General features: G+C 68.6%; 52 protein-coding genes (2 of these 52 running past the window's edge). 37 read left to right on the plus strand and 15 right to left on the minus strand.

The genetic code is table 11. From position 1 onward, the window contains the following. The 8 genes in view from SNE35_RS10990 to SNE35_RS11025 are tightly spaced (at most 32 nt apart) and all read left to right on the plus strand, a layout consistent with a single transcriptional unit that may run on beyond the window. Positions 1 to 22: the 3' end of a beta-ketoacyl-ACP synthase gene (locus SNE35_RS10990; protein WP_320422941.1), read on the plus strand. The gene continues 1,169 nt to the left of window position 1, outside the view; the window shows 22 of its 1,191 coding nt (coding positions 1,170-1,191); its start codon lies beyond the left edge, outside the window; the stop codon is at positions 20 to 22. Continuing rightward, positions 19 to 498, plus strand: a complete 480-nt coding sequence (locus SNE35_RS10995) for a hotdog family protein (protein ID WP_320422942.1) — start codon at positions 19 to 21, stop codon at positions 496 to 498. Before SNE35_RS10990 ends, SNE35_RS10995 begins: the two co-directional genes overlap by 4 nt. Beyond that, positions 491 to 1,222 (plus strand): 3-oxoacyl-ACP reductase FabG, encoded by a 732-nt coding sequence (fabG, locus tag SNE35_RS11000; RefSeq protein WP_320422943.1) that lies wholly within the window; start codon positions 491 to 493, stop codon positions 1,220 to 1,222. Before SNE35_RS10995 ends, fabG begins: the two co-directional genes overlap by 8 nt. Next, entirely contained in the window at positions 1,219 to 2,451 is a 1,233-nt protein-coding gene (locus SNE35_RS11005; protein WP_320422944.1) for a beta-ketoacyl-ACP synthase, read from the plus strand. The genes fabG and SNE35_RS11005 overlap by 4 nt, the downstream gene beginning before the upstream one ends. A 16-nt stretch (positions 2,452 to 2,467) precedes the next feature. Then, the gene (locus SNE35_RS11010) at positions 2,468 to 2,992 is read left to right on the plus strand and encodes a hypothetical protein (protein ID WP_320422945.1); all 525 of its coding nucleotides are present in this window, start codon (positions 2,468 to 2,470) and stop codon (positions 2,990 to 2,992) included. Between the two features lie 32 nt (positions 2,993 to 3,024). Further along, positions 3,025 to 3,462, plus strand: a complete 438-nt coding sequence (locus SNE35_RS11015; protein WP_320422946.1) for an excinuclease ATPase subunit — start codon at positions 3,025 to 3,027, stop codon at positions 3,460 to 3,462. A gap of 28 nt (positions 3,463 to 3,490) precedes the next feature. Then, on the plus strand, positions 3,491 to 3,913 hold the full coding sequence (locus SNE35_RS11020; protein ID WP_320422947.1) for a hypothetical protein: 423 nt from the start codon (positions 3,491 to 3,493) through the stop codon (positions 3,911 to 3,913). A 9-nt stretch (positions 3,914 to 3,922) separates the two neighbouring features. Beyond that, complete coding sequence (locus SNE35_RS11025; protein WP_320422948.1) at positions 3,923 to 4,612, plus strand: 4'-phosphopantetheinyl transferase family protein; 690 nt, start codon at positions 3,923 to 3,925, stop codon at positions 4,610 to 4,612. On the opposite strand, the gene SNE35_RS11030 is transcribed toward SNE35_RS11025, so the two are convergent. Beyond that, the gene (locus SNE35_RS11030) at positions 4,588 to 5,415 is read right to left on the minus strand and encodes a hypothetical protein (RefSeq protein WP_320422949.1); all 828 of its coding nucleotides are present in this window, start codon (positions 5,413 to 5,415) and stop codon (positions 4,588 to 4,590) included. The genes SNE35_RS11025 and SNE35_RS11030 overlap by 25 nt on opposite strands. 138 nt (positions 5,416 to 5,553) lie before the next feature. Here SNE35_RS11030 and SNE35_RS11035 point away from each other — a divergent pair, with 138 nt between their 5' ends. From SNE35_RS11035 to SNE35_RS11110, 16 genes are all read left to right on the plus strand, one after another. Further along, positions 5,554 to 6,420: a D-hexose-6-phosphate mutarotase gene (locus tag SNE35_RS11035; protein ID WP_320422950.1), complete on the plus strand. Its 867-nt coding sequence runs from the start codon at positions 5,554 to 5,556 to the stop codon at positions 6,418 to 6,420. 46 nt (positions 6,421 to 6,466) lie between these two features. After that, positions 6,467 to 7,276, plus strand: coding sequence for a polyphosphate kinase 2 (ppk2, locus tag SNE35_RS11040; RefSeq protein ID WP_320422951.1), 810 nt, complete (start codon positions 6,467 to 6,469; stop codon positions 7,274 to 7,276). Positions 7,277 to 7,293: 17 nt separating this feature from the next. Continuing rightward, the gene (gene hemE / locus SNE35_RS11045) at positions 7,294 to 8,376 is read left to right on the plus strand and encodes a uroporphyrinogen decarboxylase (RefSeq protein WP_320422952.1); all 1,083 of its coding nucleotides are present in this window, start codon (positions 7,294 to 7,296) and stop codon (positions 8,374 to 8,376) included. A 303-nt stretch (positions 8,377 to 8,679) separates the two neighbouring features. Beyond that, positions 8,680 to 10,770: a primosomal protein N' gene (locus SNE35_RS11050; protein ID WP_320422953.1), complete on the plus strand. Its 2,091-nt coding sequence runs from the start codon at positions 8,680 to 8,682 to the stop codon at positions 10,768 to 10,770. A gap of 43 nt (positions 10,771 to 10,813) precedes the next feature. Beyond that, a complete protein-coding gene (locus SNE35_RS11055) occupies positions 10,814 to 12,889 on the plus strand; it encodes a patatin-like phospholipase family protein (RefSeq protein ID WP_320422954.1) in 2,076 nt (691 codons plus the stop codon). 21 nt (positions 12,890 to 12,910) lie between these two features. Then, positions 12,911 to 13,324, plus strand: coding sequence for a type III secretion system chaperone (locus SNE35_RS11060; protein WP_320422955.1), 414 nt, complete (start codon positions 12,911 to 12,913; stop codon positions 13,322 to 13,324). Between the two features lie 91 nt (positions 13,325 to 13,415). Beyond that, positions 13,416 to 14,909, plus strand: a complete 1,494-nt coding sequence (locus SNE35_RS11065; RefSeq protein ID WP_320422956.1) for a DUF1800 domain-containing protein — start codon at positions 13,416 to 13,418, stop codon at positions 14,907 to 14,909. Between the two features lie 11 nt (positions 14,910 to 14,920). Beyond that, complete coding sequence (locus SNE35_RS11070; protein WP_320422957.1) at positions 14,921 to 16,153, plus strand: DUF1501 domain-containing protein; 1,233 nt, start codon at positions 14,921 to 14,923, stop codon at positions 16,151 to 16,153. 80 nt (positions 16,154 to 16,233) lie between these two features. Further along, entirely contained in the window at positions 16,234 to 17,013 is a 780-nt protein-coding gene (locus SNE35_RS11075) for a substrate-binding periplasmic protein (RefSeq protein WP_320422958.1), read from the plus strand. A gap of 176 nt (positions 17,014 to 17,189) precedes the next feature. After that, a complete protein-coding gene (locus tag SNE35_RS11080) occupies positions 17,190 to 18,470 on the plus strand; it encodes an efflux RND transporter periplasmic adaptor subunit (RefSeq protein WP_320422959.1) in 1,281 nt (426 codons plus the stop codon). A gap of 28 nt (positions 18,471 to 18,498) precedes the next feature. Continuing rightward, entirely contained in the window at positions 18,499 to 19,203 is a 705-nt protein-coding gene (locus SNE35_RS11085; RefSeq protein ID WP_320422960.1) for an ABC transporter ATP-binding protein, read from the plus strand. Positions 19,204 to 19,206: 3 nt separating this feature from the next. Then, positions 19,207 to 20,511, plus strand: a complete 1,305-nt coding sequence (locus SNE35_RS11090; RefSeq protein WP_320422961.1) for a TolC family outer membrane protein — start codon at positions 19,207 to 19,209, stop codon at positions 20,509 to 20,511. Between the two features lie 2 nt (positions 20,512 to 20,513). Next, positions 20,514 to 21,827, plus strand: a complete 1,314-nt coding sequence (locus SNE35_RS11095) for an ABC transporter permease (RefSeq protein WP_320422962.1) — start codon at positions 20,514 to 20,516, stop codon at positions 21,825 to 21,827. 2 nt (positions 21,828 to 21,829) lie between these two features. Continuing rightward, positions 21,830 to 23,056, plus strand: coding sequence for an ABC transporter permease (locus tag SNE35_RS11100; protein WP_320422963.1), 1,227 nt, complete (start codon positions 21,830 to 21,832; stop codon positions 23,054 to 23,056). Between the two features lie 12 nt (positions 23,057 to 23,068). Beyond that, positions 23,069 to 24,403: a sigma-54-dependent transcriptional regulator gene (locus SNE35_RS11105; protein WP_320422964.1), complete on the plus strand. Its 1,335-nt coding sequence runs from the start codon at positions 23,069 to 23,071 to the stop codon at positions 24,401 to 24,403. Then, positions 24,390 to 25,736: a sensor histidine kinase gene (locus SNE35_RS11110; protein ID WP_320422965.1), complete on the plus strand. Its 1,347-nt coding sequence runs from the start codon at positions 24,390 to 24,392 to the stop codon at positions 25,734 to 25,736. Before SNE35_RS11105 ends, SNE35_RS11110 begins: the two co-directional genes overlap by 14 nt. A 7-nt stretch (positions 25,737 to 25,743) precedes the next feature. Here SNE35_RS11110 and SNE35_RS11115 read toward each other — a convergent pair whose 3' ends face one another. Continuing rightward, entirely contained in the window at positions 25,744 to 28,203 is a 2,460-nt protein-coding gene (locus SNE35_RS11115; protein WP_320422966.1) for an alpha/beta hydrolase family protein, read from the minus strand. A gap of 179 nt (positions 28,204 to 28,382) precedes the next feature. Between SNE35_RS11115 and SNE35_RS11120 the strand changes: the two genes are divergently transcribed. Further along, positions 28,383 to 29,531, plus strand: coding sequence for a serine/threonine protein kinase (locus tag SNE35_RS11120; RefSeq protein ID WP_320422967.1), 1,149 nt, complete (start codon positions 28,383 to 28,385; stop codon positions 29,529 to 29,531). Here the strand turns inward: SNE35_RS11120 and SNE35_RS11125 are convergent. After that, positions 29,504 to 31,873: a VanZ family protein gene (locus SNE35_RS11125; RefSeq protein WP_320422968.1), complete on the minus strand. Its 2,370-nt coding sequence runs from the start codon at positions 31,871 to 31,873 to the stop codon at positions 29,504 to 29,506. The two genes, SNE35_RS11120 and SNE35_RS11125, sit on opposite strands and share 28 nt — an antisense overlap. A gap of 95 nt (positions 31,874 to 31,968) precedes the next feature. Here SNE35_RS11125 and SNE35_RS11130 point away from each other — a divergent pair, with 95 nt between their 5' ends. Genes SNE35_RS11130 through SNE35_RS11145 form a run of 4 tightly spaced genes read left to right on the plus strand, consistent with a single transcriptional unit; the run spans position 31,969 to position 35,250 of the window. After that, positions 31,969 to 34,023, plus strand: a complete 2,055-nt coding sequence (locus SNE35_RS11130) for an ATP-dependent helicase (protein WP_320422969.1) — start codon at positions 31,969 to 31,971, stop codon at positions 34,021 to 34,023. 37 nt (positions 34,024 to 34,060) lie between these two features. Further along, positions 34,061 to 34,345 (plus strand): hypothetical protein, encoded by a 285-nt coding sequence (locus SNE35_RS11135; protein WP_320422970.1) that lies wholly within the window; start codon positions 34,061 to 34,063, stop codon positions 34,343 to 34,345. Between the two features lie 30 nt (positions 34,346 to 34,375). Further along, the gene (locus SNE35_RS11140; RefSeq protein WP_320422971.1) at positions 34,376 to 34,753 is read left to right on the plus strand and encodes a hypothetical protein; all 378 of its coding nucleotides are present in this window, start codon (positions 34,376 to 34,378) and stop codon (positions 34,751 to 34,753) included. After that, positions 34,750 to 35,250: an endonuclease V gene (locus SNE35_RS11145; RefSeq protein WP_320422972.1), complete on the plus strand. Its 501-nt coding sequence runs from the start codon at positions 34,750 to 34,752 to the stop codon at positions 35,248 to 35,250. Before SNE35_RS11140 ends, SNE35_RS11145 begins: the two co-directional genes overlap by 4 nt. A gap of 9 nt (positions 35,251 to 35,259) precedes the next feature. Here SNE35_RS11145 and SNE35_RS11150 read toward each other — a convergent pair whose 3' ends face one another. After that, the gene (locus tag SNE35_RS11150) at positions 35,260 to 36,171 is read right to left on the minus strand and encodes a LysR family transcriptional regulator (RefSeq protein ID WP_320422973.1); all 912 of its coding nucleotides are present in this window, start codon (positions 36,169 to 36,171) and stop codon (positions 35,260 to 35,262) included. Between the two features lie 136 nt (positions 36,172 to 36,307). Between SNE35_RS11150 and SNE35_RS11155 the strand changes: the two genes are divergently transcribed. The 3 genes from SNE35_RS11155 to SNE35_RS11165 are packed head-to-tail and all read left to right on the plus strand — an operon-like array spanning position 36,308 to position 37,989. After that, complete coding sequence (locus SNE35_RS11155) at positions 36,308 to 36,487, plus strand: hypothetical protein (RefSeq protein WP_320422974.1); 180 nt, start codon at positions 36,308 to 36,310, stop codon at positions 36,485 to 36,487. A gap of 60 nt (positions 36,488 to 36,547) precedes the next feature. Further along, on the plus strand, positions 36,548 to 37,336 hold the full coding sequence (locus SNE35_RS11160) for a transporter substrate-binding domain-containing protein (RefSeq protein ID WP_320422975.1): 789 nt from the start codon (positions 36,548 to 36,550) through the stop codon (positions 37,334 to 37,336). After that, positions 37,336 to 37,989: an amino acid ABC transporter permease gene (locus SNE35_RS11165; protein ID WP_320422976.1), complete on the plus strand. Its 654-nt coding sequence runs from the start codon at positions 37,336 to 37,338 to the stop codon at positions 37,987 to 37,989. Before SNE35_RS11160 ends, SNE35_RS11165 begins: the two co-directional genes overlap by 1 nt. On the opposite strand, the gene SNE35_RS11170 is transcribed toward SNE35_RS11165, so the two are convergent. Beyond that, positions 37,983 to 39,152 carry an aminotransferase class V-fold PLP-dependent enzyme gene (locus SNE35_RS11170; protein ID WP_320422977.1) on the minus strand — a complete coding sequence of 390 codons (1,170 nt, stop codon included), beginning with the start codon at positions 39,150 to 39,152 and terminating at the stop codon, positions 37,983 to 37,985. The genes SNE35_RS11165 and SNE35_RS11170 overlap by 7 nt on opposite strands. Before the next feature lie 338 nt (positions 39,153 to 39,490). Between SNE35_RS11170 and SNE35_RS11175 the strand changes: the two genes are divergently transcribed. Together SNE35_RS11175 and SNE35_RS11180 are read left to right on the plus strand one after the other, a co-directional pair. Next, positions 39,491 to 40,117 (plus strand): PEP-CTERM sorting domain-containing protein, encoded by a 627-nt coding sequence (locus tag SNE35_RS11175; protein ID WP_320422978.1) that lies wholly within the window; start codon positions 39,491 to 39,493, stop codon positions 40,115 to 40,117. A 36-nt stretch (positions 40,118 to 40,153) separates the two neighbouring features. Further along, a complete protein-coding gene (locus SNE35_RS11180; protein WP_320422979.1) occupies positions 40,154 to 42,370 on the plus strand; it encodes a M36 family metallopeptidase in 2,217 nt (738 codons plus the stop codon). Between the two features lie 62 nt (positions 42,371 to 42,432). On the opposite strand, the gene SNE35_RS11185 is transcribed toward SNE35_RS11180, so the two are convergent. Next, a complete protein-coding gene (locus tag SNE35_RS11185; RefSeq protein WP_320422980.1) occupies positions 42,433 to 46,026 on the minus strand; it encodes an ABC transporter permease/M1 family aminopeptidase in 3,594 nt (1,197 codons plus the stop codon). 10 nt (positions 46,027 to 46,036) lie between these two features. Further along, positions 46,037 to 46,945 carry an ABC transporter ATP-binding protein gene (locus SNE35_RS11190; RefSeq protein ID WP_320422981.1) on the minus strand — a complete coding sequence of 303 codons (909 nt, stop codon included), beginning with the start codon at positions 46,943 to 46,945 and terminating at the stop codon, positions 46,037 to 46,039. A gap of 185 nt (positions 46,946 to 47,130) precedes the next feature. Between SNE35_RS11190 and SNE35_RS11195 the strand changes: the two genes are divergently transcribed. Beyond that, positions 47,131 to 47,805 (plus strand): lysoplasmalogenase, encoded by a 675-nt coding sequence (locus SNE35_RS11195; protein ID WP_320422982.1) that lies wholly within the window; start codon positions 47,131 to 47,133, stop codon positions 47,803 to 47,805. Here the strand turns inward: SNE35_RS11195 and SNE35_RS11200 are convergent. The 3 genes from SNE35_RS11200 to SNE35_RS11210 are packed head-to-tail and all read right to left on the minus strand — an operon-like array spanning position 47,792 to position 50,462. Then, positions 47,792 to 48,625 (minus strand): LytR/AlgR family response regulator transcription factor, encoded by an 834-nt coding sequence (locus tag SNE35_RS11200; RefSeq protein WP_320422983.1) that lies wholly within the window; start codon positions 48,623 to 48,625, stop codon positions 47,792 to 47,794. The genes SNE35_RS11195 and SNE35_RS11200 overlap by 14 nt on opposite strands. After that, positions 48,622 to 49,026: a hypothetical protein gene (locus SNE35_RS11205; RefSeq protein ID WP_320422984.1), complete on the minus strand. Its 405-nt coding sequence runs from the start codon at positions 49,024 to 49,026 to the stop codon at positions 48,622 to 48,624. The genes SNE35_RS11200 and SNE35_RS11205 overlap by 4 nt, the downstream gene beginning before the upstream one ends. Continuing rightward, complete coding sequence (locus SNE35_RS11210; protein ID WP_320422985.1) at positions 49,023 to 50,462, minus strand: sensor histidine kinase; 1,440 nt, start codon at positions 50,460 to 50,462, stop codon at positions 49,023 to 49,025. The genes SNE35_RS11205 and SNE35_RS11210 overlap by 4 nt, the downstream gene beginning before the upstream one ends. Before the next feature lie 319 nt (positions 50,463 to 50,781). On the opposite strand from SNE35_RS11210, the gene SNE35_RS11215 reads away from it, so the two are divergent. Both SNE35_RS11215 and SNE35_RS11220 read left to right on the plus strand, forming a co-directional pair. Then, the gene (locus tag SNE35_RS11215) at positions 50,782 to 52,170 is read left to right on the plus strand and encodes an RAD55 family ATPase (protein ID WP_320423157.1); all 1,389 of its coding nucleotides are present in this window, start codon (positions 50,782 to 50,784) and stop codon (positions 52,168 to 52,170) included. Positions 52,171 to 52,180: 10 nt separating this feature from the next. Next, positions 52,181 to 52,645, plus strand: a complete 465-nt coding sequence (locus SNE35_RS11220; protein ID WP_320422986.1) for a response regulator — start codon at positions 52,181 to 52,183, stop codon at positions 52,643 to 52,645. A gap of 80 nt (positions 52,646 to 52,725) precedes the next feature. Here the strand turns inward: SNE35_RS11220 and SNE35_RS11225 are convergent, their stop codons facing one another. From SNE35_RS11225 to SNE35_RS11245, 5 genes are all read right to left on the minus strand, one after another. Then, positions 52,726 to 53,295 carry a YceI family protein gene (locus SNE35_RS11225; protein WP_320422987.1) on the minus strand — a complete coding sequence of 190 codons (570 nt, stop codon included), beginning with the start codon at positions 53,293 to 53,295 and terminating at the stop codon, positions 52,726 to 52,728. Between the two features lie 49 nt (positions 53,296 to 53,344). Further along, entirely contained in the window at positions 53,345 to 53,905 is a 561-nt protein-coding gene (locus SNE35_RS11230) for a YceI family protein (protein ID WP_320422988.1), read from the minus strand. A gap of 22 nt (positions 53,906 to 53,927) precedes the next feature. Beyond that, positions 53,928 to 54,482: a cytochrome b gene (locus SNE35_RS11235; RefSeq protein ID WP_320422989.1), complete on the minus strand. Its 555-nt coding sequence runs from the start codon at positions 54,480 to 54,482 to the stop codon at positions 53,928 to 53,930. A gap of 129 nt (positions 54,483 to 54,611) precedes the next feature. Beyond that, entirely contained in the window at positions 54,612 to 55,328 is a 717-nt protein-coding gene (locus tag SNE35_RS11240; RefSeq protein ID WP_320422990.1) for a site-2 protease family protein, read from the minus strand. Continuing rightward, positions 55,325 to 55,737, minus strand: partial view of a DUF2167 domain-containing protein gene (locus tag SNE35_RS11245; RefSeq protein WP_320422991.1) — the final stretch only. It continues 538 nt past the right edge of the window; the window shows 413 of its 951 coding nt (coding positions 539-951); its start codon lies beyond the right edge, outside the window; its stop codon occupies positions 55,325 to 55,327. The genes SNE35_RS11240 and SNE35_RS11245 overlap by 4 nt, the downstream gene beginning before the upstream one ends.

A 55,737-nucleotide genomic window follows, 5' to 3' on the forward strand; every position in this document is an offset into this window, starting at 1 on the left:
CGTGCTGAGTGCCGCGCCATGAGCCCGCGCTGGACGATCGAGGAACTGGTGCCGCACGCGGGACGCATGAGCCTGCTGGGCGGGCTTGTCGGTACCGAAGGCGACGCGCTGGAAGCCGAGCTGACGATTGCGCCCGACGACCTGTTCTTCGATGCGCTGGGGCCGGGCAGTGGCGTGGGCGGCTGGGTCGGCATCGAATACATGGCGCAGGCCGTGGCCGCCTGGGCCGGCGCCCAGGCGCGGGCCGCGGGCGGTGGCCCGAAGATCGGCTTTCTGCTGGGCAGCCGTCGCTACCAGTGCAGCCGCAGCGCCTTCCGCGCCGGCGAGCGGCTGCGGATCCGCGTGCGGCGCGAGTTTCAGGCCGACAACGGCCTGGGCCAGTTCGACTGCGCGATCGAGATTGCCGGCGAGACGGTGGCGACCGCGCAGCTGACAGTGTTCGGCCCCGAGGATCCGGCCGCCTTCCTGAACAACGAGAGTGGACGACAAGATGAATGACAAGACCGTGCTGGTGACCGGCTCCAGCCGCGGCATCGGCCGCGGCGTGGCGCTGCGGCTGGCGCGCCAGGGCTACGACGTGGTGGTGCACTGCCGCGGCCAGCGCGAGCAGGCCGAGGCCGTGGCCGTCGAGATCCGCGCGATGGGGCGCGAATCGCGTGTGCTGCAGTTCGACGTGGCCGACCGCGAGGCAGCCTCGGCCGCGTTGCTGGCCGATGTGGAGACGCATGGCTGCTACTACGGCGTCGTCTGCAACGCCGGCATCGCGCGCGACGGCGCCTTTCCGGCGCTGTCCGGCGAGGACTGGGACGCCGTGATCCACACCAATCTCGACGCCTTCTACAACGTCCTGAATCCGCTCACCATGCCGCTGGTGCGGCGGCGCAAGCCGGGGCGGATCGTGACCCTGTCCTCCGTGTCGGGCCTGATGGGCAACCGGGGTCAGGTCAACTACAGTGCCGCCAAGGCCGGCATCATCGGCGCAAGCAAGGCGCTGGCCGTCGAGCTTGCCAGCCGCGGCATCACGGTGAACTGCGTTGCGCCGGGCTTGATCGACACGGAGATGGTGGACGGCCAGGTGCTCGAGGAAGCCTTGAAGATGATCCCGGCCAAGCGCGTGGGTACGGTGGAAGAAGTGGCCGCACTGGTCGCCTTCCTGATGAGTGAAGACGCTGCCTACATCACGCGGCAGGTGATTTCGGTGAATGGAGGAATGGTCGGATGAGCAGGCGAGTTGTCGTCACGGGCGTGGGCGCCATCAGCCCCTTGGGCCACGACTGGGCCACGGTCGAGACGAACCTGAGGAGCGGTCGCAATGCCGTGCAGCGCATCGAGCCCTGGGCCGGCTACGACGGCCTGAACACCCAGGTCGGTGCCCCGGCCCTGCCTTTCGAGCTGCCCGCCGCCCGCTACAACCGCAAGAGCACACGCAGCATGGGCCGGGTCGCGCTGATGGCCACGCGCGTCAGCGAGCTGGCGCTGGAAGATGCCGGCCTGCTGGGCGATCCGCTGGTGAAGAGCGGCCAGATGGGCATCAGCTACGGCTCGTCCTCCGGCACGCCCAGCGCCATCGGCGACTTCGGCCGCATGATGGCCGACAAGAGCACCGAGGGCATCAACGCCACCACCTACATCAAGATGATGGCCCACACGGCAGCCGTCAACATCGGCGTGTTCCTGGGCCTCACCGGCCGCATCATCACGACGACCAGCGCCTGCACGTCCGGCAGCCAGGGCATCGGCTACGCCTTCGAGGCGATCCAGTCGGGCCGGCAACTCGCGATGCTGGCCGGCGGCGCCGAGGAACTGGACGCCACGCAGGCAGCGGTCTTCGACACCCTGTTCGCCACCAGCGTGAAGTACAACGCCACGCCCGAGCTGACGCCGCGGCCCTTCGATACCGCCCGCGACGGCCTGGTGCTGGGCGAGGGCGCCTGCACGCTGGTGCTGGAGGAGTATGAGCACGCCAAGGCGCGCGGCGCCCGCATCTACGCCGAGATCGTCGGCTACGGCACCAATAGCGACGGCGCGCACGTCACCCATCCGCAGGCCGAGACGATGGCGCAGGCGATCCGCCTGTCCATGGCCGATGCCGGGCTGCAGCCGGCGGACATCCCCTACGTCAACGCGCACGGCACGGCCACCGAGCAGGGCGACGTGGCTGAGTCGCAGGCGACGAACTGCGTTTTCGGCCCGCAGGTCGCGATCTCCTCGCTGAAGAGCTACATGGGCCACACGCTCGGTGCCTGCGGCGCGCTGGAGGCCTGGATGACGATCGAGATGATGAACCGCGGCTGGTTCGCGCCGACGCTGAACCTCGCGCAGGTGGACGAGCGCTGCGGCGAGCTGGACTACCTGACCGGCGCGGGCCGCGATCTGCAGACCGAGTTTGTGATGAGCAACAACTTCGCGTTCGGCGGGATCAACACCTCGTTGATCTTCAAGCGTGTTTGACCCGGGAGAAGTACAGATGACGAAGAAGCCCCTTCCGTTTGCCCTTGCGGCGGCCCTTTGCCTGGCTTGCGGCGCAGTGGCCGCGGCCGAACCGGAAACGGCGGAGCCTGCAACGCCAGCGGCCTCTGCCAGCGGCGACGAAGCCCAAGCCGCCGCGGCGCTGGCGAAGGACCGTGCCGAGGCCGAGGCGGCACTCGCCGCCGCCCCGTCCGCCGAGCGCGACCTGTGCCTGGTTCGCGGCAAGCCGGCGGGCGATGCCCGCTACCAGGTGATCAAGAAGCTGAAGGTGGCGCGCCAGACCTACGGCTCGGTCACCCTGGTGCTGCCCGAACTGGCCAAGGAGGCCCGTGCCGCCGGCGCCGACCTGATCGTCGAGTACAACGGCTCCCAGCGCTTCGGCTTCTTCCCCTGGCGGCTGGTGCGCCCGGTAGCGACGGGCACGGCCGTGCGCTGGCTCGGCACCCAGCCCGTCGATTGCGCCGCGCTGGGTGGCAATACCGTGGCCGAGGTCATCAGCACCAACAAGGAACCGGGCAAGTGAGTTCCCGTCCTAACTCGAAAGGAATCCTGAACATGCAACGTCTTCCCATCGCATTGGCCCTCGCCCTGGCAAGCCTGGCGCCGCTGGCCCAGGCCCGCGACACCATCGTCGACATCCCGCTGGCCGACGTGCTGGCCATGCCCGAGGCACAAAGCGAGCTGGACGGTTCGGTCAAGTTCTACCTCGCCGGCGCGGCGACGCCCCACGTCGCCAAGCGCCTGGGCAGCGATGTGTCGAACCCCAAGACCAACGGCTTCAACAAGAGCGACGAGTTCGGCTGCAAGTGGGCGGCCCTGTCGGCGCTGAAGGCTTTCCAGGCCAAGGCCAAGTCCAAGGGCGCCAATGCCGTGGTCGACCTGGTCAGCTACTACAAGCGCAACGAGACGCGCAGCGACACGACGATCCAGTGCCATGCGGGCGCCTTCGTCATCGGCCTGGCGCTGAAGGGTGAGTACGCCGTCGTCAAGTGAGTGGCATGTCAGCAAGGAGAGGCACGACATGAACAAGAGCAAGAAGATCCTGCTTGCCGCGGCACTGGTGCTGGCCGCGGCGGGAGCCCACGCAGTGCGCGGCTCGGTGCCGCTGGTCGAGCGGCCGCGCGTCGAGCTGCTCGCCAATGATGGCAAGGCTGGCGCTGCCGAGCGCGTGCGCGCGGCTGTCGTCCAGGGCAGCCAGATCCATCACTGGACGGTGCAGGACGAGCAGCCGGGTGAGCTGACGCTGCGTCAGCAGCGGGGTGCGATCGAACTGCTGGTCAAGGTTCGCTATGACGCGCTGGGCTACCAGGTCCAGTACGTTTCCAGCACCGGCCTGTACTACGAACAGACGGCCGACGGCGGTGCCAAGATCCATCCGACCTACAACAACTGGATGAAGAACCTGGACTCCGCGATCGCGACGGTGCTTCCCTCCATTCCCTGAGAAGCCGCGGTGGACGGGGTCGCGCTGCGACTGGCGCACGGCGACACACTGTCCTGGCAGCCGGATGTCAGCTGGTTGGCCGTTGGCGAGCGTGCACGGCTGGCAAGCCTGGGCAGCGATCGTCGCCGCCAGGATTTCCTGGCCGGCCGCTGGCTGTTGCGGCTGACCCTGTCTGAATGTGCCGGCAGCGGGCCGGACGAGCAGCGGGTGGACATCGATGCCGATGGCCGCACCCTGTGCGAGCCGGGCCTGTTCGCCAATCTTTCGCACAGCGGCGATTGGCTGGCCTGCGCGGTGGCCGACACGCCGGTGGGCGTCGACATCGAGCGGGCGGACCGACCCCGCGGGGATCTCGCCGGCCTGGCGGCGATGGTGCATGGTCCGACGCCGTGCGCGGAACTGGCGGGTGTAGCCGAGCCACAGCGGCTGCGCCGCTTCTACGAGCTGTGGACCTTGAAGGAGGCCGCGCTGAAGCGTGCCGGCCTGGGCCTGGACTTCGCGCGGATGCGGGCGATGGAGTTCAGACCTGACCCCACAGGCGATGCGCTGAGTCTCGTGCACGAGGAAGCCGGGTTGGTGCTGGCCGTGCTTGCCGCGCCGGAAATGAAAACGCCGGCCCTGCCGGCCGGCGTCCGTCTCGTCGAGCGCTTGCGCCTCGTCGAAAAAAGCGGTCCTCAGTCCACGCCGAAGTCGAAGTAGCTGTTCGCTGCCTGGGCGAAGAAGCCGGCCACGCGCACTTCCTGCGTGTACAGCACCAGCGCGTACTCGCCGCTGGACAGCGCCTTCTCCGGTGCGATCTTGTAGAGCACGAAGCCGTCGCGGGCACGCGACTGGTCCGACAGCTGCTCGGACTTGATCGGCACGACGCGGTCCTTGTTGATGCCGCTGGAGTAGCTCATGTAGCCGCCGCCAGTGGACACCTCGCGGGTGTCGTTCTTGCGGACGGCGAAATTGGCCAGGGTCAGGTAGCCGGGCACCTGGGCGTTCTTAGGCACGCTGACGATGAAGGCGACGCCGTCGGCGGGCAGGCGGCGCGCGGCCTTCGAGCCCTGCAAGGTCGCGTAGCTGGCCATGCCGCCGAAGCCCAGCGCGCGGGCGGCCATGCGGCTCTGCGCCACGATGTACTGCATCGGGGTTTCCTGGCCGTTGACGACCAGCTGGACTTCCTCGGGATTCAGGCCACCGGCCGCAGCAGCCGCCGGGGTCGCGGTTGAACCGCCGCCACTGGTGCGGGCCGGGGCTGCAGCCGCGGCCGCGGCCTTGGGGTTCAGCACCGCCTGAAGCACCGCCGCGCTGGCGCCCTTGTCCTTCAGCTTGATCAACGCATCGGCCGAGGTGTCGAACTTGGTGCTGCTGGCGCTGGTGATCGACTGGATGATCACCGACTCCGGCATGCCGGCGTCCAGCAGCTTCAGCACGTCGTTGTTGGTCAAGGTGGCGGCGGATGCAGTCGGCGCGGCCAGGCCGAGCAGACCCGCGGCGACGAGCGATTTCTTCTTCATGAGACCCTCTCTTGCTATGGATTCTTGTGATCCGCCATCTTAGAGAGGGCCATCCCACCGCCGCTGGGGCAGGCGTGCAGAAATCCGCAATCTGTAGGAACGCCTAAGATTCATGGCTGTTGTCCTTGTCTGTTCCCGATGTCAAAAAACCTTCCGATCACCCGCAGCCACGGCCTCGAAGCCATCGAGCTCGTCTCCCCTGACGGCGCTCGCGCCACGATCGCGTTGCACGGCGCGCAGGTCCTGTCCTGGATTCCCGCCGGCGGCGCGGAGCAGCTCTACCTGTCGCCGAAGTCGGAGTTCTCCAACGGCCATGCAATCCGCGGCGGCGTGCCGGTCTGCTTCCCGCAGTTCGCAGAGCGTGGTCCGCTGAAGAAGCACGGCTTCGCCCGCACGAAGCCGTGGACGCTGGTCAGTGCCGAGCAGGGTGAGCACGATGCGCTGGCGGTGCTGCGCCTCGCCGACGATCCGGCCAGCCGCATGGTCTGGCCCCATGCCTTCGAGGCCGAGCTGAGCGTGCTGGTGCACGGCCGCAGCCTGCAGATCGAGCTGGCGGTCGAGAACCGCGGCGAGGCCGGGGCCGAGGCTTTCGAGTTCACGACGGCGTTGCACAGCTACTTCGCCATCAATGACATCGACGAGGCCAGCGTCGACGGGCTGTCGGGCCTGAACTACCTGGACTCGGTGGACCAGACCGAGAAGGCGCAGCGCGTGAGCCTGCTGCTGCCCTCCGGCGAGCTGGACCGCATCTACCTCAATGCGAAGCAAGACCTGACCCTGAAGGAACAGGGCATCAGCACGCAGCGCGAGCTGCAGATTTCGCAGCAGGGCTTCGAGGACGTCGTGGTCTGGAACCCCGGCGCCGAACGCGCTGCCTCGCTGGCCGACCTGCCGGATGGCGACTGGCGCAAGTACCTCTGCGTCGAGGCGGCGACCGTCGGCCGCCCGGTGCGTCTGGAGCCGGGCGAGAGCTGGGTCGGCATGCAGAGCCTGGTGCTCGCCTGACATGACTTAAGCTGGTTGCTCCACGGCTTGGGTTGGAGCAGCACCGATGGCGAAGAACGGCAAGGACAAGGGCGACAAGGGCGACAAGAAGCTCGGCAAGTCCGAATACCTCGAACGGCTGGCGCCGATGCAGCTGGAGCTGAACGGCATGGCGCGCTGGCTGCAGCACGCCGGCAAGCGGCTGGTGGTCGTCGTCGAGGGCCGCGACACGGCCGGCAAGGGCGGCACGATCTCGGCGATCAGCGAGACCCTGAACCCGCGCCAATGCCGCACCGTGGCCCTGGGCACGCCCAGCGACTACGAGAAGGGCTGCTGGTATTTCCAGCGCTATGTCGCCCACCTGCCCACGGCGGGCCAGATCGCGCTGTTCGATCGCAGCTGGTACAACCGCGCCGGCGTCGAGGCGGTGATGGGCTTCTGCACGCCCGAGCAGACGGACGATTTCCTGAAGCAGGTGCCGGTGTTCGAGAAGATGCTGGTGGACGACGGCATCCTGCTGTTCAAGTACTGGCTGACCGTCGACCAGGACAAGCAGGAAGAGCGCTTCCAGGACCGCCTGTCCGTTCCGCTCAAGCGCTGGAAGCTCTCGCCGATCGACCTGGAGGCCCGCCGCCTCTACAAGGAATACGGCAAGGCCCGCGACCGCATGCTGGAGGCCACGCACAAGAAGCACGCGCCCTGGACCTTGGTGGATTTCAACGACCAGCGCCTGGGCCGGCTGACCTTGATCCGCGATCTGCTGGACCGTCTGCCCGATGTCGGCGTGCCGGAATCGACGCTGCAGTTCCCGCCGCTGGACAAGGCGCCGCAACGCGAGCGCTTCGGCGGCAAGCTGAGGCCGATCCCGCCGATCTGAACCCGGATAATCGGGGGATGAACTCTCATGCGTTCCCCCCTCTCCAGAACGACACCTTCCTGCGCGCCTGCCTGCGCCAGCCGACCGACTACACGCCCGTCTGGCTGATGCGCCAGGCCGGTCGCTACCTGCCCGAGTACCGCGAGACGCGGGCCAAGGCCGGCAGCTTCATGGGCCTGGCGACGAACACCGACTACGCCACCGAGGTCACGCTGCAGCCGCTGGAGCGCTACCCGCTGGACGCGGCCATCCTGTTCAGCGACATCCTGACCGTGCCCGACGCGATGGGCCTGGGCCTGTCCTTCGCGATCGGCGAGGGACCGAAGTTCGAAAAGGTCGTGCGCGACGAGGCGGCGGTCGCCAAGCTCGAGGTGCCCGACATGGACAAGCTGCGCTACGTGTTCGACGCCGTCACCTCGATCCGCCGTGCGCTGAACGGCCGCGTGCCGCTGATCGGTTTCTCCGGCAGCCCCTGGACGCTGGCCTGCTACATGGTCGAGGGGGGCGGCTCCGACGACTACCGCCAGGTCAAGAGCCTGATGTACGCGCGGCCCGACCTGATGCACCGCATCCTCGCCGTCAACGCCGACGCGGTGGCGCAGTACCTGAACGCGCAGATCGAAGCCGGTGCGCAAGCGGCCATGATCTTCGACTCCTGGGGCGGCGTGCTGGCCGACGGCATGTTCCAGCGCTTCTCGCTGGCCTATTCGCGCCGCGTGCTGGCGCAGCTCAAGACCGAGCACGAAGGCCGGCGCATCCCGCGCATCCTGTTCACCAAGGGCGGAGGCCTGTGGCTGGACGAGATCGCTGCGTCGGGTGCCGAGGTCGTCGGCCTGGACTGGACGATGAACCTCGGCCAGGCGCGCGAGCGCGTCGGCCAGAAGGTCGCGCTGCAGGGCAATATCGATCCGAACGTGCTGTTCGCGCCGCCGGACGCGGTGCGCGAGCAGGTGCGCGCGGTGCTGGACAGCTTCGGCCCGCACCCCGGCCACGTGTTCAACCTGGGCCACGGCATCAGCCAGTACACGCCGCCGGAACACGTCAGCGCGCTGGTCGACGAGGTGCACGCGCACTCGCGTCGGCTGCGCGCCGCGGTGTGAAGTTCGCACGGCGCTGCGGACTTATCCCCAAAATCCAGGACGCGAGGCGATACGGGGATTGATTGTTGCGCTGCAGCTTCTCGTTTTCCCGATTGAAGCCTAAGTGCTTGATTCATATGGACGCACGGCGGCCGCACCGAAAATGGGCGGCCGGGCGGCAATCAGGGTTTTCGAGCGTGGTGCGCTGCGGCCCGCCGACTTCCTCACAAAGTTATCCACAGAAACTGTGAATAGCCGAGAGGTGCTTTTGAAATCATGGACTTAGCCGGCGATGTTCACCCTCCCTCTCACCTCCGGAACTGAATGAGCGAGGCAGCGACCGGCCTGATCGACACCCGCGTGCGCGTCGCCGTCGACACGCCGCAGCACAGCGGCCTGACGGGCCCGCTTGATTACCTGAGTGAGCGGGCACTCGCTCCAGGCAGTCTCGTGCGGGTGCCGCTGGGCAAGCGCGAACTGCTGGGCATCGTCTGGCCGGGTGAATCGGAGCAGGACACCGACGCGGCCCTGCTGCGTCCCATTCTGGGAATCCTCGACGGCCTGCCGCCGCTGAGCGCGAACTGGTGTGCGCTGGTCGAGTTCGCCGCCCAGTACTACCAGCGCACGGTCGGCGAGCTGGCGCTGTCGGTGTTGCCGCCGCAGCTGCGCGAGTTGGAGCCGTCGCAGCTCCAACTGCGGCTGAAGCGCGTCGCCAAATGGGCCGCCGAGCAGGGGCAGCGCAGCCAGGAAGAAAGCGAGAGCAAGCCCGAACTCAGCGAGGCCCAGGCCGCCGTGCTGGCCGAACTGGATACGCTGCTGCAGGCGCCGGAAACCCCGCCGCCGGTGCTGCTCTACGGCGTCACCGGCAGCGGCAAGACCGAGGTCTATCTGCGTGCCGCCGAACACGCGCTGGCCGCCGGCAAACAGGTGCTGGTGCTGGTGCCCGAGATCAACCTGACGCCGCAGCTGGAGGCCCGCTTCGCCGCGCGCTTCGCCGGCGTTGCCACCGTCTCGCTGCACAGCGGCCTCACGCCGGCGCAGCGCCTGCGCAACTGGCTGGCCGCGCATCTGGGCGAGGCGCGGCTGGTGCTGGGCACGCGGCTGGCGGTGTTCGCCTCGCTGCCGCAGCTGGGGCTCGTCGTCGTCGACGAAGAGCACGACCCGTCCTACAAGCAGCAGGACGGCGCCCGCTACTCGGCGCGCGACCTGGCCGTCTACCGCGCCCGGCTGGAGAAGGTGCCGGTGATCCTGGGCTCGGCCACGCCCTCGCTGGAGAGCTGGCAGCGCGCGGAAGAGGGCAAGTACAAGCGCCTGGCGCTGCCCCAGCGCATCGGCGGCGGCGCGTTGCCGCGCGTGCGCCTGTTCGACATGAAGACCTTGCCGGTGAAGAAGGGCGTGATGACCGCGCTGACCACGCCGCTGCTCGAAGCGCTGCGCCGGCGGCTGGAGCGCGGCGAGCAGAGCCTCGTCTTCCTGAACCGCCGCGGCTACGCGCCGGTGCTGCACTGCGGCGAGTGCAACTGGAAGAGCGACTGCCCGCACTGCAGCGCCTGGCGCGTCTTCCACAAGGGCGACCGTACCTTGCGCTGCCACCACTGCGGCTTCACCGAGCGCGTGCCCTCGGCCTGCCCCAGCTGCGGCAATATGGACATCGCCCCGCTGGGGCGCGGCACCGAGCGGTTGGAAGAACAGCTTGCCGAGGCGCTGCCCGGCGCCCGCGTCGCCCGCATCGATGCCGACTCGACGAAGAACAAGGGCGAGCTGGAAGCGCAGCTCGCCGCCGTCCACGCCGGCGAGGTCGACATCCTCGTCGGCACGCAGATGATCACCAAGGGCCACGATTTCCGCCGCATCACCTTCGTCGCCGCGGTGAACCCGGATGGCGCGCTGTTCAGCAGCGATTTCCGCGCGCCCGAGCGCCTGTTCGCGCTGCTGATGCAGGCGGCAGGCCGCGCCGGGCGCGATGCCGAGCAGGCGGCCCGCAGCGAGATGTGGGTTCAGACCTGGCACCCGGAGCACGCGCTCTACAAGTCGCTGACCACGCACGACTACGAGGCCTTTGCCGCGCAGCAGCTGGCCGAGCGCGAATCGGCCGGCCTGCCGCCCTACGCGCACCTGGCGCTCGTGCGGGCCGAGGCCCGCAGCGTCGAGGCGGCCAAGGCCTTTCTCGATGCCGCCGCCGCCTGGGCCAAGCAGCTGCCCGACGCGCGCCAGGGCGTGCTGATCTACCCGCCGGTGCCGATGGCCGTCGCCCGCGTGGCCAATGTCGAGCGCATGCAGATGCTGGTCGAGTCCTCGAGCCGTGGTGCGTTGCAGCGCCTGCTGTGGCAATGGCTGCCCGAGCTCGGCGCGCTGAAGCGCGAACATCGCGGGCTGATGCGCTGGGCCGTCGACGTCGATCCGCTGGCGATCTGAAACCATTCCGGATAGATTCCGGGCTCCAATAGCTAGGTGCCTGATGGACGATGACCTGAAGAAGGACGAGTGGCTGCGCCGCGTGCTGGGTGTCGAGGCACGGCGCCCGTCCTCCGTGCTGCCTCCCGTGATGCGCAAGCCCGTGCGCGCCGTGCCGCTGAACACCAGCCTGCCGCACCCGGCGGGCGCCATCCAGATCCCGCTGGGCCGACCGCGCTCGGGTGCAGCGATCGCGCCGGCGGCCAAGCCGGTCGCCTTCGTCGCGCCCAGCGGCAAGAAGATCAGCGTGGCCAAGCTGCCGGGCGGTGCGGTCAGCTACACGGCGCCCCCGCCTCCGGTCAAGGAAGTGACCTTCTCGGGCGGCGGCGGCAAGGGCGTCGCGCTGCCCGGCGCGGTGAAGGCGCTGGAAGACAGCGGTGTGCTGAAGGACGCCAGGAAGATCGCCGGCGCCTCGGTCGGCTCGATGACCGCCGCGCTGGTGGCGGCCGGCATCACCTCCGAAGAATTCACCCGCATCGGCAACGACGACGAGACGACCGCACGCATCGTCGAAGGCACCGGCGGCACCAAGCTCGGCCTGCTGGTGCGGGCGATGAAGAACATCGGCAGCCCGCTGACCGGCGGCGGCCTGGAGGACATCGTGCGCGATGTGCTCGACGAAACGCTGCGCAAGCGCATCGTCGAGTACATGGACGCCTGCGGCCAGCGCGGCGAGGCGCCGGACCCGACCGCCGTCGCCATCGTCAAGCGCCTGGCCAGCAACAAGAGCGGCCCGACCTTCGGGGACCTGCGCCAGCTCTCGCGCGTGATCCCGGCGATCAAGGAAGTGGTGATCACCGGCACCTACATCAAGGAGTTCGAGACCAACGACAAGGGCAAGCTGAGCGCCGTCGAGGGCAGCGGCCAGGGCGGCCAGCTCTACGTCTTCGATGCCGATTCCGAGCCCGATCTCGAGGTGGCGATCGCCGTGCACGCCTCGGCCTCGTTCCCGGCGGCCTTCAAGCCGGTGGACATCAAGCTGGCCAACGGCCGGACCGTGCGCTTCATCGACGGCGGCGTGATGAACAACACGCCGACCTCGTCCACCCTGGGCCAGGACGAGCGCGACCTCGATCCGGTGCCATCGGGCCGCGGCGTCACCTTCGTGTTCGAGGACAAGGCCGGCGTTGCCGACGACCTGCTGGCCGGCAAGGTCAAGCCCGAGGTGGGCCGCATGGCGCGGCTGATCGACTGGTTCGTCGGCTCCGAGCACATCGCCGCCGAGTATGCGAAGAACCGCGACCTGGCGGACAAGCCGGAGGAACTGGTCGTCGTGCCGTTGCAGATCACCTTGCCGCCGAAGAAGCCCGGCGGGAAGGAGCGCGAGGTCGACATGCGCGGCGGCACCCTGGAATTCAACCTGCCGATGGAGGCCAAGCTGGCCCTGCAGCAGGCCACCGAGCAGGCCACGCAGACGCAGATCGAGCGCGAGAAGCAGGACCGCTCGCGCTCCTTCAGCTGCGAGTCGCAGATGCTCTGCTGCATCCCGATGGATGAGTTGCAGACCCTACAGTCCAACGACTACGAGGGCGCCGCCGCTGCCGTCGTCTTCCGCGAGCGCGTGGCCGAGATGATCGCCAAGCTGCTCGATGCGGTGCGCCAGCCCGCCGCCAAGGCCGATCCGGCCTCGCTGCTGAATGACCCGATGGCCACCGGCCTGCTCAACGAGCTGGACCGCCTGGCCGGCGCGGATGCCGACTACCAGGCCTTCGTCGCGCGGGAGCTGAACAAGCAGCAGGCGCTGGACGCTTTCCTGTCCGCTGCGCGCCAGGGCGGCCGCAGCAGCCCGGCGCTGGCCGCCACCTATGCGGTCAGCGACATGCTGAAGGTCCGCGCCCATGCCGACGCGCTGCTGAAGGAACTCGTCTATCCGCAGATGAAGTACCAGAACAAGGGCGGCAGCGGTATCGAGACCCTGCAGGCGATGGAGCAGAAGCTGCGCGCGGCCAAGACGGTGAAGGCGCTGAACGCCGCGATCGACATGGGCGTCAAGCACTTCAAGAGCAAGTCCGACCGCAGCATCCCGAAGCGCGGCCACAAGAAATTCGCCGCCGCGCTCGCGCAGCGGAAGATGAAATAAATCCCGAAAGGTAGAACGACCATGTTCAAGAGCACGCAAGACCTGTACGCCGACCTCGCCAAGGCCCTGGGTGTCGATGCGCTGTCGCCCGACGCGCAGGGCAGCCTGCAGCTCAGCGTCGGCGAGAACTCGACCGTGATCCTGTTCGCCGAGGACGAGCAGAGCGTGATGCTGGTCTCTCCCGTGATGGCCCTGCCCACGCAGATCGACTACGGCCGCGTGCTGTGGCTGCTGCGCCGCAACTTCTACGACAGCCCGCTGGCGCCGTTCCGCATCGGCTGCGACACGGCCGGCAGCCTCGTCATCTGGGGCCGCGTGCCGGTAGCGGGCTTGAGCGGCAGCGAGCTGGCGGGCCTGATCGACGCCGTCGCCACTGAGGCCGACAAGATCCGCGAGGAAGTCGAGATCGACGACGGCGATGACGACGCGGCCTGACTAGCTGGCTGACACCCCCGCGCACAAACTTTTTCCGCGCGGAAACACCTGTCCTGACCGCTGGCCGGCGCGATGCTGCAGACTTCGCGGCATGGATGGTCTGCCGCTCTCCTGCTGCCTCTCCCGCCGCCGGGTCCTGCTCGGCGCCGCGGCCGGTGTCATCGCCCGGCCGGGCTTTGCACGCACCGCGTCGCTCACACCCGATGAACGCGCCGTCCACGCGCTGAACCGCCTCGCCTTCGGCCCACGGCCGGCCGATGCCGCCGCGATCCAGGCCCAGGGCCCGGAGCGCTGGCTGCAGGACTTCATCGACGCGCAGTTGGCGCCCGAGCGCATCGCGCTGCCCGAACGGCTCACGCAGCGCCTGGCCGCGCTCGACACCTTGCCGCTGACGGCCGACGAGCTGATGGCCCGCTACCGCGAGGGGCAGCGGCTCGCGCGCGAAGCGAAGCGCGAAGGGGCAGTCGTTGGCGATGCGCGCCGCGAGCTGGTGCAGCCCATCGCGCAGCAGGCCCGCGCACAACGCCTGCTGCGCGCCATCGACAGCCCGGCCCAGCTGCAGGAGCTGCTGGTGGACTTCTGGTTCAACCACTTCAACGTGTTCGCCGGCAAGGGTGCGGTGGCCGTGCTGGTGGGCGACTACGAGCTGCGCGCGATCCGCCCGCACGTGCTCGGCTCCTTCCGCGCGATGCTGGGCGCCAGTGCCAAGCACCCGGCGATGCTGATCTACCTGGACAACGCGCAGAGCGTCGGCGGCCCGGCCGCCCGCGCCGGCCGCGGCCTCAACGAGAACTACGCCCGCGAGCTGATGGAGCTGCACACGCTCGGCGTCGACGGCGGCTATGCGCAGCGCGACGTCACCGAACTCGCCCGCATGCTGACTGGCTGGACCAGCGGCCCCGATGCGGAATTCCGCTTCGAGCCGCGCCGCCACGATGCCGGCACCAAGCAGTGGCTCGGCCGCAAGATCGCTCCCGCCGGCCAGGCCGAGGGCGAGCAGGCGCTGGACGTTCTTGCCGCGCATCCCGCCACCGCTCGCCACATCGCCGGCCAACTGGCCCAGGCCTTCGTCGCCGACGAGCCGCCGCTGGCGCTGGTGCAGCGCATGGCCGAGCGCTTCCTCGCCACGCAGAGCCGGCCCGACCAGCTCGGCCAGGTGATGCGCACGATGATCACTTCCGACGAGTTCTGGCGCCGCGAGACCTGGGGTGCCAAGTTCAAGACGCCTTACCAGTACCTGCTGTCCTCTCTGCGCGCCGTCGATGCGCCGCTACCCGAGGACATGCAGCCGCTGCTCGGCGCGCTGGCCCAGGCCGGCATGCCGCTGTACGGCGCGCAGACGCCCGACGGCTACAAGAACACCGCCGCGGCCTGGATGAATGCCGAGGCGCTGGCGCAGCGCATCCAGCTGGCGCAGACCTTGAACCAGCGGCTGCGCCGCAGCGGCCTCGGCGCGGATCCCGGCGCGCTGCTGGCCACGCTGGGTCCCGCGATCAGCGCGGGCACGCGCGAGACCGTCGCCGCCGAACCCGTGGCCCTGCAGCTCGCGCTGCTGCTGGGCAGCCCCGACTTCATGCATCGATGAGGAAGATCGCCATGCAACGCAGACAGGTCCTTGCCGCGGGCGCCGCCTGGTCGCTCTGGTCAACGGCCCGCGCCGATCCGGAGCTGGCCCGGCGCAAGCTCGTCGTCATCCTGCTGCGCGGCGCGGTCGATGGCCTCTCGGTCGTCGTGCCCTATGGCGAGCGCAACTACGCTGCCTCGCGCGGCAGCATCGCGCTGGCCGCGCCGGGCGCGGACGACGGCGTCATCAAGCTCGACAGCAACTTCGGCCTGCATCCGTCGCTGGCCCCGCTGAAGCCCTGGTGGGACCGCGGCGCACTCGGCTTCGTCCACGCCAGCGGCTCGCCGGACCCGACCCGCTCGCACTTCGACGCGCAGGACTACATGGAATCCGGCACGCCCGGCCGCAAGAGCACGCCCGATGGCTGGATGAACCGCCTGCTCGCCGGCCTGCCCGGCCCCGCCGCGCCCACCCGCGCGATCAATATGGGCGCCACGCCGCCGCGCATCTTCGCCGGCAGCGCTGGCGTGGCGAGCCTGGGCGTCGGCCCCAAGGCGCTCGCCAACCAGGCCATCGACGACCCGCACCTGCAGGCCGCCTTCGCCAAGCTCTACGGTGGCGTGGACCCGCTGTCGCGCAGCTACCAGGACGCCACCGAGGGCCGCGGCGAGATCAAGCGCAGCATGATGATGGCGCCCGGCACCGCGTCGGACACCGGCGACCAGGGCGCTCCCTCGGCCCGCAGCTTCGCCGCCGACGCGCGGCGCCTGGGCACCCTGATCCGCAAGGATCCGCACACCCAGCTCGCCTTCACCTCGGTCGGCGGCTGGGACACGCACGTCAATCAGGGCGGCGCCAAGGGCCAGCTCGCGAACCGGCTGGCCAGCCTCGGCGAAGGCCTGGACGCGCTGGCCGGCGGCCTCGGCGACTCTATGCAGGACACGGTGATCGTCGTCATGAGCGAGTTCGGCCGCACCCTGCGGCAGAACGGCACCGGCGGCACCGACCACGGCCGCGGCAACGTGATGTGGCTGCTGGGCGGCCCGGTGGCCGGCGGCCGGATGATCGGCGAATGGCCGGGGCTGGACGACGCGGCGCTGGTGGACGGGCGCGACCTGGCTGTGGTGAGCGATTTCAGGCAAGTCCTGACCCCCATCCTGCGTCGCCACCTCGGCGCCGACGATGCGCTGCTCGACCGCGTCTTCCCTCGGGCGCCGTCTTCGGGCCTTGCGGCGGCCGGATTGAAGGGAATTCTGCGCACCTGAGCGCCGTCGCCTAACGGCTTTGTTCGACTGACTGCCGATAATCGAAATCTCGCAGTCCGAACGAAGCAATGACGATCGACATGAGAAGAGTGCTCGGCGCCTTTCCCGGTGCCTTGATCGCCGCGCTGCTGGTGCTCGCGGCGAGTTCTGGCCCTGCCACCGCCGCCGAGGAAGAGGTGCCCCTGCTGCGCCTCGTCACCACCCATTTCCCGCCCTTCGAGATCGAGCAGGGCGCGGACGCACCGGGGCCGCTGGTGCGCCAGGCCTCCGCCGTCGCCGCGCAGGCCGGCTTCGCGCTGCAGGTCGAGTTCGTGCCCTGGCCGCGCGCGCAGTTGCTGGCCTCTTCGCGGCAGGATCCGGCGCTGATCCTGCCCCTGGTCCGCGCGCCGGAGCGCGAGGCGCGCTATCTGTGGATCGGCAAGCTGTCCTGCCGCTACATGGGCTTCGTCGCGCTGCGCGAGCGGATGAGCCGCTTCGACGAGGAGACCTTGGCGGGCACGCGGATGGCGGTGCTGCGCGCCGCGCCCTATCGCGCGGACAACATGAAGACCGCGACCGTGCACGAGGCCATCTCGTTCGAGGAGGTGGCCAAGCTGCTGGAACGCGGCATCGTCGATCTCGCCTACGGCAACCAGGAGACCATCGCCCTGAGCCTGAAGGCGCGCGGCATCGATCACACGCAGCTGGCGATGTCCAAGCCGCTGGAGAGCGACCCGCTGTGGCTCGCCGCCTCGCTGGGTACGCCGACCGCCACCGTCGAGGCGCTGCGGCAGGGCGTGCGGGTGCTGCAGAAGGACGGCACCCTGGACCGCATGGCCGACCACGCGCGGCTGCCGCGCGCCAGCTGCAGCACCGGCTGAACGACTGACTGGCCGGATGACCGGCCGACCGGTCGTCCGTCCGGACACTGTCCGCGGACAGTGTTTCGCCGCCGCGCTGCCGCGCAAGTGATTGATTCGTAACGCTTCGCCTCGACGACGACGGCGGGCACGCTCATTGCGAACAGGAGGAGGAAACAACCCATCCGTCCTCCTCAATGATCCGAGACACTTCCGCCCAGGATCGCGTGATCCAAGCCGCGCCGGGCCGCCGCCGCCAGGTCGTGATCGCCGTCGGCGCCCTGGCCCTGCTGGCACTGGGCGTGCTGGCCTGGCCGCAATTGCAGCGCCTGGGCTCCGGTACGGCCGGCACCTCGGTCAGCGAGTCGCGGCTGACGATCTCTGCCGTCGAGCGCGGCGCCTTCGTGCGCGACATCGCCGGCGAGGGCAAGGTCGTCGCCGCCAACGCGCCGACGCTCTACGCCTCCAACGGCGGCGCCGTGACCCTGCTGGTCCATGCCGGCGACAAGGTCGCCCGCGGCCAGGTGCTGGCCCGCATCGACAGCCCCGATCTCGCCAACCGCCTCGCGCAGGAGCGCAGCAACGCCGACAGCATGCGCGCCGACGTGCTGCGCGCCCAGGTCGATGCGCGCCAGCAGAGCGCGCAGCTGCAGAGCGAGTACGAGAACGCGTCGATCGACCTGAAGACCGCGCAGAACGACCTCGACCGCCAGACCCAGGCCTTCAAGGCCGGTGCTGCCGCCAGCATGCAGGTGGACCACGCCCGCGACACGCTGGAGAAGGCACGCGTGACGCTCACGCACGCCGCCGCCGGCCGCGGCATGAAGGAAGACGCGCTGAAGTTCGACGTGCAGGCCAAGCAGGCCGCGCTGGCGCGCCAGGAGCTGCTGGTGAAGGACCTGCAGCGCCAGGTCGGCGAGCTGGAGGTGCGCTCGCCGGCGGACGGCCAGGTCGGCCAGCTGCTGGTGGCCGAGCGCGCCACCGTGGCCAAGGACGCGCAGCTGCTGACGGTGATCGACCTGTCCGCGCTGGAAGTGCAGATGCAGGTGGCCGAGAGCTTCGCGCGCGACCTCGCGATCGGCATGCCTGGCGACATCAGCGGCGGCGGCCAGAACTGGAAGGGCAGCATCAGCACCGTCTCGCCCGAGGTGGTCAACGGCGAGGTGGCAGCCCGGCTGCGCTTCGACGGCGCCCAGCCCGAGCAGCTGCGCCAGAACCAGCGCCTCAGCGTGCGCGTGCTGCTGGACAAGCGCGACAACGTGACCTTCCTGCGCCGCGGCAGCTTCGCCGATGAGAACGGCGGCACGGCGGTCTACCTGTTGCGCGACGACGGCACCGCCGAGCGCGTGCCGGTGCGCCTGGGCGCCCGCAGCCTCGACAAGGTCGAGGTTCTGGACGGCCTGAAGCCCGGCGACCGCGTCGTCATCTCCGGCGGCGATGCCTTCGGCAGCGCCCCGCGCGTGACCATCAGCCATTGAACGAACCCGACCCCTCAAGGAGAACCAGATGCTGAACATGACCGGCCTGTCCAAGGTCTACCGCACCGAGATGGTCGAGACCTATGCGCTGCGCAATTTCGACCTGCAGGTGAAGGAGGGCGAGTTCGTCGCCGTCACCGGTCCTTCGGGTTCGGGCAAGACCACCTTCCTGACCATCGCCGGGTTGCTGGAGGCCTTCAGCGGCGGCAGCTACCTGCTGGACGGCGTGGACGTCAGCGGGATGAACGACACGCAGCGCTCGCGCATCCGCAACGAGAAGATCGGCTTCATCTTCCAGGCCTTCAACCTGATCCCGGACCTGAACGTGCTGGACAACATCGAGGTGCCGCTGCGCTACCGCGGCATGGCCGGTGCCGAGCGCAAGAAGCGCGCGGCCGATGCGCTGGCCCGCGTGGGCCTCTCGGCACGCCAGAAGCACTACCCGGCGGAACTGTCCGGCGGCCAGCAGCAGCGTGTCGCGATCGCCCGCGCGCTGGCCGGCAGCCCGCGCCTGCTGCTGGCCGACGAGCCGACCGGCAACCTCGACAGCTCGATGGCCCGCAGCGTGATGGACCTGCTGGAGGAACTGCACCGCGACGGCGCCACCATCGTGATGGTCACGCACGACCCGCAGCTGGCCGCCCGCTCGCAGCGCAACGTCCACGTGATCGACGGCCAGGTCGTCGATATCGCGGCCGAGCTGCGCATGGATCCGGCGCTGGTCAGGGGCTGATCGATGCCGATGCGATTGAGCATGGCGTTCGTCGCGGTGGCCCTCGCGCTGCCGGCGGCGAGCCGGGCCGAGGACCTGCTGCAGGTCTACGCCGAGGCCCGCGCGAAAGACCCGACCCTGGCCGCCGCCGACGCCGCCCGCGGCGTGCAGCGCGAGGTGGCCGTGCAGGCGCGGGCGCCGCTGCTGCCGCAGTGGTCGGCGGGCGCGTCCGAGACCCACGAGACCGGCCCGGAAGGCGGGCGGCTGCACCAGTTCGACAGCAGCATCAGCCAGGTGCTGCTGGACCTGTCGAAGCTGCGCGGCTGGCAGTCCGAGCGCACGCTGGTGTCCGCGCAGGACGCCGCCGTGCAGGCGGCCGAGCAGGACCTCTGCGCCCGGGTCGCCAGTGCCTACTTCGGCCTGCTGTCCGCGCAGGCGACCCTGCGCACGACGCAGCAGAACGAGGAGGCCTTCGAGCAGCAGGTGCAGCAGGCGCAGGCGCGCTTCGATGCGGGCCTGTCGGCCCAGGTCGATGTGGACCAGGCCAAGGCCTACTACCAGCTCTCGCGCGGCGCCACCGTGCAGGCGCGGCAGGCGGTGTCCGATGCGCAGCAGGCACTGGCGCAGATCACCGGCCGCGAGCCCGGCACGCTGCAACCGCTGGTGGCCGAGCTGCCGCCGCTGCCGCCGGAGCCGGCCGACGCACAGGCCTGGGTGACGCAGTCGCTGCGCAACAACCCGCAGATCCTCGTGCAGGACCTGACCTTGAAGTCCAGCGAGCAGCGCATCGCCGCCGCACGCGCCGGCCACCTGCCGACCCTGAGCCTCGGCGTCGACAGCCTGAACCAGCGCGGCGCCGGCATCGCGCCGAGCGACAACGGCCGCACGATCACGCAGCTGGGCCTGCGGCTGAACATCCCGATCTTCGCCGGCGGCGCCGTCGAGTCGCAGACGCGCCAGGCGGTCTACCAGCGCGAGGCGCAGCGCGACCAGCTCGAGATCGTGCAGCGCAGCTGGGTGCGCGAGACGCAGGCGCAGTACCAGTCGGTGGTCTCCGGCATCGCGCTGATGCAGAGCGCGCGCGACGCCGTCGCGGCGAGCGACCGGATGCTGGCCTCCACCCGCGCCGGCCAGCCGCTGGGCACGCGCACGATGACCGACCTGCTGCTTGCCATCCAGACCCAGGCCTCGGCGCAGAACGCCTTCGAGCAGGCGCGCCACGGCTACGTGCTGGCCAAGCTGCTGCTGCAGCGCGCGGCCGGCAACCTGAACGAATCCGAACTGGCGGCCGTCAACCGGCTGCTGGTCTCGGCCAACAAGGAGGAGTGACCATGCTCGCCTACTACCTCGAACTGGGCTTCCGCAGCCTCAAATCCGCGCGTGCGCTGACGGTGCTCGTGCTGCTGTCGATTGCGATGGGCGTCGCGGCCTGCATGACGACCCTGACGGTGTTCCACGTGCTGTCCGGCGATCCGATCCCGAGCAAGAGCAAGCGGCTCTTCAATGTGCAGCTCGATGCCCAGAAGATGCGCGACTACGTGCCGAACGGCGAGCCCGACCTGCAGCTCACCCGCTTCGACGCCGAGACCCTGTTGCGCGACAAGCGCGGCGTGCGCCAGGTGTTCATGCACGGTGCCAACAGCTCCATCGATCCGGCGGCCTCCGGCAAGCCGGACGTGCAGCCGTTCTTCGCCAGCTCCCGCTTTACCAGCGCGGATTTCTTCCCGGTGTTCGAGGTGCCCTTCCTCTACGGCGGCGGCTGGACCGCCACCGAGGACGACGCCCGGGCCCGCGTCGCCGTGATCAGCCGTGAGCTGAACGAGCGCCTGTTCGACGGTGCCGACTCGCGCGGCAAGACGGTGCGCGTGCGCGACAAGGACTTCACCATCGTCGGCGTCCTGAACGACTGGCGGCCCGCACCTCACTATTTCGACATGACGCTGGGCACCTACGCCAAGCCGGCCCAGGTCTACCTGCCGGTCGAAACGGCGCTGGAGCTGAAGTTCGGCCACAGCGGCAATATGGATTGCTGGGACGACACGCCCGGCGGCGATGTGATGGCCGTGACCGCGCCCTGCTCGTGGGCGCAGTACTGGGTGGAGCTGGACACGCCGCAGCAGGCCGCGGCCTACCTCGACTACCTGAACCAGTACAGCGCCGCGCAGAAGCAGGCGGGGCGTTTCGAGCGCCCGCCCAACGCCCGCTTGCGGCCGGTGATGGAGTGGCTCTTGGTGCGCAAGGCCGTGCCGAGCGACATCGAGCTCCAGGTCTGGCTGGCCTTCGGCTTCCTGGCCGTATGCCTGACCAACGCCGTGGGCCTGTTGCTGGCCAAGTGCCTGCGCCGCTCCGGCGAGATCGGCGTGCGCCGCGCGCTGGGCGCTTCGCGCAGCGCGATCTTCTGCCAGTTCCTGGTCGAGGCCGGCAGCCTGGGCCTGGCCGGCGGCGCGCTGGGCCTGCTGCTGACGCTCGCCGGCCTGTGGGCCGTGCGCCAGAACGGCAGCTCCTACGCCGCGCTGGCGCAGCTCGACTGGGCCATGTTCAGCACGACCTTCGCGCTCGCCGTCGGCGCCAGCCTGATCGCCGGCCTGCTGCCCGCCTGGCGCGCCTGCCAGATCACCCCCGCTCTCCAGTTGAAGGTGCAGTGACCATGGACATCCTCCCGATCCTCTCCACGCTGAAGCGCCACAAGACCGCGGCCGGCTTGATCGTGCTGCAGATCGCGCTGACCTGCGCGATCGTCTGCAACGCGCTGTTCCTGATCAGCGAGCGCATCGAAAAGATTGGCGCGCCCAGCTACATGCCCGACAACGAGCTGATCGTGCTGGGCGTCTCCGGCATGAAGCGCGTGGAGAACCCGGAGCCGCAGACCCAGGCCGACCTGGCCGCCCTGCGCGCCGTCCCCGGCGTGGCCAGCGTCACCGTCACCAACCAGATGCCCTTCGGCGGCAGCTCCAATAACAGCGGCGTGCGGATCGACCCGGACCCGAACGCCCGCGCGGTGGTGGTGTCGTCCGACTACCAGCCGAGCCCGCAGTGGCTGGAGACCTTCGGCCTGAAGCTCAAGGAGGGCCGTGACTTCACGCCGCAGGAGTACCAGCCGGCCAGCGTCGTCGACACGCAGGACGACCCGAACGTGCCCTCCGTGATCCTCAACGCCGACCTGGCCGAGCGCCTGTTCCCCGGCCAATCGGCGCTGGGCAAGGCGGTCTACATCTATGGCAAGCGGCCGCAGCGGGTCGTCGGCGTGCTGGAGCACATGGTGACGCCGAACCCCGGTGCCGGTGAGCGGCAGCGCTACGCGATGGTGCTGCCCATCCAGCCGAGCTACCGCGACGGCAACTACCTGATCCGCGTCACCGATCCGGCGCGGCGCGAGGCCGTACTGAAGGCGGCCTCGGCGGCGCTCGCCTCCGCCAGCCCGGGGGCCAAGCGCATCCTGCGCGACCAGCAACTGATGACCGACCTGCGCAGCGACTACTACCGGCAGGACCGCACGATGGTCTGGCTGCTCGGCGGCGTCTGCGTCGGCCTGCTGGTCGTCACCGCCTTCGGCATCGTCGGCCTGGCCAGCTTTTGGGTGCAGCAGCGCACGCGCATGATCGGCACCCGCCGCGCACTGGGCGCCACGCGGGGTCAGATCCTGCGCTACTTCCAGACCGAGAACTTCATGCTCTCCACCCTGGGTATCGTGCTGGGCATGGCGGCCGCCTATGGCATCAGCGCCGCGCTGATGCGCCAGTACGAGCTGCCGCGCCTGCCGCTGATGTACCTGCCGATCGGCGCGCTGATCCTGTGGGCGCTGGGGCAGATCGCCGTGTGGGGCCCGGCACGCCGGGCGGCGGCGCTGCCGCCGGTGGCGGCATTGCGAAGCTGATAATCCGCCGCAATGCGGACGGTCCTGATCATTGACGACAACCCGGGAGTAGGCGAGGCGCTATCGCTCTTGCTCTCGCTGCGCGACATCCGGCCGCTCTACGCGGCAACGCCCGACGAAGGCCTCGCGCTGCTGGCGCGGGAGCCCTCGATCGGCGTCGTGATCCAGGACATGAACTTCACGGCCGACACCACCTCGGGCGAGGAGGGCGTCGCGCTGTTCCGTGCGATCCGGGCCTTGTCGCCGGATCTGCCGGTGATCCTCTTGACGGCCTGGACGCGGCTGGAGGCGGCGGTGGAACTGGTCAAGGCTGGCGCGGCTGACTACCTCGCCAAGCCCTGGGACGACGTGAAGCTGCTGGCTACCGTCGAGAACCTTCTGGAGCTGGCCGAGGCCAGCCGCGAGGTGGGGCGCCAGCGCCGCCAGCAGCGCACGCGCCGTGCTGCTCTTGAAGAGCGCTACGAGCTGGGCGGCCTGGTGTTCGAATCCGAGGCGATGCTTCGAAGCCTGGAGCTGGCCTGCCAGGTGGCGCGTGCGGAACTGCCGGTGCTGGTCACCGGGCCGAACGGCAGCGGCAAGGAGCGGATCGCGGCGATCGTCCATGCAAACTCGGCGGTGAAGGCCGGGCCCTTCGTCGCCGTCAACTGCGGCGCGCTGCCGGCCGAGCTGATCGAGGCCGAGCTGTTCGGCAGCGAGAGCGGTGCCTACACCGGCGCGCAGCGTGCCCGCGAGGGCCGCTTCGAGGCGGCGGACGGCGGCACCCTGTTCCTCGACGAGATCGGCACCTTGCCGCTGCCGGGCCAGGTGAAGCTGTTGCGCGTGCTGGAGACCGGCCGCTTCGAGCGCCTGGGATCCAGCCGCACGCGGCAGTCGAAAGTGCGGGTGATCAGCGCCACCAATGCGGACCTGAAGGCGATGGTGCGTGCCGGCAGCTTCCGCGAAGACCTGTTCTACCGCCTCAACGTGATCGAGATCGCCCTGGCGCCGCTGGCCGAGCGGCCGGACGACGTGCTGGCGCTGGCCGAGCATTTCCTGGGCGATGGTGCGACGCTGTCCGAGTCCGCGCGCGAAGCGCTGCTGGCCTACCGCTGGCCGGGCAATGTGCGCGAGCTGAAGAACGTGATCGCCCGCGCGGCGCTGCTCGCCGCGGACGGCCAGCCGATCACGGCGGAGCTGCTGGGCCTGCCGGTCGACCTGGCCGCGCAGCGCAACCTGGACGAGCCCAGCCGCGAGGCGGTGCAGGCGGCGTTGGCCGGCGCCGGCGGCGTCGTCAGCCGCGCGGCGCAGGCGCTGGGCCTGTCGCGCCAGGCCCTGTACCGGCGCATGGAGCGCTATGGGCTCTCTTAGGGCGCGGCTGTTCTGGCTGCTGATGGCCAGCGCCGTCGTGCCGCTGGCCTGCTACCTGGGTCTCACGATCTGGCCGTTGCCGGAACTGCTGCACTGGCTGGACTGGCCGCTGCCTCCGGCCCTGGCCGCCGCCGGCATCACCCTGCTGCTGACGACGCCGCTGCTGCTGCTGCTGCTGAGCCAGAACCTGTTCGTGCCGCTGGCGCGCCTGCTGCGCGCGCTGGAAGGCGCGGTGCTGAGCTACCGCGACGGCGACTACAGCCTGACCATCGTTTCCGACGGCGGCGTGGATGAGCTCGGCGAGCTGCTGCGCCTGCACAACGAGCTGGGGCATTCGCTGCGCGAGCAGCGTCAGCATCTGGCCCAGCGCGAGCTGTTGCTGGACACCGTGGTGCAGAACACGCCGGTCGCGCTGATCCTCACCGACGCGCAGGAGATCGTCACCATCGCCAACATCGCCGCGCGCCAGTTGATCGACGAGGGCCGCAGCCTGGTCGGCGCCGATTTCGACGTCTTGCGGGAGCAGTTGCCCGAGGCGATGCGCCAGGCGCTGACGAGCAGCGAGGACTGCCTGTTCAGCCTCACCTTGCATGGCGTCGACGAGACCTTCCACCTCTCGCAGCGCGACTTCCGCCTGCAGGGCCGGCCGCACCGGCTGCGCCTGATCCGCCGTATGACGCGCGAGCTGTCGCGCCAGGAGGTGGCGACCTGGAAGCGCGTGCTGCGCGTGATCAGCCACGAGCTGAACAACTCGCTGGCGCCGATCTCCTCGCTCGCCCACAGCGGCGCGGAACTGGCGCGCCGCGGTCGCGACGAGGACCGCGAGCGCCTGCCCGGCGTGTTCGCCAGCATCGGCGCGCGCGCCTCGCACCTGCACGGCTTTCTCGACGGCTACGCCTCCTTCGCCAAGCTGCCGGCGCCGCAGCTGCAGGAGGTGCAATGGCCGGCCTTCCTCGAAGGGCTGGCCGGGCACTGCAGCTTCCGCCGCATCGGCGATCTGCCCGGCCCGGCGCGCTTCGACACCACGCAGATCGAGCAGTTGCTGATCAATCTGGTCAAGAACGCCCACGAGGCCGGCGGCGATCCGGACGAGGTGACGCTCGCCCTGTCCACCCTCGGCCGCGAGCTGCGCATCGAGGTCGCCGACCGCGGCCCTGGCATGAGCGAGGCCGTGCTGGCGCAGGCGCTGCTGCCGTTCTATTCGACCAAGCGCGCCGGTACCGGCCTCGGCCTGGCCCTGGCCCGCGAGATCGCAGAGGCACACGGCGGCCGCATCGCGCTGGCCAATCGCAGCGAGGGCGGGCTGCGCGTCACCTTGACGCTGCCCGCTTAGGCGATGTTCAGTCCGCGGGACGCGGCAGCGGGACGCGCGGATCGCCGAGATAGGTCCTGAGCCATTGGCTCATCTCCCACTGCACGTGGCCAACGGACTCGCGCGCCGTGTATCCATGGCCCTCGTAGGGCAGCGAGATGTAGCGGGTCGTGCCCCCGGTGCCGGCCAGCGCCTGGAACATGCGCTCGCTCTGCACGGGCCAGGTGCCGCTGTTGTTGTCCTGCTCGCCGTGGATCAGTAGCAGCGGCTCCTTGATCTGCGGTGCGTACAGGAACGGTGACAGGCGCAGGTAGACGTCGCGCGCTTCCCAGAGGTTGCGGCGCTCGGCCTGGAAGCCGAAGGGCGTCAAGGTGCGGTTGTAGGCGCCGCTGCGTGCGATGCCAGCCTTGAACAGGTCGGTGTGGGCCAGCAGGTTGGCGGTCATGAAGGCGCCGTAGCTGTGGCCGCCGACGGCCAGGCGCCGCGTGTCGACCATGCCCAGGTCGTCGGCCTTCTCGATGATCGCGCGGGCATTGGCGGTGACCTGCTCGATGAAGCTGTCGTTGACGGTCTTGGGGTCGCCGACGATGGGCATCGTCGCGTCGCTGAGCACGATGAAGCCGTCCATCAGCAGGTTCAGCGGCGACAGGCCGACGAAGACATTGAAGCGGTTCGGCGAGCCGCTGACCTGGCCGGCGGTGGCGTCGTCGGCGAACTCGACCGGGTAGGCCCAGATCAGCGCGGGGCGGCGCTCGCCGTCCTTCAAATCGGGCGGCAGCCACAGCCAGAAGCTCATGTCCACGCCGTCGCCGCGCTTGAAGCTGACCAGTTCGCGGCGGATCTTGCGCAGCTGCGGGGTCGGGTCTTTCGCGCGGGTCAGCAGGCTGCTGCCGGTGCCGTCGCGCAGCACCAGGTTGGGCGGCTCGGTCGGACTTTCGCGCTGCGTGATCAGGCGGCCGCCTTCCAGCGGCAGCAGCGGCAGCTCGTACTGGTTTTCGGCCGACTGGAAGACCCGCGTGACGCTCAGGTCCTTCAGCGAGAAGCGATCGAGGAAGGGCCGCTCGCCGCGCGGCGTGGCGCCGGGGCCGGCCAGCAGCAGCTCGCCGTGGCCGGAGATCACCACGCTGCGGCCGTTGCCTGGCAGGTTGCGCATCAGCGGCGTGCCAGGGAAGCGGTATTTCTCGCGCAGCGAATGGTCGAACAGCGGGCGGCTCTGCGTGCCGGCCAGCGGCAGCAGGTAGGTGCGCGTCCAGGCGCGGCTGCGGTCGATCTCGGTCAGCAGCGCGTTCTGGCCGTCGTCCAGGAACAGCAGCTTGGAGAAGCGGTGCGGCATGCGCTGCACTTCCTGCGCCTCGCTCGTGTAAGGCGGGTCCAGCTTCATCACGCGGTCGCGGTAGGCGATCGGGCGCGCGGGGTTGCCGCCATCCAGCGCCTCGACCCAGTAGAGCGCCGCGTCGCCGAAGGGCGAGCCCTGCACCGCGCGCGGGCCGGTGATGACGGCGTCCACCGCCATGTTCTGGCGCAGCGGCACGCGCGCGATCTCGCGCACCAGCTTGCCGTCGCGCGAACGCAGCTCGACGATGCGCGGGAACTCGTCCCAGGGCAGGGCATAGCTGAACGGGCGGGCCAGGCGCTCGGTCAGCAGGAACTGGGAGTTAGGGCCGCCGGAGCCGTCGCCGACGACGCTGACGCTGGTGAACAGCGCCGGCGCGCCGAGGTCGTGCGCCAGGCCCGTGTTGACGTCGACGACGGTCAGTGTGGAGCGTGCGTGGTATTCGAACAGCGCCTCGTCGTGGGGGCTTTTCAGCAGGTCGGCGAAGGTGCGCTCGGGCGAGACCTTGCCGAGGCTTTCCTGCACGGCGGGGCCGATCGGCCCGCGCGGCGCGGTGGGCGGGGTGCCCCGGCGGTCGGGCACGGTGGTGACGATCACTTCGCGTGCGTTGAGCCAGGCCGGTTCGGTCTGCAGCAGCACCGTGTCCAGCTTCACGAAGGCGGCGGGTCGCATCCGGCCGGTGGCGCTGTCGCCGATCCACAGCTCGCTGGCCTGGTCGAGCCGGCGCTGCAGCAGGAAGTGCTGGCCGTCGGGCGACCAGCTGAAGTCGTGGAACAGGCTGCCGGGGGCCGCGGGCAGCTCGACGTTGCGCTCCGGCGCATCGGGATTGAGCAGGTTGCGCAGGCGCAGCTTCAGGATCGGCGCGGCCGGCAGCGCGCAGGCGCAGCCGGTCTCGAAGCGCAGGCCGGCCAGGTGCAGCGTAGGCCGGGCCAGCTCCTCGATCGTCGCGAAGCGGCGGCGCTCGATCGTCGCCAGGGTCTGGCGGTCCGGTGAGATCGACCAGCGCGGCAGCGCCGGCGCATCCAGCAGCTCGCGCACGGCCGGCGAGGGCTGCTGGTAGGCCAGCGGCGCCTGGGCCTGTGCCGGAGCGAGCGGCATGGCCAACATCAGGGCCAGCAGCAGGTGCGGGAGGCGGCGGATGGTCGTTTGTGTCACGGGCGACACGATAACTGCAGATCTCGACGGTGCCCAGGACGGCGACGCCCGCCCCCCGCTCGCGGGGGGCGGACCGCCCAAGCGTGAAATCGGAGCGTGCAGCTGCACACGTTTCCCCCGCATTTATGGGGCGGGGCCAGGGGCGGGCACGGCGACTTCCCCCTAGGATTCGTTCGACCATGCGAATGCCCGAACTGAGCCTCCCGCCACCCGCCGTCCAGCCCCTGCTGCAGGAAGGCGCGGCGCTGGGCGTCTGGCGCATCCAGGCGCCGCTGTTCCGCGCCGATGGCGGCGGCCAGTGGTACCGCGCCCGGCACGCGATGGATCTGCAGCGCCATGCCGCCGTGCTGGTGCTGCCGCGTAGCGAGCGCACGGCCGCCTTCATGCTGCGCTACGGCGACCTGGCCGGCGAACTCGACCAGATCCGCCATCCCGCCATTTCGGTGCCGACCGACAGCGGCGTCACCGCCGGCGGTCAGCCTTACCTGATCCTCGACTGGGCCGGTGGCCGGCCGCTGAGCCAGAACCGCGCCCGGCTCTCGCTGCGCGAGCGCTTGCACACGCTGGTGCAGCTCTGCGATGCGCTGCGCCACGCGCACCAGCAAGGCTGGCTGCTCGGCGAGGTCGATCCCTCGCTGCTGTGGATCGGTCCCGGCCTGCAACTGAGCGTGATGGGCCTGGGCCTGGTGCGCATGCCCGATCCGCAGGATCCGTTCGAACGCGGCATGAGCCTCGGCACGGCCAGCGGCTACCTGAGCCCGGAGCAACTCGCCGGCGAAGCGCCCAGCCTGGCCGGCGAGGCCTACGGCGTCGGCGTGCTGCTGTGCATGCTGGTCGACGGGCGCCTGCCCAGCGAGCTGGGCGAAGGATTCGAGGGTCAGTCGCTGGCGGCGGCATGGCCGGCGCTCAGCGCCAGCGAGCGCCTGAGCCTCAATGCGCTGATGCACAAGGCGATCGCACCGGTGGTCGCGCAGCGCCACGGCAGCGTCGAGGCGCTGGCCGACGACCTGCGCGCCTGGCTGGCCGGCGAGAACCATTCCGCCCTGGTGCTGACGCCGATGCCGACCGTGGCCCGGCCCGTGCCGCGCCCGGCTGCTGCGGTGCAGGCGGCCGAGGTGCAGCAGCAAGCGCTGCCTGCGGCCTTCCTGCCGCGCAAGCCGGTACGGACGCGCAACTGGCGTGTTGCGGCGGCCGCTGTGGTCATGGCGACGCTAGCCGCGGCCGGTTGGGCTGCGCATCAACAGATGAGCGGGCCGGTCCAGCGGAACCTACCGCGGGCCGAACCCGCTGCCGCGGCACCTCAGCCGGCTTCCGTCCCGGCTGCCTGACCGGCTTCACTTTGCCGGTTCAGCGCCGGACGCTGGCCGATCGGCGGTGTGCGGGGCGCGCCGATCGTCGACCTGGCGCGCTGCGCCTCCAGTGTCGGCAATAGGAGGAAGATCAGAACGAGCATCAGGCCGGCATGGACGGCCAGGTAGCGCAGCATCAGCGTGTCCGGCTCGGCATAGTGAGCGCGATCTTGGCTGAGCAGGAATTGCCAGGCCGAGAAGACTTTGCCGTATTTCACCAGCATCGGCTCCAGCGCGGCGTCCAGGCTCAGGTAGGCCGGCAAGATCGTGCCGGCGACAACGGCCAGGTGCCATGAGGGCCGCTGCCCCAGCAGCACGCGGCCCAACTGCAGCGCGCTGCCGTAGACCAGGGTCCACCAGACGAACAGCAGAGCCGTGACGCCGGCGCTGCCCTCGTTGCGCATCAGTTCGACCAGGTTGTCCGTCACCGCGGAGCTGACGACGACGTAGTGCCAGACGCCGGCCACCAGCACGCTGCCGATCAGCCAATGAATGCCGTGCGCGACGTTGCGGGTGGCGGGCGGCGCGTCCAGCCAGCGGTGCGCGCTGACGATGCCCCACACGACGATCAGGTTCAGGGCCGCGAAGCGCAGGGCCGGCTCGATTTCCATCGGCCAGCCGAAGGCTGGCGTGCCGACGATATCGAATACCAGTTTCTCAGGCGCACCGATGCGCAGCATCGGATAGGTCACCAGCGCCGGCAGTGCCATCGCAAGAAAAGCCAGTTGCCACCAGCGGCGTCGTGCTGTCGGCAAATTGCTCCACCAGGACCAGGGCACGACGGTCGTCAGCGCGGCCACACTGAGCGCCAACAACTGGCCGAAGGAGCGGCCACCGGTCAAGGCCCGCAGGTTGTAGTTCAGGCCGGCATCCTGGTTCAGCTGGTTCAGCACTGACATCAGCAGTCCGATCTGCGCCAGAGTCAGCCACAGCCAGACCCAGCGGGTCCGCTCGACGGAGCGCCGGGGGCGCGTCGCGGTCGCCGACTTCTGGCGGGTCGACCTGATTCGGGACAGATTCAGGGCTGTCACCCAGCGGTAGGCAATGACCATGGCCAGCGCTTCCAGCACGATATTGCTGGGATCGCAGACCTTGTTCTCGAGAAAGAGCTTGCCGGCCTCGACCACCAGGATCAGGCCCAGGCCCCAGCCCAGGAACAAGCGGGAAAGGACGTGGCTGCGCCCGATATCGCGCCAGGACAGCCAGGACGCCATGGCGCCCCAGGGCGCGAACAGAAGGAACTTCTGTACCGCCGAGGTGGCGGCGGTCAGTGGTTCGCTGTTCAGGTAGGCGCCCAGTGGCGCCTCCTGCCACAGTCCCAATTGCACCCGCCAGTGCTGCATGTCGGAGCGCGGCAGGTAGGGATACCAGGCCAGGGCCAGCGTCAGCGCGGTGAAACCCAGCACCAGCAGGCTCAGCTGGCCCGTGTTCAGCTTCGGTGCCGCAGACGAGGCGCTGCCGGTCGTCGCGTCGCTAGGCGCGCGCACGAAGAAGCTGACAGCAAGGGCTGCGATGCCGGCGATCGTCACATCGGTCGTATCGGTGGTGCGCGAGACGACGAAGAGTTGCAGCAGTTCCAGCACTGCCGCGGCCAGCACCGTGCGGCCGATGATCTCGATGGCCGACAGCGCCCGCGCTCGCGCGATCAGGAAGGCCGCCACGCCCCAGATCGCCAGCAGGCTGGCGTACTGGTAGATGACCATCCCTTGATCTTCGTGCAAGGCGTGGAAGGGCAGGATGAAGATGTGGCCGTTTTTCCACTTCTCGTAGAGATCCTGCGGACTCAAGGTCAGGTCCAGGGGCAGCAGGCCGTAGGCGTAGACCAGTAGCAGGTACAGCGAAGACATCTGCTGCCAGCGCGAGTGCCGGCGGTTGAACGGGCTCCAGTCGAAGAACATCTCCCACAGCCGTTCGCCGCGCCAGAACCAAACCGTCACACCGAGGGCCGCGCCAATGACCTGGGCCATCACGTCGTACTTGGAGGCGACCCGTCCGGGCAGGTAGAGCTGCGCCGTTTCCACTGCAATGGCCAGCACGCCGCAATAGGCTACCGCCAGCAGCCCGCGCCAGAGCTGGGGGTTGCGCCGACCCTCTGTCATCCAAGCCATCAGGCAAAAGGCCAGTGGCAGCCCAAGCAGCATGTTGGTGGCGAAATCGACCCGGGAGGCTTCCGCGCTCTCATCCAGCAGGATGTGGGCGATGTCCGCCAGCACGCCCTGGCTGGGCCGGGCCGTCCAATCGAAGGGATAGAAGCTGCCGTAGATGACGAACAGCGTCATGAATGCGGCGCCGTACAGCGCTGGACGTCGGAGAGTGCTCATCAGCGTCTTCTTCTTGACTGGACCAGCCCCGTCGGGGCACGGGATCATCATAGGGGGCGGTTGGCTATCATGCGCGGCTCCATTGCAGTAAATCCATGGCCGCCCGTCAGCTCAACCCCGCCCAGCTCGCCGCCGTCCACCATCTGGACGGCCCCTGCCTCGTCATCGCCGGCGCCGGCTCGGGCAAGACCAGCGTGATCACGCAGAAGATCGCGCGGCTGTTGCAGGCCGGCTACGCGGCCAAGAACATCGGCGCGATCACCTTCACGAACAAGGCCGCGCAGGAGATGCGCGAACGCGCCACCCACCTGATCGGCGCGCGCGCGGCCAAGGACCTGGTGATCTCCACCTTCCACTCGCTGGGCGTGCGCATCCTGCGCGCCGAGGGACCGCGCGTCGGCTTAAAGGAGCAGTTCTCGATCCTCGACAGCGACGACGTGCTGAACGTGCTGAAGGACGCCGGTGGCACCACCGACATGGGCCAGGCGCGGCACTGGCAATGGACCATCTCGCTGTGGAAGAACCAGGGCTACAACGCGCAGGACGCGCTGAAGGTGGCCAAGGACGACGACGAGCGGGCCGCCGCCATCGTGATGGAGCGCTACCAGGATCGGCTCTCGGCCTATGGCGCGGTCGACTTCGACGACCTGATCTCGCTGCCGCTGCGCCTGTTCGCCAGCGACGCGGAGGCGCGCGGCAAGTGGCAGGACACCTTGCGCTACCTGCTGGTGGACGAGTACCAGGACACGAACTCGGTGCAGTACGAACTGGTCAAGCAGCTCGTGGGCGAACGCGCGATGTTCACCGCGGTGGGCGACGACGACCAGAGCATCTACGGCTGGCGCGGCGCCACCATCGAGAACCTGAAGCGCCTGCCGCAGGACTTCCCGCAGCTCAAAGTGATCCCGCTGGAGCAGAACTACCGCTCCACCAGCGCGATCCTGCGCGCCGCCAACAACGTGATCGCGGTCAACCCGAAGATCTACGAGAAGAAGCTGTGGAGCGAGTTCGGCGAGGGCGACCCGGTGGCGCTGCTGGAGGCCGACGGCGAGGAGCACGAGGCCGAGCGCGCCGTGGCCCGCATCAACGCGCTGCGCAGCGAGGGCAAGGCGCCGAACTACGCCGACTTCGCGATCCTCTACCGCGCCAACCACCAGGCCCGCGTGTTCGAGAAGGCGCTGCGCCGCGCCGAGATTCCCTACAAGGTCAGCGGCGGCCAGAGCTTCTTCGACAAGGCCGAGATCAAGGACCTCTGCGGCTGGCTGCGCCTGCTGGTGAACCAGGACGACGACCCCGCCTTCCTGCGTGCGGTCACGACGCCCAAGCGCGGCATCGGCCACACGACGCTGGGCGGCCTGAGCGAGTTCTCCGGCAAGTGGAAGTGCAGCATGTTCGAGGCGCTGTTCGCCGAGACTCTGCACACCGTGTTGCCGCGCCGTGCGGTGGACCAACTGCACGAGTTCGGCCGCACCATCAACGAGCTCGAATTTCGCTGCCGCACCACCTTCGGCGCCGAAGACGCGCGCGTGCTGCTGATGGACTGGCTGAAGGACATCGGCTACGAGCAGCACCTGCTCGACAGCGAGGAGAACGAGAAGGTCGGCGCCGCCCGCTGGAGCAATGTGCTGGACTTCGTCGACTGGGTCTCGCGCCGCTGCGGCGGCCAGATCACGCAGGACGGCGGTGCCACCGTCGAGGCCGAGAAGCAGAGCGTGCTGCAGGTCGCGCAGACCATCAGCGTGATCCTCTCGCTGGCCGAGCGCGGCGAGGAGCAGGACCAGGTCACCCTGACGACCTTGCACGCCTCGAAGGGCCTCGAGTGGCCACACGTCTTCCTCGCCGGCGTCAACGAAGGCTTGCTGCCCTTCAAGGCCGAGGATGAAGACATGACCCCGCAGCGCCTCGAGGAAGAACGCCGCCTGATGTATGTCGGCATCACCCGCGCACGCACGACCTTGGCGGTGAGCACCTTGCGCCGCCGCAAGAAGAACCGCGAAACGGTGATGGGCATCCCCAGCCGCTTCATCGCTGAGATGCGCCTGCACGAATCGCAGACCAAAGAAGACCCGCGCGAGAAGCTGAAGAAGCTGCGCGAGCAGATGGCGGCGAAGGCGGCCGTGACGGCGGCGGCGCAGAGCAAGGCGGATTGAGACGTAGCATCGAGTTCCCCGAACTACCGCGGTCGCCATGCAATTCGAAACGTTTGCGCTCGTTGCAATAGCCCTCCTGCTCGTTGAACTGCTTCGCAGGCTCGCCTCCCTGGAGGTGAACGTCAAACAGCTCCTTGCAATGCAAGGCGCCGGTCCGAACCGCTCCTTGGAGCCCTCGGAAGAAGTCCTGAAACTGGCCCGCGCCGGGCAGGATATCGATGCGATGCGCCTGTACCGGCAGGAGTCGGGTGCCGATGTGAAGCAGGCCATGAAGCTTGTGGACGATGTGCGATCTGCGTCTGCGAAGACCGACAAGACCTGACCCTGCGGTTGACGCTCCGGATTTAATCTCGTGCTCGAATTCATCTTCGGCCTGCTGGGCGAATTCCTCCTCCAGGTCATCGTCGAGGCGCTGATCGAGATGGGCTTCCGCTCGCTAGCGGAACCATTTCGCCGGCCACCGAATCCCTGGTTGGCCGCGATCGGTTACGCGCTGTTCGGTGCAGCACTTGGCGGCCTGAGCCTGCTGGCGTTCCCGAACAACCTGGTGCAAGGCCCGTGGCGCGTCGCCAATCTGGTGGTGACACCGATCGCCGTGGGTTGTGTCATGGCGGGCATCGGGGCGTGGCGAACGCGTCGCGGGCAGCACGTCTTGCGAATCGACCGCTTTGGCTACGGCTATCTTTTTGCTCTCTCCGTTGCCTTGATCAGGTTCTACTTCGCTTCATGAAACTCGCAATCGCTGTTCATTTCGATGGCGCGCAGGCGCATGCCGCCGCTGTGGCTTTCGAGGCTTGGGATTCGGCGGAGGCGACGAAGACCTATCTCTCGCGCATCGCCCATGTCGAGAAGGCGGAGCGCGGATCGCTCGATCTCCGCGAGCTGCCCTGCGTGATGCAGCTGCTGCGCGAGCACAGGCTGGAGCCGGAGTTGATCCTCATCGACGGGTTCGTTCATCTCGATGCCGATGAGACGCCGGGTCTCGGCCAGCATCTGTTTCATGCGTTGGGCGGCGTCGTGCCCGTCGTCGGGGTTTCGAAGTCGGGTCTGCCCGGCCTGTCGTCTCAGTTCGAGGTCACGCGGGAAGAGGAAACGAAGCCGCTGCTCGTGACATGCGCGGGCATCGACATCGGCGCGGCCAAGGCGCGCCTGCGTGCGATGCACGGCAGGAAGCGTATCCCGACCTTGATGAAGCTCGTGGCGCGTCTGGCGAAGAACGGGGACTGAACCCGCGCCTCAGCTTTCAGGCGACAACGAAGCCTGCAGGTGGGTCAATAGGCTCTGCATCGGCGCGCTTAATTCGTTCCAGTCGCGGAAGCAGGCGCAGTGCCATCGCGATGTCCAGGCATCGTCCAGTTCCAGGACATTGAAGTCGAAGCGCTGCTGGTTCCGCAGGGCGGAGCTGAGCGGCAGGATCGCAACGCCGATCCCGTGCGAGACCACCTCGCACACCGCATCGAAGGTCTTCAGGCGAATGCGGATCTGCAGGCGGCCGCCGGCCGCCTCCGCGTGGCCTTCGATCATGTCCTGCAGCGCGCTGCGGCCGGCGAGGCCGACGAAGGGTTCCCCGAGCACCTGCTCGAATCGCAGACGCTTGTGACGAGCCAGGCGGTGCCGCGGTGCGCAGATCAGGGCCAGGCGATCGTGATAGAGGCGCAGGCGTGTGAGCCCCATCGCATCGACGGCATCCGAGGCGACGCCGGCCTCGGCATGGCCGTTGGCCACGGTCCGGACGATTTCGGCGCTGCTGCGCTCCTTCAGTTCGAGCCGCAGTTTGGGTCGGGCGCTCAGCCAGGGGGCGAGCAGCCCCGGCAGGTATTCGGTGAGCGCCGAGGTGTTCGCGTAGAGATGCAAGGTGCCGCGCTGCCCGGTCGCGAACTCCTGCAGCTCGCGCCGCATCAGCCCCTGCTGCTGCAGGATCAGCCGGGCGTGGTGCAACATGGCTTCGCCCGCCTCGGTGGTGACGACGCCGCGCGCCTGGCGGACGAGCAAGGGCGTGCCGGCTTCCTCCTCGATATTGCGCAGGCGCTCGCTGGCCGAGGCCAGGGCGAGGCTGACCTGTACCGCCCCCTTGGTAATGCTGCCGGCATCGGCAATGGCCACGAAAAGCCGGAGGTCGGCCAGGTCGAGACGCGATCCAGGCTTCATCTTCTCACTTCGGGTAAACCGAAGGCATAGCCGCTATTTCCGCATTGTTGCCGAAGGCTTGGATCGATTCAATATCGACCGTGGCTGCCGGTTCCGGTGCCACGAATCAAGGCAGACCAAGGACTGGAGAAACAGCATGGGCAACGAGCAGACGCGCGTCACCGACGACGGAGAGCTGGCAGTGAATGTCACGCGATGGCGCTACATCGGCGCATCGCTGCTGCTGGTGGCCAGCATCGCCGCAGGCCGGATGGCGCCGGCCGATGTCCCCCAGAAGGCCGAAGTCGTGGCAACGGCGTGCGTCGAGGCTCGGTAAGACCCGAACTTCGCAAGGAAAGTGGCAACATGCCGACTCCGCGTTTCGAAGGAGTCCCGCATGAAGTCAAGCATCACGATCGCACTGTTCGCCAGCCTTCTGGCCGTCGGCTCCGCCGCCCGCGCCGCCGACCTGCTCGATGAGGTCAAGGCCCGCGGCACCCTGCGCATCGCCTGCGAGGGCACCTACCCGCCGTTCAACTACAAGGACGAGAAGGGCAAGCTGACCGGCTTCGACGTCGAAGTCGCCGAGGCGATCGCGGCCAAGCTGGGCGTGAAGCCCGAGTTCACGACGACCGAGTGGAGCGGCATCCTGGCCGGGCTGCAGGCGGGCAAGTACGACGTGATCGTCAACCAGGTGGCGGCCACCGACCAGCGTCGCCAGACCTTCGATTTCAGCGGACCCTACGTCATCTCGTACCCGCAGCTGATCGTGCGGGCGAACGAGACGCGCAAGCTCGACACGCCGGCTGACCTGAAGGGCAAGAAGATCGGCGTCGGCCAGGGCAGCAACTTCGCGGAACTGGCCAAGAGCATCGAGGGCGCCGAGGTGCGCACCTATCCGGGCGCGCCGGAATACCTGCAGGATCTCGCCAGCGGCCGCATCGACGTGGCGATCAACGACAGCCTGCTGATTCCTTACCTGCGCGAGAAGACCAAGCTGCCGATCAAGGCCGGTGCGCCGATCGGCAAGCCCGACAGCAACGCGATTCCGTTCCGCAAGGGCAGCCCGAAGTTCAAGGCTGCGATCGACAAGGCGCTGGACGACATGAAGGCCGATGGCAGCTACGCCAAGATCTCGGCCAAGTGGTTCGAGCGTGACGTGAGCAAGGCTCCGGCCGGCCGCTGATGGATCTCGCCTCGCTGTTCGCGCTGGCCTGGCCGGTGATGCTCAAGGGCACCGGCTACACGCTGCTGTTCGCCGTCGCCTCGATGGCGCTGGGCCTGCCGGTGGCGGGGCTGGTGACCTTGATCCGCGTGCTCGATGTGCGCGGCCTGAGCCGGCTCGCGGCCGTCTACGTCAGCGCGATGCGCGGCACGCCGCTGCTGGTGCAGATCTTCCTCGTCTACTACGGGCTGCCGGGCGTGGGCATCGAGCTGTCGCCGATCACCGCGGGCATCCTGACCCTGACCTTGAACGTCGCCGCCTACATGAGCGAGACGCTGCGCGGTGCGATCGCCGCGGTGGCGCAGGGCCAGTGGCTGGCCGGCACCAGCCTCGGGCTGACGCGCCGGCAGACCTTGCGCCACGTCGTCGCTCCACAGGCCTTGCGCGCGGCAGTGCCGAGCCTGTCGAACAGCCTGATCAGCCTGATCAAGGACACCTCGCTGGTCTCCGTCATCGCCGTGACCGAGCTGATGCTGGCGACCAAGGAATTGATCTCGACGACCTTCCAGCCCTTTCCGCTCTACGTGGCCGCGGCTGGCATCTACTGGCTACTGAGCCTGAGCTTCGAGCAGTTGCAGCGGCGGATGGAAAAGCGCCTCGCCTACCCTCACTGAACGATGGCGCGCAGCGCTTCGTAGAGCGCGTCCGCATCGTCGTCGCCGTTGTAGCCCTGGAACGAGGCGCGCACGAGCAAGCGGCCGCTGTGCGAGGTCACGGGCACTTCGATGCGGAACTCGTCGAACAGCCGGGCCTTCAGCGCCGCGCCATCCATCATCGGCACGGGCAGCGGCACCATCTGGGCGAAATCCTCCGGCGTGCCGATCGAGGGCAGGCCGGTCAGCGCGCAGACGCGCTCCAGCAGGCGGATCGCGCGGGCGTGGCTGTCGGCGCGCACGTCGTCCCAGTCGTGCCGCCGCTGGAAATCGATGGCCGCGGGCACGCTGAGCCAGGGGCTGATGTCGCGCGTGCCCTGCCACTGCAGGCGGCGTTCGAAGATCGTGTCGCCGAGGTAGGCGGCCTGGGCCGGCACGGGCGGCTCCTGGTAGCCCCAGGACACCGTCGTCGCCTGCAGCAGCGCCTGCTGTTCGGGCCGTGCGTAGAGGAAGGCCGCGCCCTTCGGTGCGCAGAGCCATTTGTGGCAGTTGCCGGCGTAGAAGTCCGCGCCGAGCGTGTCGAGCGCCAGCGGCACCTGCCCCGGCGCATGGGCGCCGTCGACGATGCTGATGATGCCGGCGGTGCGGGCCCGTGCGATCAGCTCGGCGATCGGAAAGACCAACGCGCTCTGCGAGCTGATGTGACTGAGGAAGAGCACGCGGGTGCGCGGCGTGACGCCCGCCCAGATGCGGTCCGCGTAGTCGGCGGCGTCCAGCGGCAGCGGGATCGGTATGGCGACGCGGCGTGCGCCGCTGCGGGCCGCCACATGGTCCCAGCCTGCTTCGCAGGCGCCGTACTCATGGTCGGTCGTCAGGATCTCATCGCCCGGGCCCAGCGCCAGCGACTGGATCACCGTGTAGACGGCGGTCGTCGCGTTGGGCATGAAGACCAGCCGGTCGGCCGTCGTGCCGACGAAGGCGGCCAGCGCCTCGCGGGCCTCGAGCAACAGCGCGGCCGAACGCCGCGACAGGAACTCGACCGGGTTGCGCTCCATCTCGCGCTGCCAGGCCTGGCAGGCATCCAGCACCGGCTGCGGGCAAGCGCCGAAGGACCCGTGGTTCAGGAAGGTGATCGAGGGATCGAGCAGGAACAGCGGTTTCAGCAGCGCGGCATGCGTCGTCATCGTGGCGGGCCTGGGAGGTGGGTGCCGCCTATTGTGGTGCGGTGTTCAGCGCCGACGTCGCAGCAGCGGGTGGCCGGCACGAATCCCGAACCGCCGTGTTGTGGCCGATTTGTGCGATTTTCGAACGGACGAGTGCGCTCGTGACGCCTGTGCCAATCTGAATACCTATGAAGTCAGGTGGTGCTCAGGGTTTTCATCTCAAGCCGCAAAGGGTTTTTACAGAGTATTGCTGTCTGTTGTGCATGGCAAAGTCGCCGCGACCAGATCAATGCCTATGCGCCCGACACGGGTAACAACCGCGCATTGCTGTTGTCGTTCATCCATACCCAGGAGATTTCATGCTGAAGAAGTTTGCCTTGTCGGCGGCGGTTGCCGCCGTTTTGCTGCCGGCGTCCGCCATGGCTGCGAACGTCATCACCCTGAGCCCCATCGCCGTCAGCCCCGCTGCCAACGGCGTGACCACGCTGCTCACCTTCGATGTGAGCGGCATTGCCAGCTGGGGCACGCTGGGCGATGCGTCCAACGTGGTCGCGCTGCTGAACATCGGCGCGGGCTCGACGCTCGACCAGGTGGGCTGGAACGTCAATCTCACGGCCACCTCGCCCAGCTGGTTGTCGGACATCGCCGTGCAGTTCTCGGACAGCGTCGCCACCCAGGACACGGCCATCTCGCTGGCCCCGAGCGCGACCAACGCCGCGGGCACCGCGTCGTACGTCTCGTCGGGTCTGGTGGACCTGACCGCCGCCAACCTGTCCTTCGCCGTGGGCAGCGACGGCAAGCTGCGCCTGGAGTTCTATGAGACCTGGGATGACATCGTCGGAGCCAAGGATGGCATGTGGAACAGCGGCACGCTGACGCTGGCTGTGACGGCGGCCACCGCCGTGCCCGAACCCGGCACCTACGGCTTGATGGCCCTGGGCATGGTCGGCGTGCTGCTGGCCGCCCGCCGCCGCCGCGCCGCCTGATCCCGACAACACCCCAGATCACGAAAGAGAGAACTCATGCAACTCGATCGAGTGTCCACATTGCGCCTGACCGTGCTGGCTGCTGCGCTTGCCTGCGGCTCCTCCGCATTTGCCGCCATCACGGCCACCCCCGCCGTCAGCAAGACCGGCATCATCATCGGCGCCACGGCCAGCTACGCCGAACCCGCCTCGGCCACCTACGGCGGCGGTAACGGGCAGATCCTGGCCGCCGCGGCCAAGGGCGGCAAGGCCGCCACGCTCAACGCCGTGCTCAGCCAGCACGGCCGCAGCGCCGCCACGCTGGCCACCTTGCAGCAGGACGGTGAGGCCCACATCGGCAAGGACATGGGCAATGGCGCCGTCACCCACATCCGCTATGTGCAGGTGGTCGACGGCCTGCCCGTGTACGGCTCCTACGTGAAGGCCGCCTACGACCGCTCCGGCAACCTGATCCATGTGATCGACGCCCTGGCCGCCGTGCCGACCACCGCCGTCGCGACATCGCGGGCCGATGCCGTCACCGCGCTGCGAGCCACCATGACGCGCGTGCATCCGAAGGTCAGCGCCACCTTCACCCCGCTGACGGCCACCGCCACGGCCGCCACCTTCGACGGCGGCAGCTTCTTCTACCAATCCCCCAGCGCCCAGGCCGTGGTCGTGCCGATGAGCGATGGCACGTTGGCCAAGGGCTGGCTGGTGGAAACGTGGAGCGAGAAGGAGAACCTGCTCGACCATACCCTCGTCGGTAGCACCGGCAGCGTGCTCTATACGCAGCGCCAGACTTCCAGCCACAACTACAACGTCTATGCGGTGGACCCGCAGAAGACGCCGCAGGCCGTGGTCAGCCGTCCGAACAGCTGGCTGTCCAGCATCAACCTGAGCCAGGTGCGCAGCACCAGCCGCCAGTGGGTGGTGGACGGCAACGCCGTCAGTGCCTACCTCGACGTCGACAACAACAACCAGCCTGATGGCGCTTCGCTCGGCGACACGATGAGCCTGACGCTGCCCTGGAACGCAAACGAGACCCCCAGCTCCGCCAACAACAAGAAGGTGGCGCTGACCAATCTGTTCTACCTGAACAACACCATCCACGACATCCTCTACAGCCACGGCTTTACCGAGACGGCCAAGAACTTCCAGAAGAGGAATCCCACCGGCACCGGCGGCGTGGGCAACGACCATGTGCGCGCCGAGGCGCAGGACGGCGGCGGCACCAACAACGCCAATTTCGCCAGCACCAACACCGACGGCGCGACGCCGCGCATGCAGATGTACCTGTGGAGCGGCGGCGGCAAGGTGGACATCACCGCGCCCACGCCCGCCAGCTACCAGGCTGGCACGGCCGGCTTCGGTCCGGCGCTGTCGCCCACGGCCACCTTGTTCGGCGCGATCGCACAAGCCTCGCCGTACGACGCCTGCACCACGGTCGGCAGCAGCGTGGCAGGCAAGATCGCCCTGGTCCAGCGCGGCACCTGCAGCTTCATCAGCAAGGTGCGTGCGGCCCAGGCGGCGGGCGCCACCGGCGTGATCGTGGTCAACAACGCCACCGGCTACATCTCGATGGGTGGTGACGGCACCACGCCCGATCCCATCATCCCGTCGGTGATGGTTTCGCCGGAAGACGGCGCGGCGATCCTGGCGATGGGAGCACCCTCGGTCAAGCTCAGCGGCACCGGCCCGCTGGACGGCGACCTCGATTCCGGCATCGTCTATCACGAGTACTGCCACGGCCTCACGTGGCGCATGATCGGCACGATGAGCGGCTCGATGGCCGGGGCCATCGGCGAAGGCGGCGGCGACAGCTGCGCGATGCTGATCAACGGCACCGACGTGATGGGTACCTACGCCAACGCCAATCCCACCGGCCTGCGTCGTTTCCCGTACACCAATTACCCGTACACCTACGCCAACTGGGGCCATGTCGGCACGCCTGAAGTGCACAACGACGGCGAGATCTACGCCGCCATCGTCTGGCGCATGATCCAGCTGTTCGGTGACACGGGCCGCAGCCGCCTGTTCGACATCTGGGTGGACGGCATGCACTACACCGCTGCCCGCCCGGCGGTGGAAACGATGCGCGACGGCATGCTGACCTCGCTGAACACCGGCGGCACGCAGGCCGAGAAGTGCATCGTCTGGAAGGCCTTCGCGCAATACGGCGTCGGCGTGGGCGCCAGCGGCACCCGCACCACCAGCGACACGGCGGTGCCGACCATCGTCCAGTCGTTCACGCTGCCGGCCGAATGCCAGTAAATATCGCTGCTCGCGGCTGATTGCTCCGAGGCCCTCGCGAAAGCGAGGGCCTTTTTCTTTCTCTATTCGACGCGGGCCAAGTTGTCGTCCGAATTGCGGTCGATGCGCAGGTTGAACGGGTCCACGCCGACGAAGGCCGGTGGCTTGTCCACGACGACGCTGATCTGCTGGCGGCCGCCGTGCAGCGCGCGGCGCTCCAGCAGCAGCACCGCGTCGCGCGTATAGCCGGCCTTGCCCGGCTCGGCGCTGAACACGCCGATGTCGAAGGCCTCGTCTAGCGGCGCCTCGGTCTCCTTGCCGCGGCCATCGGCGTAGAGCTTGCGCGCCTCGATGGTGAAGCTCACGTCGTAGCGGCCATCGGCGCGCTTCGTGGCCTTCGCATCGAGTGCCTTCATGTCGTACAGCGTGATTTTCTCGAACAGGTCGGTGATCAGCTGCTGCTGGGCAGGGGTGGCCTCGGCGCGCAGCAGGCGCAGGAAATCGGTGCTTGAGGGGAAGGGCGCGGGCTTGAAGGCGTACTCCGCCAGCAGCTTGCGCAGCGCGCGGTTGACGACCTCTTCGCCGACGGCCTCCTTCAGCCAGTACATCACCAGCGCGCCCTTGCGGTAGTGGATGTAGGGCTGGTTCTCGACGCGATCCAGCGGCAGCTCCTCGATCAGCTCTCCGCCGCGCGAGCGCAGGTAACTGTCCAGTTCGTACTTCGCGAACTTGCGCAGCTGTTCTCGGCCGTAGAGCTTCTCCATCACCAGCAGCGCCGAGTACTGGGCGAAGGTCTCGCTGAGCATCGTCGCGCCCTGCTTGTCGGCACCGATGATCTGATGCGCCCACCACTGGTGCGCAACCTCGTGGGCGGTGACGTAGGTGACGAGATCGATCTTGCTGTCCTGCTGCTTGTCGTCGAAGTTCTGGATGAAGCCGATGCCCTCCGAGTACGGCACCGTGCCGGCGAAGGACTGGGCGAAGTTCGCGTAGGCGGGGAACTCGAGGATGCGCAGCTGGTTGAACTGGAAGGGCGAGAACTGCTCGCTGAACAGCGACAGCGAGGCCTTCATCGCCGCCAGCATGCGCGGCGCGTTGGCGTCGTGCGCGGGCTCGTAGTAGACGGCGAGGTCCACCGGCTTGCCGTCCGCGCCGTGCCAGCTGTCATGCTTCTCGGCATAGCGGGCCGATTGCAGCGAGAAGAAGTTCAGGATCGGCGCCTCGGTGCGCGTCACCAGGGTGCGGCGGCCGTCGGTCGTCGTGTCGCTGAGCTTGGTGCCGGGAGCGATCGGGGTCTGGTCGGCGTCGGTCGTCAGGTGGATCTCGGCGTTGACCCAGGCGCTGTCATCACGCAGGTAGTGGTGGGCGGTGGCGGCCGTGTCCTCCAGCTTGGCGGGCCGCAGCTCGGCGGGCAGGCCATGCTTGCGCCGCTTGCTGCGGTCGTCCAGCAGCCCGCGGCGGCTCACGCCGAACTGCGGCGTCACCTCGAAGTTGTCGAGGAAGCTGCCGTTGGGCAAGATGCGCGTCTGCGGTGTGCCGTTGACGAAGCCGCGTTCCTCCAGCACGGCGGCGAACTGCAAGGTGCGCTGCTCGCCGGGCTGCATCGGCGGCTCCAGCTTGTAGATGCGGTGGCCGAACAGCGGCCAGTCCTGCTGCAGCGAGGCGCCGTCGAGCTTCAGCGTCACGTCCGTTAGCTTCGGGTTCTGCTCGATGTCCACGCGGGCCAGCGGCTGGCCGGTGCGGTTCTCGATCCGGTAGCTGCCGTTGACCTCGGCGCGGGTGCGCTGCGGGTAGAGCTGCACGTCCAGCCGCACGTCGGTGATCGTCGGCTGCGGCAGATTCTCGAAGGGCAGCAGGGTCTTCTCGACGTCGGCCGCGAGCTGCTCGGCCTCGGGCTGGGTGACGTAGCGGTTCAGCTGATTGGTGTTGTGCCAGATCCAGGCGCCGGTGCCGACCCAGGCCAGCGCCGCGATGCCCAGCGCCAAGCCCGCGGGGCCGCGCAGCCGTGTGCCGACCAGCGCCAGCCGCGGGCGCAGCCGCGTCTCCGCGCCGCGCCGCCACAAGAGCTGCGTGCCGACCAGCAGCATTGCCGCGAAGGCCAGCCAGTAGGCCTGGTGCCAGGCGCGGCCGATCCAGAAGCGGCCCATGCGGTTCATGTCCGACAGCGGCACCGCGGCCGTGTCCGCATAGTTGTAGAGCTTGTGCTCGAAGCCCAGCATCGAGAGCGTGATGCCGGCGACGACGTAGACCAGCATCAGCGCCCAGCCAATGAACTTGTGCGGCACCAGCGCCTGCGCGAAGACGGCAAGCACGGCCAGCAGCAGCGCGGTGATCAGGTTCGGCAGCACGAACCACAGCGCGTAGGCCGCCGGGTCCAGCCGCGTGTAGCCGTGCGCCAGCTGCCAGAGCATGCCGGTGGCCACGGCGACCAGCAGCGTGGCCAGCAGCACGCCGGCGATGGCCAGCACCTTGGGCAGCAGGTGCGCCCAGTTCGGCGCCGCGCTCGCGTCGACGATCTCGTGGATGCGCCGCTCGCGGTCGCGCCAGACCAGCTCGCCCGCGTAGTAGACGGCGATGATCGTCGGGATGAAGGTGAAGCTGCCCTGCAGCGCGTCGATGATGGCGCGCGTCACCGGCAGGTAGTTGACGCCGCGCAGCTCGGTCGTGTCGGTCAGCGCGCCGAAGGCGTTGAACACGCCGATGACCAGCAGCACGAAGAAGGCCGGGCTCTTGAACACGAAGCGCATGTCGAAGCCGGCCAGCGCACGGAACTGCGGCCAGCGCGCGGCGGCGGGGCTGGACGGCGCGGCCAGCGGGCGCGGCGTGGGTGCCGGATCAGCGGCGGCCTTCTTGTTTTTAGCTTGCTTGCTGACAGCCACGCCGCGCGTCTCGAAGCGGAAGAGCCGGTAGGCCAGCGCCAGCAACGCGAAGGCGATGCCCAGCCACAGCAGCCGGTTCCACAGCAGCACGCCTTCCAACGGCGGCAGCAAGGTGTTGCGGTCGGAAGCCGTCCAGTAGCGGGTGATGCGGTTCAGCGTGCTGAGCGCGAACGGATCGCTGAGGCCGGAGATCGTGTCGTGCACGGGGTCGCGCAGCATGATGCGCGTGGCCACGAACAGCACCAGGAAGGCCACGGCACCGATGTAGCTCCACATCATCGAGCGCGTGGCGGTGGCCAGCGCGAAGAAGCCCGCACTCATCACCAGCAGGGTCGGCAGGCCGTAGAGGAACAGCGCGTAGACGTAGTGCGTGATGTGCAGCGGGCCGATCTTCTCGGCGTCCAGCCAGGGCATCCACGAGCCGACCAGGATCGCCAGCGGCACGGCCGCCGTGACCAGGAAGGCGACGGTGGTGGCGCCGACGAAACGGCCGATCAGGTAGTCGAACTTGCCCACGCGAGTGGCTCGCAGGATCGGCGCGAAGCCGGTCTCGTCGTCGCGGATCACGACGTTGGCGACGAAGGCCGTGACGACGAAGACCGCGAACACGTTCATGATGCCCAGCGTCTGCAGGATCGCGTAGGGCGCGTTGATGTTGACGTTACCGCGGGCGCCGATCTGGATCTGATCGAGCGTCGTCGCGCCGAAGGCCAGCAGGAAGAACAGGATGAAGCTCACCACGAACAGTGGCGAGCGCAGTTGGTAGCGCAGCTCGAAGGCGGCGATCTTGCTTAGCATGACCTGACCCTCAAGCGGTGGCTGGAGCCGCTGCGCGGCGGGACTGCGCCAGCGTGGCGAAGTACAGGTCTTCCAGCGAGCCGTCCACCGGCTCGAAGCCGGCGCCCGGCGCCTCATCGGCCAGCACGTGGACGACGGTGCGTCCGCCGCGCAGCCGGTGCGAGATCACCAGCATCGCGGCCTGCAGTTCGGCCAGCTCCGCCGCGCTGCCCACGGCGCGGCGCCAGACGCGGCCGCGCAGTGTCTGCGTCAGCTGCTGCGGCGCGCCGCTCAGCACGATGCGGCCCTGGTTGATGATGGCCATGCGCGGGCACAGGTCCGCCACGTCGTCCACGATGTGGGTGGACAGGATCACGACCACGTTCTCGCCGATCGCGGCCAGCAGGTTGTTGAAGCGGTTGCGCTCCTCGGGGTCGAGGCCGGCGGTGGGTTCGTCCACGATGATCAACCGGGGCTGGCCGATCAGCGCCTGGGCCACGCCGAAGCGCTGGCGCATGCCGCCCGAGTAGCCGGCCACGGCCTTCTTGCGCACCTCCCAGAGGTTGACCTGCTGCAGCAAGGTCTCCACCGTGTCCTTGCGTTCGCCGCGGCCGGCGATGCCCTTCAGCACGGCCAGATGGTCCAGCAGCTCGTAGGCCGACACGCGCGGGTAGACGCCGAAATCCTGCGGCAGGTAGCCCAAGGTGGCGCGCAGCCGCTCGGGCTCCTTCAGCACGTCGATGTCGCCCTCGGTGTGACGGAAGCGGATGCTGCCGCTGCTGGGCGCCTGCAGGGTGGCGATGCAGCGCATCAGCGTGGACTTGCCGGCGCCGTTGGGCCCGAGCAGGCCGAACATGCCGGTGGGGATCTCGAGGCTGGCGCCGTCGAGCGCGCGGGTGCCGTTGGCGTAGACGTGGCTGAGGTCGGTGAGCGTGAGCATCGGAAGGGTTTCTTGGTTTTGTTGATGGCGGCGCGAGTGTGGCCGCGGCAGGCGGCGGCCGCCTGGGCGATGCGATGAACGGTCCGTTCGTGCGGCTGGGCTGCATTCTTGGTCGGCCATCGGGGCGGCCCCGGGCGGGCTTTCCCGGGGCTGCGCGCCCGGTGCGCGCGGACAGAATCGCGCCAATGGAAAAGACCCGTTCCGCGATGGCCCGGCTGCTGCCTCTGCTCATCTTCGCCAGCGCTGTTGCCTGCTACCTCGCACAGGAGGACCTGGGTCTGCCCCGCGACGCGGCCTTCCTGTTCAAGCCGCTGACGACGATCCTGATCATCGTGCTGGCGTGGCCGCGCGGGCGCGCCACGCCGATCGTGCGGCGCTGGGTGCTGGCCGGCCTCGTGTTCTCGCTGCTCGGCGACGTCGCGCTGCTGTGGCCGCAGGGTTTCATTGCCGGCCTGCTGGCCTTCCTCGCCGCACACCTGGCCTACCTCTGGGCCTTCACGCGGGTGCGGCGGCTGGCGGCCTGGCCCTGGAGCTTCGTCGCCTACGGCCTGGTCGCGCTGGCGGTGCTGAGCTACCTGTGGCCCGGCATCCCGGTGCCGCTGCGCGTGCCGGTGGCGGCCTATGTCGTGTTCCTCAGCGCGATGGCGGCCCAGGCCGGTGCCATCGGCAAACTCGACGGTGCGTGGAAGCTCGCGCTGGGCGGCGCGCTGTTCTTCGCTTCCGACGGCTGCCTGGCCCTGAACAAGTTCGCCGGCCCGGTGCCGGCCGCCAGCTTGGCGGTGCTGCCGACCTATTGGGCGGCGCAGTACTGCATCGCGGCCTGGCTGCAGCCGGCGGAGGGGAGGGCTACATCCCCTTAAAGAGGTGCGTGTAGCTGCGGCTGACTTCGAGCTTCTCCGTCAGCCCCCGCACGCCGACCAGTTGCCGGCCGCGGAAGTCGCGGGTGATGCCGTCGATCGCGCGGGCGTTGACCAAGGTGGAGCGGTGGATCTGCCAGAAGAGCTCGGGGTCCAGCTCGTCGACCAGTTCCTTGATCGGCTTGCGGATCAGCGCTTCCAGCTTGGCGGTCTGCACGCGGGTGTACTTCTCATCGCTGATGAAGAACAGCACGTCCTCGACCGGGATCATCTGGATCGCCTGGCCGACGCTGGCCTGAATCCACTGCAGGTAGCTGGGCTTGCCGCCCGGGTTCATCTGCGAGGACAGCTTGTGCAGCAGCTGCTGCAGCGGCGCGGCCGCGGTCGCCGAGGCTGGCGCTTCTTCGGCGTCTTCGCGCTGTGCCAGGCGCTTCTTGATCCGCGCCACCGTCACCGTCAGCCGCTCGCGCTCGGCGGGCTTCAGCACGTAGTCGGCCACACCCTGCTCGAAGGCCTCGACCGCGTACTGGTCGTAGGCGGTGATGAAGACGATCTCGGGCACCAGCCAGTCGTCGTCCTCGGGAAGTTGGGCGATCTGGCGGGCGGCGTCGACGCCGGTCAGGCCAGGCATGCGGATGTCGAGGAAGACCAGATCCGGCTTGTGTTCGCGGACCAGCTCGACGGCCTCCAGCCCGTTCTTCGCCTCGGCCACGATGTCCAGCTCGGGCCAGACCTCGGTGAGGCGGCCGCGCAGCTGTTCGCGCATCAGTCGTTCGTCATCGGCCAGGACGGCCCGTACACGGGGAGTGGAGGTGTCAGTCATGCCGCAATGTTAGGTTCATTCCGCCGTGTGGCGCGACGGGGTTTGTTCCGGCGCAGCAGCCACACCATCAGCAGGATGAACAGGATCAGCGGCGAGCAGGCGACGGCACCGGCGCCCAGCACGGCGGCCACGATGCAGCCGACGATCAGCAGCGGCAGGCCGATGCTGAACAGCAGCACCAGCGGCAGCACCACGCACAGCACGAGCCCGGCGATGACCACGCCGAGCAGGGCACCGAGGCCATCGAACGCGCCGCTGGCGCCGAACACCTCGTCGCCGTCCACGCTGATGTGGACGCCGTCGCTCCAGATCTCATGCATCAGCGCGCCGCCGCCGATCACGCTGAGGACGATGCAGGCCAGCATGGCCAGGGCCAGGAATCGGAACAGGGTGCGCATCATGCTTTCGCTCCTTCGTTGTTGGCAGAGGGGTGGTCGTCGCCGGCGCGGCTGACGTAGGGCACGGTGATGGTGACCTTGGTGCCGCTGGGCTGGTTCTCGGTGACGGTGACGGCGGCGCGCGGGCCGTAGAGCAGCATCAGCCGCTCGCGGATATTGGCCAGGCCCACGCCGGTGCCGCTGGTGGCGGCGCGGCCGAAGCCCAGACCCGTGTCGGCCACGGTGACGGCGAGCTTGCCGTGCACGATCTCGGCCTTGACCCGCAGGCTGCCGCCCTCGGCCTTGGGCTCCAGCCCGTGCTTGATCGCGTTCTCGACCAGGCCCTGGATCATCATCGGCGGGAACTCGGCCGAGAGCAGGCCTTCGGGCACGTCGATCTCGGTCTGCAGCCGCTCCTCCATGCGCACCTTGAGGATCTCCAGATAGGGCTTGATGACGGCCAGCTCGCGGCCCAGGTCGCGCACGCCGGTGGCATTGGCCTCGCGCATCGTCGGCATAGAGGCGCGCAGCAGCGCGATCAGGTTCTTCTGCATCTGCGAGGCACGCGGCGGATCGGTCTCGATCAGGTGGTCGATGGACGCCAGCGTGTTGAACAGGAAGTGCGGCTCGACCTGCGCCTGCATCGCCGCCATCCGCGCCTCGACGACCTGGCGCTTCAGCGATTCGGCCTCGGCCGTCTCGGCCGCCACGGCGGCCTTCTGCTCGGCCACGATGCGGCCCTTGTAGGTCGCCTTCAGCAGCGCGGAGGCCAGGATCCAGAACACAGCCAGGTTGACGAGGAAGTCGCCCAGGCGGTAGATCGTCGTGCGGGTGCGCGGCATGCGCTGGGCTTCGGCGGTGGCCTCGTCGGCAGCCTTTTGCTCGTCGGCCGCTTCGCGGGCAGCATCACGGGCGTCCTGCGCCGCGTCTTCCAGCGCCTGGCGGGCCTGCTCGACGGCGCGCTTGATGTCCTCGGTCTTGCCTTCCTTGCCGAAATCGATGTTGACGGAGGGCAGGTCGCTGTTGGAGTCGCTGCTGGACGCATCGGAAGCCGACGAGGCTGCCGAAGAGGCCGCTGACGCCGCCGATGCCGCGTTCGTCGGATGGATGCGCACGCCCCGCTCGTCGATCGTCACCTCGTAGTGGATCGGCTTGTCCAGGCTGATCACCGGCTTGGCCGCCTTGGCGGCTTTCGCGGGTTTGGCCGGCTTGGCCGGTTTGACGACCGGCAGGTCCTCGGCGTCGACGTGCTCGCTGACGCGCCAGGTGAACGGTGGCAGTTCCTGGATGATGTTCGTGCCGATCAGCAGCACGATCGCGTAGACGATGAAGCGCTTCCAGCTGATCCCGACCAGCCAATTCGCATAGATGTGAAACCAGCGCACGGCGGTGCTGCTGAAGCGCTGCCAGCGCTGGTAGGCAGTGAGCGAAGGCGGTGTGGACGGTGCTGCGGGAGTCATGGGGCGGTACCAACGGATCTTTGTTCGACGGTTTGCACTGTACGCATGCGCCGCGGCCGGGGCTGGCGGGAAGCGATGCGCCGTCGCCGCGGCGGGCTGAAATGCACCCAATCGTGACAGGCCGGTGACGCCGGATCGGCCCCGCCGCTCCAGGCCCGGTGTCAAATAGAGGGCAGACGCCGCCCCCGCCTTGTCAAAGTGGCCGATGATTGTGTGCCGAGCCAGCCGGCGTCCGAGCATTCGCCCCGAGGGGCACAACAGATTCAGACATGCGCCCGAAGACCATCCAAATTGCCGCGCGGAGGCTCGCTTGAGCGCGATGACCCGGCTTCCCACGTCCGTCCCGGGGCTCGATGAGATCCTGCACGGCGGCTTGTTCGAGGGCGGTGTCTACATCTTCGAAGGCCCGCCGGGCGCCGGCAAGACGACCCTGGCGAACCAGATCGCGTATGCCGCTCATGCGCGAGCCGGCAAGAAGACGCTCTACATGACGATGCTGGCCGAGTCGCACTCGCGCATGGTGCAGCACATGAGCGGCCAGACCTTCTTCGACCCCAACGCGGTGAATGCTTCGGTGATCTACATCAGCGGCTACCGCGAGATGGAGGAGCAGGGCTTGAAGGCGGTGGTGGACCTGATGCGCAGCGAACTGTCGCGGCACCGGGCGGAACTGTTCGTCGTGGACGGCCTGGTCGTGGAGAACCTCGCCTCGCGCCCCGAGGAGAGCATCCGGCAGTTCGTCCATGGCCTCCAGAGCCTGGCCTCGGCGATGGGCTGCACCGGCCTGCTGCTGACCAGCGGCAACGGGCGGTCGCTCAATGCGGAGCAGACCATGGTCGACGGAATCTTCGCCTTCGAGGACTACATCTACCAATGGCGGGCGGAGCGTCGCATCCAGGTTCGCAAGTTCCGCGGCAGCGCCGTCGAGCGCGGCAAGCACACTTTCTGCATCACCAAACACGGCCTGCGCTTCTTCCCGCGGCTGGAAGGCCTGCCGGTCGAAGACCCACCCGAAGCGCGAGCGCACTCCGCGGCCGTGCCGTCCGGCGTGCCGGCGCTGGACGCGGCGCTGGAAACGGGTGGCCTCACGCCTGGCAGCAGCACCCTGGTGGTCGGCGACAGCGGCGCGGGCAAGACGCTTCTGGCGCTGGCTTTCGCGGCACAGGCGACGTCAGCCGACCCGGGCCTGCTGTTTGCCTGTAGCGAAAACGCCGGAGAACTGTGCCGCTTGGGTCAGGCGTTTCAACTGCCGGTCGGCGCCCTGCTGGATAGCGGTGCGCTGCAGATCCACGGAGCAGGGCAGGAGGATGAGGGCATGGACGAGATGGGCCACCGCTTGCTGCGGCTCGCGCATGAACTCGGCGCCGGGCGCCTCGTCGTGGACGGCCTGGCCGGATTTGCCGATACCGTCGCCTTTCCTGAACGCGGCTACCGATTCATCGGTCGCCTGGTGCGGGAACTGAAGCAGCGCGGTATCACCTCGCTGTTCACGATGGACCCGACGGCGCTGTCCGTCGCGGCCGGTGCGCCGCTCGCGGAAGGCCTGCTTGGCTGGTTCGACAACGTGATCGACCTGAGCCGCCCTGCGGACGGCGGCAATAGCGCCCGGTCGCTGGGGCTTCGCAAGCTTCGCGGCACCCGGGCGCAGGTCGGCCGGATCGAACTGACACTCGGCGGGCCGGAACTCCCCGCTTCAGGGAACAGCTAGGCCCGCCATGATGAAGCTTGTCCTATTCGTGGAAGACGAGTACGGCAACGCCGAGGTGCTCCGCCTGTTGCTGGAGGCCGAGGGCTACCGTGTCGTCCACGCCGCCAACGGACGCGACGCGCTCGCGCTGCTGAGCGGGGAGCGACCCGCGGTGATCCTGTCCGATTTCATGATGCCGCACATGACGGGCGGTGAACTGGGCCAGGCCGTGCGTGCCGCACCGGCGCTGCGGGACATTCCCTTCGTCCTGCTCAGCGGCACGCAGGAGTCGGTCGTGCGGGCCACCTTCAAGGACTACGACGCCTTCGTCGCCAAGCCCTATTCCGCAGACAGCCTGCTGAAGCTGCTGGCCCACCTTGCCGCCAGCGGGCGCCCGCAGCCCTTGCTGTCCGCCGGCGATCGCGAAGAACGCAGCGAGGAGATGGACTTCTCGTTGCGGCAGTTGCTGCGCGGCATCGAAATTCCTCCGGACTGAGGTTCGCTCAAGCAACAGCCCCATAGGCTTCTCAACCTATGGGGCTGCCTGTCTCAGCTTCTGGCGCTCTCTGCGCTTACTTACTGCTTGACGGCTTCGACCTGGATCACCAGGTGAACGTTCTTCGAGAAACCGTAGGCCAGGCCGTAGTCGATGCCCCAGTTCGTGCGGTCGATCACGGCGTCGAAGTCGCCGCCGCAGACTTCGCGCTTGAGCATCGGGTTCTGGTAGCAGTTGAAGTTCTTCGCGTTCAAGGTGACCGGGGCGGTCTTGCCCTTCATCGTCAGGTTGCCGCTGACGGCCGTGACCTTGTCGCCGTCGAAGCTGAACTTGTCACCGACGAACTGGGCCGTCGGGAACTTCTCGGCCGAGAAGAAATCGTCGCTCTTCAGGTGGGTGTTCATCGCTGCCACGCCGGTGTTGACGGAGCCGATCTGGAAGGTGATGTCGACCTTGCCGGTCTTGGCGGCCTTGTCCAACTGGACGGTGCCTTCCTTCTGGTCGAAACGGCCGCGGTTCGTCGAGGTGCCGAAGTGCAGGATCTCGTAGGTGACGAAGGTGTGCGTCGGGTCGACGGCGTAGGTGGCGGTTTCGGCGTGGGCGAAACCGGCGGCCAGCAGGGCGGCGGCGAAGAGGGCTTTCTTGATCATGGGGATGAGTTCCTTGCGGTTGGAAAAGGGTTGTGGGTCGTCGGGGGAATTACTGCGCGGCGATGCCGCTGAAGGCGAGCTTGAACTTGACCTGAACGTCGTCGGCGACGACCGAGGTGTCGGTCCAGTCGCCCTGGCCGATCTTGAAGGCCAGGCGCTTGATCGGGACGATGCCGCTGGCGGTGGAGGTGCCACCGGCCTGGGTCAAGGTCAGCGGGACGGTGACGTTCTGCACCTGGCCCTTGATCGTCAGCTTGCCGGCCACCTCGAACTTGCCGGGGCCGGCAGCCTTGACGGCGGTGCTCTGGAAGGTGGCTTGCGGGTTCTTCTTGGCGTCGAACCAGTCGGCCTTGACCAGCTCGGCGTCGAAGGCCGGATCGCCCAGCGAGGCGCTGGCCATGTCGATCGTGATGCTGACCTTGGCGGCATCGGGCTTCTTCGGGTCGAAGCCGGTCAGCTGCGCGTCGAACTTCTTGAACTTGCCGTCCACCGGCACGCCCATCTGCTTGCTGGTGAAGCCCAGTTCGCTCTGCGCGGGCAGCAGCTTGGCCTGGGCGAACGATGTACCGGCGGCGACGGCCAGCAGGCCGGCAAGGAGGATCTTCTTCATGCTTTTCACGGCTCCTGGGAAATCAGCGGCCGACCGGCAGCATGCGCTGCAACAGGCCGTCGCGGTCGATGAAATGGTGCTTCAGCGCGGCGCCCACGTGGGCCAGCACCAGCGCGGCCAGTCCGAAGGCGAGGTACTTGTGGGCCGCCTTCAGCGTCTCGGCCAGCGCTTCGTCCTTGGGCACGAAGTCCGGCAGCGGAATGACGCCGAACCAGACGATCGGGAAGCCCTTGGCCGAGCTGTAGGCCCAGCCGGCCAGCGGAACGGCGAAGAACAGGAGGTAGAGCAGGCCGTGCGTCAGGTGCGCGGCGCGGGCCTGCCAGGCGGGCATCGGCACGTCGGCCGGCGGCTTGTTGGCCAGGCGCCAGAGCAGGCGCAGCGCCGACAGCAGCAGGATCGTGACGCCGGCCCACTTGTGCCAGTTGTAGAGCTTCAGCCGCGTCAGCGAGAAGGGCAGATCCGACATGTAGAGGCCGACGCAGAACGCGCAGATGATCGCCAGCGCCAGCAGCCAGTGGAAGGCGATGGCGACGGCGCCGTAGCGCGAGCTGCTGGAGGGGGACGGGCGGTGCGGCATGGCTGGCTGATCCTGTCGGTGTGGGACGGAGTGTCCGCGGCGGACCCGCGGCGGTGGTTCACGCCGCTTGACCCCAAGGTTCAGTCAATTTGAACACCGGCAGGCGCGCGGCGCTTGGCCGCGGCCTTTTCAGGCGCCGGGGCGCGCCAGCATCTCGTGCACGTCGTGCGTCATCAGCGCGAGGAAGGCGGCCAGCACCAGGTAGTAGCTGCCGTATTCCCACTTCACCGCGGCGGGCACCGCGTAGTAGGTCTGCGCCTCGAGGCTGTCCTTGCGGAAGCGCAAGGCCTTCATCACCTGCGGATAGGCCAGGATGGCGAACAGGATCAGGATCGGGCTGGGCCGCCAGAAGAACAGGCCGACGAGCACCGGCACGCCCAGCAGCCAGATCCGCGGCGACAGCACCGCGGTGATGCGGCCACCGTCGAAGGGCGACAAGGGGATCAGGTTGAACAGGTTCAGGAAGAAGCCGGCATAGGAGACGGCCAGCAGCCAGTCGGCATCCCAGTTGCGCGCCAGCAGGTAGCACAGCGTCGCGCCGACGGTGCCCAGCAGCGGCCCGCCGAGGCCGACGAAGGCCTCGGTCTGCGCGTCGTGCGGCATCTGCTTCAGCTCGATCCAGGCGCCGACGAAGGGGATGAAGGTCGGCAGCCCCACCGGCAGGCCCTTGTGGCGCGCGGCGAGGTAGTGGCCCATCTCGTGCACGAACAGCAGCGCGATGAAGCCCGCCGCGTAGCGCCAGCCGTAGATGGCGGCGTAGACCAGCAGCGACAGCAGCATCGTGCCGCCGCTGGCGAGCAGCTTGCCGAACTTCAGGCCCGAGAAGAGCAGGAGCAGCAGCTTCATGCCTGGGGTGGCTCCACCGGGGTCGTCGCCTCCACCGTCTTCTTCTTGCGGCCGAACAGCTTGGCCGCGCCGGCGCCGATGCCTGCCAGCAGCAGCACGCCCAGCTTGGCGAACTTGGCGAGGAAGCCGAAGGCGATGGCCAGCAGGCCCAGCTTCTTCGCACCCACGCCCAGCACCAGCGCGGCCAGGCCGTACTCGGCCACGTGGTCGGTGGAGGAGTTGAAGTCCGCGTAGCGCTTGCCTTCGTTGAAGTCCAGCGCGGACAGCAGCTCGTGGGCGTAGTGCTTCTCGCCGGGCAGCTCGTTCAGGCCGGTGATCAGGTTCAGGCTGATGTAGCCCTCGCGGCCCAGCGCGTAGGTGTTGTAGTTGACGCCCTGCGCCGCGTCGGCCGGCGCGCCCTTGTCGCGCG

It is taken from the genome of Roseateles agri (genome assembly GCF_034043675.1).
Classification (GTDB): domain Bacteria; phylum Pseudomonadota; class Gammaproteobacteria; order Burkholderiales; family Burkholderiaceae_C; genus KK5.

Bases quoted from the DNA above. Each gene is read 5' to 3' on its own strand.
- SNE35_RS10995 (WP_320422942.1), top strand. From the start codon at position 19: ATGAGCCCGCGCTGGACGATCGAGGAACTGGTGCCGCACGCGGGACGC.
- fabG (WP_320422943.1), top strand. From the start codon at position 491: ATGAATGACAAGACCGTGCTGGTGACCGGCTCCAGCCGCGGCATCGGC.
- SNE35_RS11005 (WP_320422944.1), top strand. From the start codon at position 1,219: ATGAGCAGGCGAGTTGTCGTCACGGGCGTGGGCGCCATCAGCCCCTTG.
- SNE35_RS11010 (WP_320422945.1), top strand. From the start codon at position 2,468: ATGACGAAGAAGCCCCTTCCGTTTGCCCTTGCGGCGGCCCTTTGCCTG.
- SNE35_RS11015 (WP_320422946.1), top strand. From the start codon at position 3,025: ATGCAACGTCTTCCCATCGCATTGGCCCTCGCCCTGGCAAGCCTGGCG.
- SNE35_RS11020 (WP_320422947.1), top strand. From the start codon at position 3,491: ATGAACAAGAGCAAGAAGATCCTGCTTGCCGCGGCACTGGTGCTGGCC.
- SNE35_RS11030 (WP_320422949.1), bottom strand. From the start codon at position 5,415: ATGAAGAAGAAATCGCTCGTCGCCGCGGGTCTGCTCGGCCTGGCCGCG.
- SNE35_RS11035 (WP_320422950.1), top strand. From the start codon at position 5,554: ATGTCAAAAAACCTTCCGATCACCCGCAGCCACGGCCTCGAAGCCATC.
- ppk2 (WP_320422951.1), top strand. From the start codon at position 6,467: ATGGCGAAGAACGGCAAGGACAAGGGCGACAAGGGCGACAAGAAGCTC.
- hemE (WP_320422952.1), top strand. From the start codon at position 7,294: ATGAACTCTCATGCGTTCCCCCCTCTCCAGAACGACACCTTCCTGCGC.
- SNE35_RS11050 (WP_320422953.1), top strand. From the start codon at position 8,680: ATGAGCGAGGCAGCGACCGGCCTGATCGACACCCGCGTGCGCGTCGCC.
- SNE35_RS11055 (WP_320422954.1), top strand. From the start codon at position 10,814: ATGGACGATGACCTGAAGAAGGACGAGTGGCTGCGCCGCGTGCTGGGT.
- SNE35_RS11060 (WP_320422955.1), top strand. From the start codon at position 12,911: ATGTTCAAGAGCACGCAAGACCTGTACGCCGACCTCGCCAAGGCCCTG.
- SNE35_RS11065 (WP_320422956.1), top strand. From the start codon at position 13,416: ATGGATGGTCTGCCGCTCTCCTGCTGCCTCTCCCGCCGCCGGGTCCTG.
- SNE35_RS11070 (WP_320422957.1), top strand. From the start codon at position 14,921: ATGCAACGCAGACAGGTCCTTGCCGCGGGCGCCGCCTGGTCGCTCTGG.
- SNE35_RS11075 (WP_320422958.1), top strand. From the start codon at position 16,234: ATGAGAAGAGTGCTCGGCGCCTTTCCCGGTGCCTTGATCGCCGCGCTG.
- SNE35_RS11080 (WP_320422959.1), top strand. From the start codon at position 17,190: ATGATCCGAGACACTTCCGCCCAGGATCGCGTGATCCAAGCCGCGCCG.
- SNE35_RS11085 (WP_320422960.1), top strand. From the start codon at position 18,499: ATGCTGAACATGACCGGCCTGTCCAAGGTCTACCGCACCGAGATGGTC.
- SNE35_RS11090 (WP_320422961.1), top strand. From the start codon at position 19,207: ATGCCGATGCGATTGAGCATGGCGTTCGTCGCGGTGGCCCTCGCGCTG.
- SNE35_RS11095 (WP_320422962.1), top strand. From the start codon at position 20,514: ATGCTCGCCTACTACCTCGAACTGGGCTTCCGCAGCCTCAAATCCGCG.
- SNE35_RS11100 (WP_320422963.1), top strand. From the start codon at position 21,830: ATGGACATCCTCCCGATCCTCTCCACGCTGAAGCGCCACAAGACCGCG.
- SNE35_RS11105 (WP_320422964.1), top strand. From the start codon at position 23,069: ATGCGGACGGTCCTGATCATTGACGACAACCCGGGAGTAGGCGAGGCG.
- SNE35_RS11110 (WP_320422965.1), top strand. From the start codon at position 24,390: ATGGGCTCTCTTAGGGCGCGGCTGTTCTGGCTGCTGATGGCCAGCGCC.
- SNE35_RS11120 (WP_320422967.1), top strand. From the start codon at position 28,383: ATGCGAATGCCCGAACTGAGCCTCCCGCCACCCGCCGTCCAGCCCCTG.
- SNE35_RS11125 (WP_320422968.1), bottom strand. From the start codon at position 31,873: ATGAGCACTCTCCGACGTCCAGCGCTGTACGGCGCCGCATTCATGACG.
- SNE35_RS11130 (WP_320422969.1), top strand. From the start codon at position 31,969: ATGGCCGCCCGTCAGCTCAACCCCGCCCAGCTCGCCGCCGTCCACCAT.
- SNE35_RS11135 (WP_320422970.1), top strand. From the start codon at position 34,061: ATGCAATTCGAAACGTTTGCGCTCGTTGCAATAGCCCTCCTGCTCGTT.
- SNE35_RS11145 (WP_320422972.1), top strand. From the start codon at position 34,750: ATGAAACTCGCAATCGCTGTTCATTTCGATGGCGCGCAGGCGCATGCC.
- SNE35_RS11150 (WP_320422973.1), bottom strand. From the start codon at position 36,171: ATGAAGCCTGGATCGCGTCTCGACCTGGCCGACCTCCGGCTTTTCGTG.
- SNE35_RS11155 (WP_320422974.1), top strand. From the start codon at position 36,308: ATGGGCAACGAGCAGACGCGCGTCACCGACGACGGAGAGCTGGCAGTG.
- SNE35_RS11160 (WP_320422975.1), top strand. From the start codon at position 36,548: ATGAAGTCAAGCATCACGATCGCACTGTTCGCCAGCCTTCTGGCCGTC.
- SNE35_RS11165 (WP_320422976.1), top strand. From the start codon at position 37,336: ATGGATCTCGCCTCGCTGTTCGCGCTGGCCTGGCCGGTGATGCTCAAG.
- SNE35_RS11170 (WP_320422977.1), bottom strand. From the start codon at position 39,152: ATGACGACGCATGCCGCGCTGCTGAAACCGCTGTTCCTGCTCGATCCC.
- SNE35_RS11175 (WP_320422978.1), top strand. From the start codon at position 39,491: ATGCTGAAGAAGTTTGCCTTGTCGGCGGCGGTTGCCGCCGTTTTGCTG.
- SNE35_RS11180 (WP_320422979.1), top strand. From the start codon at position 40,154: ATGCAACTCGATCGAGTGTCCACATTGCGCCTGACCGTGCTGGCTGCT.
- SNE35_RS11185 (WP_320422980.1), bottom strand. From the start codon at position 46,026: ATGCTAAGCAAGATCGCCGCCTTCGAGCTGCGCTACCAACTGCGCTCG.
- SNE35_RS11190 (WP_320422981.1), bottom strand. From the start codon at position 46,945: ATGCTCACGCTCACCGACCTCAGCCACGTCTACGCCAACGGCACCCGC.
- SNE35_RS11195 (WP_320422982.1), top strand. From the start codon at position 47,131: ATGGAAAAGACCCGTTCCGCGATGGCCCGGCTGCTGCCTCTGCTCATC.
- SNE35_RS11200 (WP_320422983.1), bottom strand. From the start codon at position 48,625: ATGACTGACACCTCCACTCCCCGTGTACGGGCCGTCCTGGCCGATGAC.
- SNE35_RS11205 (WP_320422984.1), bottom strand. From the start codon at position 49,026: ATGATGCGCACCCTGTTCCGATTCCTGGCCCTGGCCATGCTGGCCTGC.
- SNE35_RS11210 (WP_320422985.1), bottom strand. From the start codon at position 50,462: ATGACTCCCGCAGCACCGTCCACACCGCCTTCGCTCACTGCCTACCAG.
- SNE35_RS11215 (WP_320423157.1), top strand. From the start codon at position 50,782: ATGACCCGGCTTCCCACGTCCGTCCCGGGGCTCGATGAGATCCTGCAC.
- SNE35_RS11220 (WP_320422986.1), top strand. From the start codon at position 52,181: ATGAAGCTTGTCCTATTCGTGGAAGACGAGTACGGCAACGCCGAGGTG.
- SNE35_RS11225 (WP_320422987.1), bottom strand. From the start codon at position 53,295: ATGATCAAGAAAGCCCTCTTCGCCGCCGCCCTGCTGGCCGCCGGTTTC.
- SNE35_RS11230 (WP_320422988.1), bottom strand. From the start codon at position 53,905: ATGAAGAAGATCCTCCTTGCCGGCCTGCTGGCCGTCGCCGCCGGTACA.
- SNE35_RS11235 (WP_320422989.1), bottom strand. From the start codon at position 54,482: ATGCCGCACCGCCCGTCCCCCTCCAGCAGCTCGCGCTACGGCGCCGTC.
- SNE35_RS11240 (WP_320422990.1), bottom strand. From the start codon at position 55,328: ATGAAGCTGCTGCTCCTGCTCTTCTCGGGCCTGAAGTTCGGCAAGCTG.